This window comes from Flavobacterium sp. 1, from assembly GCF_002797935.1.
In the GTDB taxonomy this organism is placed as follows: Bacteria; Bacteroidota; Bacteroidia; order Flavobacteriales; family Flavobacteriaceae; genus Flavobacterium.
Genome location: NZ_PGER01000001.1, coordinates 288,358 through 346,028 on the forward strand (window position 1 = coordinate 288,358; position 57,671 = coordinate 346,028).

The 57,671-nt window shown below is 34.1% G+C and carries 46 protein-coding genes and 3 tRNA genes (2 of these 49 only partly in view); 25 read left to right on the forward strand and 24 right to left on the reverse strand.

Annotation, left to right across the window (positions count from 1 at the left end):
* From CLU83_RS01345 to CLU83_RS01380, 8 genes are all read left to right on the forward strand, one after another.
* Positions 1–685 carry the 3' portion of an AraC family transcriptional regulator gene (locus tag CLU83_RS01345; RefSeq protein WP_100429954.1) on the forward strand. The gene continues 194 nt to the left of window position 1, outside the view, so only the last 685 of its 879 coding nucleotides appear in the window; its start codon lies beyond the left edge, outside the window; it ends in the stop codon at positions 683–685.
* Positions 686–998: 313 nt separating this feature from the next.
* Positions 999–4,190 carry a TonB-dependent receptor gene (locus CLU83_RS01350; RefSeq protein ID WP_100429955.1) on the forward strand — a complete coding sequence of 1,064 codons (3,192 nt, stop codon included), beginning with the start codon at positions 999–1,001 and terminating at the stop codon, positions 4,188–4,190.
* 11 nt (positions 4,191–4,201) lie between these two features.
* A complete protein-coding gene (locus tag CLU83_RS01355) occupies positions 4,202–5,800 on the forward strand; it encodes a RagB/SusD family nutrient uptake outer membrane protein (protein WP_100429956.1) in 1,599 nt (532 codons plus the stop codon).
* Between the two features lie 16 nt (positions 5,801–5,816).
* The gene (locus tag CLU83_RS01360) at positions 5,817–6,869 is read left to right on the forward strand and encodes an IPT/TIG domain-containing protein (RefSeq protein WP_100433569.1); all 1,053 of its coding nucleotides are present in this window, start codon (positions 5,817–5,819) and stop codon (positions 6,867–6,869) included.
* Between the two features lie 213 nt (positions 6,870–7,082).
* Positions 7,083–9,950 (forward strand): beta-galactosidase GalA, encoded by a 2,868-nt coding sequence (gene galA / locus CLU83_RS01365; protein ID WP_100433570.1) that lies wholly within the window; start codon positions 7,083–7,085, stop codon positions 9,948–9,950.
* A 244-nt stretch (positions 9,951–10,194) separates the two neighbouring features.
* Entirely contained in the window at positions 10,195–11,433 is a 1,239-nt protein-coding gene (locus CLU83_RS01370) for a glycoside hydrolase family 27 protein (RefSeq protein ID WP_100429957.1), read from the forward strand.
* 11 nt (positions 11,434–11,444) lie between these two features.
* Positions 11,445–12,410, forward strand: a complete 966-nt coding sequence (locus tag CLU83_RS01375; protein WP_100429958.1) for a glycoside hydrolase family 5 protein — start codon at positions 11,445–11,447, stop codon at positions 12,408–12,410.
* Between the two features lie 119 nt (positions 12,411–12,529).
* On the forward strand, positions 12,530–14,644 hold the full coding sequence (locus tag CLU83_RS01380; RefSeq protein ID WP_100429959.1) for an ATP-binding protein: 2,115 nt from the start codon (positions 12,530–12,532) through the stop codon (positions 14,642–14,644).
* 181 nt (positions 14,645–14,825) lie between these two features.
* Here the strand turns inward: CLU83_RS01380 and CLU83_RS01385 are convergent, their stop codons facing one another.
* A complete protein-coding gene (locus tag CLU83_RS01385) occupies positions 14,826–15,275 on the reverse strand; it encodes a GNAT family N-acetyltransferase (RefSeq protein WP_100429960.1) in 450 nt (149 codons plus the stop codon).
* Positions 15,276–15,970: 695 nt separating this feature from the next.
* On the opposite strand from CLU83_RS01385, the gene CLU83_RS01390 reads away from it, so the two are divergent.
* The gene (locus tag CLU83_RS01390; protein ID WP_100429961.1) at positions 15,971–16,984 is read left to right on the forward strand and encodes an outer membrane beta-barrel protein; all 1,014 of its coding nucleotides are present in this window, start codon (positions 15,971–15,973) and stop codon (positions 16,982–16,984) included.
* A 117-nt stretch (positions 16,985–17,101) separates the two neighbouring features.
* Here the strand turns inward: CLU83_RS01390 and CLU83_RS01395 are convergent, their stop codons facing one another.
* From CLU83_RS01395 to CLU83_RS01420, 6 genes are all read right to left on the reverse strand, one after another.
* Positions 17,102–18,244: a DegT/DnrJ/EryC1/StrS aminotransferase family protein gene (locus CLU83_RS01395; protein ID WP_100429962.1), complete on the reverse strand. Its 1,143-nt coding sequence runs from the start codon at positions 18,242–18,244 to the stop codon at positions 17,102–17,104.
* A gap of 161 nt (positions 18,245–18,405) precedes the next feature.
* Positions 18,406–19,311, reverse strand: a complete 906-nt coding sequence (locus tag CLU83_RS01400; protein ID WP_100429963.1) for an N-acetylmuramoyl-L-alanine amidase — start codon at positions 19,309–19,311, stop codon at positions 18,406–18,408.
* 40 nt (positions 19,312–19,351) lie between these two features.
* Positions 19,352–19,831, reverse strand: a complete 480-nt coding sequence (locus tag CLU83_RS01405) for a hypothetical protein (RefSeq protein WP_100429964.1) — start codon at positions 19,829–19,831, stop codon at positions 19,352–19,354.
* Positions 19,832–19,858: 27 nt separating this feature from the next.
* Positions 19,859–21,172, reverse strand: a complete 1,314-nt coding sequence (rimO, locus tag CLU83_RS01410) for a 30S ribosomal protein S12 methylthiotransferase RimO (RefSeq protein WP_100429965.1) — start codon at positions 21,170–21,172, stop codon at positions 19,859–19,861.
* Between the two features lie 347 nt (positions 21,173–21,519).
* On the reverse strand, positions 21,520–23,028 hold the full coding sequence (locus CLU83_RS01415) for an OmpP1/FadL family transporter (protein ID WP_100429966.1): 1,509 nt from the start codon (positions 23,026–23,028) through the stop codon (positions 21,520–21,522).
* 45 nt (positions 23,029–23,073) lie between these two features.
* Positions 23,074–24,102 carry a hypothetical protein gene (locus CLU83_RS01420; RefSeq protein WP_100429967.1) on the reverse strand — a complete coding sequence of 343 codons (1,029 nt, stop codon included), beginning with the start codon at positions 24,100–24,102 and terminating at the stop codon, positions 23,074–23,076.
* 102 nt (positions 24,103–24,204) lie between these two features.
* On the opposite strand from CLU83_RS01420, the gene proS reads away from it, so the two are divergent.
* The 5 genes from proS to rpsT all read left to right on the forward strand — a co-directional run bounded on the left by proS (position 24,205) and on the right by rpsT (position 26,355).
* On the forward strand, positions 24,205–25,683 hold the full coding sequence (gene proS, locus CLU83_RS01425) for a proline--tRNA ligase (protein WP_100433571.1): 1,479 nt from the start codon (positions 24,205–24,207) through the stop codon (positions 25,681–25,683).
* A gap of 78 nt (positions 25,684–25,761) precedes the next feature.
* A tRNA-Glu gene (locus tag CLU83_RS01430) sits at positions 25,762–25,833 on the forward strand.
* A 46-nt stretch (positions 25,834–25,879) separates the two neighbouring features.
* A tRNA-Glu gene (locus CLU83_RS01435) sits at positions 25,880–25,951 on the forward strand.
* A gap of 44 nt (positions 25,952–25,995) precedes the next feature.
* Positions 25,996–26,067, forward strand: a tRNA-Glu gene (locus CLU83_RS01440).
* Between the two features lie 36 nt (positions 26,068–26,103).
* On the forward strand, positions 26,104–26,355 hold the full coding sequence (gene rpsT / locus CLU83_RS01445) for a 30S ribosomal protein S20 (protein WP_100429968.1): 252 nt from the start codon (positions 26,104–26,106) through the stop codon (positions 26,353–26,355).
* Between the two features lie 65 nt (positions 26,356–26,420).
* On the opposite strand, the gene CLU83_RS01450 is transcribed toward rpsT, so the two are convergent.
* Together CLU83_RS01450 and CLU83_RS01455 are read right to left on the reverse strand one after the other, a co-directional pair.
* A complete protein-coding gene (locus tag CLU83_RS01450) occupies positions 26,421–26,813 on the reverse strand; it encodes a response regulator (protein WP_100429969.1) in 393 nt (130 codons plus the stop codon).
* A gap of 1 nt (position 26,814) precedes the next feature.
* On the reverse strand, positions 26,815–28,527 hold the full coding sequence (locus CLU83_RS01455) for a PAS domain-containing sensor histidine kinase (RefSeq protein WP_100429970.1): 1,713 nt from the start codon (positions 28,525–28,527) through the stop codon (positions 26,815–26,817).
* Between the two features lie 164 nt (positions 28,528–28,691).
* Here CLU83_RS01455 and typA point away from each other — a divergent pair, with 164 nt between their 5' ends.
* Positions 28,692–30,488, forward strand: a complete 1,797-nt coding sequence (typA, locus tag CLU83_RS01460; protein ID WP_100429971.1) for a translational GTPase TypA — start codon at positions 28,692–28,694, stop codon at positions 30,486–30,488.
* 58 nt (positions 30,489–30,546) lie between these two features.
* On the opposite strand, the gene CLU83_RS01465 is transcribed toward typA, so the two are convergent.
* From CLU83_RS01465 to CLU83_RS01485, 5 genes are all read right to left on the reverse strand, one after another.
* Positions 30,547–30,978 carry a DUF2141 domain-containing protein gene (locus tag CLU83_RS01465; protein WP_100429972.1) on the reverse strand — a complete coding sequence of 144 codons (432 nt, stop codon included), beginning with the start codon at positions 30,976–30,978 and terminating at the stop codon, positions 30,547–30,549.
* A gap of 33 nt (positions 30,979–31,011) precedes the next feature.
* The gene (locus tag CLU83_RS01470) at positions 31,012–35,493 is read right to left on the reverse strand and encodes a T9SS type B sorting domain-containing protein (RefSeq protein WP_100429973.1); all 4,482 of its coding nucleotides are present in this window, start codon (positions 35,491–35,493) and stop codon (positions 31,012–31,014) included.
* 20 nt (positions 35,494–35,513) lie between these two features.
* The gene (locus CLU83_RS01475; protein WP_100429974.1) at positions 35,514–37,853 is read right to left on the reverse strand and encodes a T9SS type B sorting domain-containing protein; all 2,340 of its coding nucleotides are present in this window, start codon (positions 37,851–37,853) and stop codon (positions 35,514–35,516) included.
* Positions 37,854–37,867: 14 nt separating this feature from the next.
* Positions 37,868–38,704 (reverse strand): ABC transporter permease, encoded by an 837-nt coding sequence (locus CLU83_RS01480; protein ID WP_100429975.1) that lies wholly within the window; start codon positions 38,702–38,704, stop codon positions 37,868–37,870.
* Positions 38,705–38,795: 91 nt separating this feature from the next.
* Positions 38,796–39,689 (reverse strand): ABC transporter ATP-binding protein, encoded by an 894-nt coding sequence (locus CLU83_RS01485; protein ID WP_100429976.1) that lies wholly within the window; start codon positions 39,687–39,689, stop codon positions 38,796–38,798.
* Between the two features lie 418 nt (positions 39,690–40,107).
* Between CLU83_RS01485 and CLU83_RS01490 the strand changes: the two genes are divergently transcribed.
* Positions 40,108–41,172, forward strand: a complete 1,065-nt coding sequence (locus CLU83_RS01490) for a hypothetical protein (RefSeq protein WP_100429977.1) — start codon at positions 40,108–40,110, stop codon at positions 41,170–41,172.
* A gap of 487 nt (positions 41,173–41,659) precedes the next feature.
* Here the strand turns inward: CLU83_RS01490 and CLU83_RS01500 are convergent, their stop codons facing one another.
* The 8 genes from CLU83_RS01500 to CLU83_RS01535 all read right to left on the reverse strand — a co-directional run bounded on the left by CLU83_RS01500 (position 41,660) and on the right by CLU83_RS01535 (position 47,621).
* Positions 41,660–42,718, reverse strand: coding sequence for a nucleoid-associated protein (locus CLU83_RS01500; protein WP_100429979.1), 1,059 nt, complete (start codon positions 42,716–42,718; stop codon positions 41,660–41,662).
* 94 nt (positions 42,719–42,812) lie between these two features.
* Complete coding sequence (locus CLU83_RS01505) at positions 42,813–43,355, reverse strand: hypothetical protein (protein WP_100429980.1); 543 nt, start codon at positions 43,353–43,355, stop codon at positions 42,813–42,815.
* A gap of 417 nt (positions 43,356–43,772) precedes the next feature.
* On the reverse strand, positions 43,773–44,375 hold the full coding sequence (locus CLU83_RS01510; protein ID WP_100429981.1) for an HPP family protein: 603 nt from the start codon (positions 44,373–44,375) through the stop codon (positions 43,773–43,775).
* 11 nt (positions 44,376–44,386) lie between these two features.
* Positions 44,387–45,667: a chloride channel protein gene (locus tag CLU83_RS01515; RefSeq protein WP_100433572.1), complete on the reverse strand. Its 1,281-nt coding sequence runs from the start codon at positions 45,665–45,667 to the stop codon at positions 44,387–44,389.
* Between the two features lie 117 nt (positions 45,668–45,784).
* On the reverse strand, positions 45,785–46,174 hold the full coding sequence (locus CLU83_RS01520) for a VOC family protein (RefSeq protein WP_100429982.1): 390 nt from the start codon (positions 46,172–46,174) through the stop codon (positions 45,785–45,787).
* A complete protein-coding gene (locus CLU83_RS01525; RefSeq protein WP_100429983.1) occupies positions 46,171–46,431 on the reverse strand; it encodes a hypothetical protein in 261 nt (86 codons plus the stop codon). Before CLU83_RS01525 ends, CLU83_RS01520 begins: the two co-directional genes overlap by 4 nt.
* A 55-nt stretch (positions 46,432–46,486) precedes the next feature.
* A complete protein-coding gene (locus CLU83_RS01530) occupies positions 46,487–46,939 on the reverse strand; it encodes a YciI family protein (protein ID WP_100429984.1) in 453 nt (150 codons plus the stop codon).
* A 223-nt stretch (positions 46,940–47,162) separates the two neighbouring features.
* Positions 47,163–47,621 (reverse strand): DinB family protein, encoded by a 459-nt coding sequence (locus CLU83_RS01535; protein ID WP_100429985.1) that lies wholly within the window; start codon positions 47,619–47,621, stop codon positions 47,163–47,165.
* A 140-nt stretch (positions 47,622–47,761) separates the two neighbouring features.
* Between CLU83_RS01535 and CLU83_RS01540 the strand changes: the two genes are divergently transcribed.
* From CLU83_RS01540 to CLU83_RS01580, 9 genes are all read left to right on the forward strand, one after another.
* Positions 47,762–49,921, forward strand: coding sequence for a TonB-dependent receptor (locus tag CLU83_RS01540; RefSeq protein WP_100429986.1), 2,160 nt, complete (start codon positions 47,762–47,764; stop codon positions 49,919–49,921).
* A 238-nt stretch (positions 49,922–50,159) separates the two neighbouring features.
* Entirely contained in the window at positions 50,160–50,780 is a 621-nt protein-coding gene (locus tag CLU83_RS01545) for a hypothetical protein (protein WP_100429987.1), read from the forward strand.
* Positions 50,781–50,796: 16 nt separating this feature from the next.
* Positions 50,797–52,152 (forward strand): histidine kinase, encoded by a 1,356-nt coding sequence (locus CLU83_RS01550; RefSeq protein ID WP_100429988.1) that lies wholly within the window; start codon positions 50,797–50,799, stop codon positions 52,150–52,152.
* A 63-nt stretch (positions 52,153–52,215) separates the two neighbouring features.
* Complete coding sequence (locus CLU83_RS01555) at positions 52,216–52,521, forward strand: 2TM domain-containing protein (protein ID WP_100429989.1); 306 nt, start codon at positions 52,216–52,218, stop codon at positions 52,519–52,521.
* A gap of 22 nt (positions 52,522–52,543) precedes the next feature.
* Positions 52,544–52,849 (forward strand): 2TM domain-containing protein, encoded by a 306-nt coding sequence (locus CLU83_RS01560; RefSeq protein ID WP_100429990.1) that lies wholly within the window; start codon positions 52,544–52,546, stop codon positions 52,847–52,849.
* A gap of 98 nt (positions 52,850–52,947) precedes the next feature.
* Positions 52,948–53,388 carry a 2TM domain-containing protein gene (locus tag CLU83_RS01565; RefSeq protein WP_100429991.1) on the forward strand — a complete coding sequence of 147 codons (441 nt, stop codon included), beginning with the start codon at positions 52,948–52,950 and terminating at the stop codon, positions 53,386–53,388.
* A gap of 31 nt (positions 53,389–53,419) precedes the next feature.
* Positions 53,420–54,190 (forward strand): LytTR family DNA-binding domain-containing protein, encoded by a 771-nt coding sequence (locus CLU83_RS01570; protein ID WP_100429992.1) that lies wholly within the window; start codon positions 53,420–53,422, stop codon positions 54,188–54,190.
* 389 nt (positions 54,191–54,579) lie between these two features.
* On the forward strand, positions 54,580–55,056 hold the full coding sequence (locus CLU83_RS01575; protein ID WP_100429993.1) for a TlpA disulfide reductase family protein: 477 nt from the start codon (positions 54,580–54,582) through the stop codon (positions 55,054–55,056).
* Positions 55,057–55,068: 12 nt separating this feature from the next.
* Positions 55,069–55,674, forward strand: coding sequence for a thioredoxin family protein (locus CLU83_RS01580; protein WP_100429994.1), 606 nt, complete (start codon positions 55,069–55,071; stop codon positions 55,672–55,674).
* Between the two features lie 63 nt (positions 55,675–55,737).
* On the opposite strand, the gene CLU83_RS01585 is transcribed toward CLU83_RS01580, so the two are convergent.
* On the reverse strand, positions 55,738–56,508 hold the full coding sequence (locus CLU83_RS01585) for a CDP-alcohol phosphatidyltransferase family protein (protein WP_100429995.1): 771 nt from the start codon (positions 56,506–56,508) through the stop codon (positions 55,738–55,740).
* A gap of 172 nt (positions 56,509–56,680) precedes the next feature.
* On the reverse strand, positions 56,681–57,671 hold the 3' portion of the coding sequence (locus CLU83_RS01590) for a COX15/CtaA family protein (RefSeq protein WP_100429996.1). 29 nt of this gene lie beyond the right edge of the window; the window shows 991 of its 1,020 coding nt (coding positions 30–1,020); the start codon falls outside the window, past its right edge — the gene reads right to left on this strand; it ends in the stop codon at positions 56,681–56,683.

The window sequence follows — 57,671 nt, forward strand, 5'->3', positions numbered from 1 at the left end:
TGAGCTGGTATTGGTCGGGCCTAATTTGTATCATGGCTGGGAACAATATAAATGTAAAAATAAAGATATTCACGAAATAACAATTCAATTTCATAATGATCTTTTTCATGAGTTTTTGCTATCCAGACGGATTATGACGCCTATAAAGGAGATGTTTAACCGGTCTGTACATGGTATTTTATTTTCAAAACAGGTGGCTCAAATGCTCACTCCTCGGATAATAAAGATATCCAAGCTGGATGGGATGGATTATTTTCTTGAAATTATATCTATCCTTTATGATCTTGCAAACTCTCGTAATCAAAGGCTTTTATCAACTTTTACTGTTGAAAATGATACTTTTGAGGAGTATGATAAAATGAAATTAATCTATGATTATATTCAAAAGAATTTTGCTGAAAAATTATCATTAGAGGAAGTTGCAAACGTAGCTAATATGACGACAATTTCTTTCAACAGATTTATAAAAAAACGCACAGGAAAAACATTTGTCAATTATATAAATGATATCCGTATTGGTTACGCAGCCAGGTGGTTAGTAGAGAAAGACCTTAGTATATCTGAGGTTGCGTTCAAATCTGGGTTTAATAATATTGCCAATTTCAATAGAAGTTTTAAGGCTTTTAAGAAATGTACTCCTAGTCAATACCGCGAAGATTTTTCAGGATTAAAGCGAATTTTGTAATTGACTTCTGTTTTTTGTTTAAAAAACTCTTTGAGACAATGTTTCAAGGAGTTTTTTTATTTTTATAATTACTTATATTATATATATTTTAAGTTTTAAATAATAATAATATAAAAAAGCATTGTTTAAATTTTATTATGTGTAATTAAATTTTTCATTTTGAAAATATATTATCATGAAATGATATAATAATATTAATTTGATGTTAGCTACTGTTATAAATTTGTTAATTATAAATCATACTAATTAATACCAAGATAATTGCCGAAAAATCCTTTCGGGAATTATCGAACTTAACTAACAAATTTTTATTATGAAAAAACTATTGTCTAATTTAATTCATTGGAAAGTCAATCACAGATCGATTCCTTTGATTTTGTTTTTATTATTATCATGCAATTACATTACAGCACAAACGAAAGTGCAGGGAGTTGTAAAAGATGATAAAGGACTTACTATTCCGGGTGTAAATATCACTGTTGTAGGTTCGGGAAAATCAGTTTCAACTGACTTTGATGGAAAATTCGCTGTCAATGCTCCTTCAAATGCTACATTGTCGTTCTCTTTTGTCGGATTTAATACGCAAAAAATTGCTGTTGACGGGAGAACAACTATAAACGTAATCTTAAAATCTAGTGCTGAAGATTTAAAAGATGTAGTAGTAATTGGATATGGAACTGTAAAAAGAAAAGACGTAAACAGTTCTATTTCTAGTATTAGCTCAAAAGATATCGAAAATATAAAAGTCGCTTCTTTTGATCAAATGATGCAAGGTAAGGCCTCTGGTGTTGTTGTAAATAATAATTCTGGTGAGCCAGGAGGGAATGTTTCTGTAAAAATTAGAGGGGCATCATCTTTAACAGGAACAAATGAGCCTTTGTATGTAATCGATGGAGTCCCAATTTCTGGAGATGCCAGAAATTCATCTACATCAGGAAGAAATGCATCTGGAAATTCTAATTTTTCTAATGCAGGAAATATTACATATAGTCCTTTATCATTAATAAATCCTAGTGATATAGAATCTATAGATATTCTTAAAGATGCTTCTGCTACTGCTATTTATGGTTCACGTGGTGCTAATGGAGTTGTTATTGTGACTACAAAAACAGGGAAAAAAGGAACAGGGAAATTAACTTTTGAGAATTCTTATTCTATCAGTAATTTACCTAAACAATTGCCTTCAATGAATTTGCAGCAATATGCAGCTCATCAAAATGCTTTAGCAACTGTGTATGGTGTTGGTCTTCGACCTGAATTTGCTCATCCAGAGCTTTTAGGAACTGGTACAGACTGGCAGAAAGAAATTTATCAAACAGGGATTATGAAATCGAATCAATTATCTTTTTCAGGAGGTAAAGACGGTGTGAATTATTATATATCTGGAGGTGCATTAAATCAAGAAGGTATTGTAATTGAATCAGGTTTCAAACGATATAATTTTAGATCTAATATTGATGCTAAACTTAATAAGTTTATAAAAGTTGGTGCGAATGTTAGTGGGTCAATAACAGATGAAAAATTAACTTTAAATGGTCAGTTTAATGGAGTTGTTGCTACTTCTTTATTATCGACTCCAGATGTTGCAGTTAGAGAATTGTCAGGATCTTTTGCAGGGCCGCCGGCAGGAGGAGCAACTTCATTCGTTAACCCTGTTGCCACTTCTTTATTGGGGTCTAATACATTGGTTAGAAAAAATTATTCTGGAAATATGTATACGCAAATTGATTTGTTCAAAGGATTGGATTATCGTTTTGAAGCAGGTGGATATATTTATGACAATTTAGGACAGCAATATGATCCAATGTATACTTTAGGAAATGCAGTAAAAAGTTTTGCTAATTTGTATTATAATCCATCTTCAGGCAACTCATGGAACTTAAAAAATATGCTTACCTATAGAAATATTATTGGTAAACATAATTTTACAGTTTTGGCAGTACAAGAATCTAATAGAGCGCATTGGGAAGGGTATTCTATTAATGCTACTGGTTTTAAAGACAATAGTCATCATGAACTTGCTTATTCTGATTTGTCCAAAGTAATCGTAAGCAGTCCATACGAAGGAGTACAAACATTATCTTCTTATTTAGGAAGGGTTGTTTATGATTATGCAGATAAATATGGAATTTCTGGAGCAGTTAGAGCAGATGGATCTTCAAAGTTTGACATAGGTAACAAATGGGGTGTTTTTGGTTCATTTGGAGCTTCTTGGAAACTTTCTAATGAGACTTTCATGGAAGGTACTAAAAAGTATGTTGATAATATAAAATTTAGGTTTGGTTGGGGACAAACAGGTAACAATCAAATTCCTAATAATTTATATGATTCTAACTTGCATTTGGTTAATAGTTCAATGGGAAATTCTTATTTACCATCAAACACGAATAATGCAAATTTAAAATGGGAAACTCAGGAGCAAACTAATTTAGGTTTAGATTTTACAATGTTTGATTCTAAACTTACCGCTTCTGTGGATGTTTATAATAAAGTTTCTAAAAACTTCTTGTATCAAGTTCCTTTGCCAAACTTCCTTTCTGGAGGTGGAGATTATGAAGGTGGTGTAAATCCTCCATATTTTAATCTTGGAAGCATGCGAAATAGAGGAATCGAGGTTACACTTGGTTATTCTCATAACTTTACTGAAAACTTTTCATGGAATGCTAGTTTGAATTTATCTAAGTATGTAAATGAAGTAACTGATATGGCAGGATTAAACATTGTTAAAACAATGAATACGCTTGCTTATAGTACAGTTACTGTATCTAGAACAATGGAAGGTTTGCCAATAGGGTCATTTGTTGGTTATCAGGCTGAAGGTATTTATAGAACAGATGATGATTTATTAACTTATGGACATGACAATGGAGGAACTAAAGTGCCTTTGAAAAATGGAACCAATTCATTATTGCCAAATTTTCAAAAAGGAGATGTAATTTACAAAGATGTAAATGATGATGGTATTATCGATTCGAAAGATTTAGTTCCGATTGGAAATCCAAATCCAAAATTAACTTACGGATTTACCAATAATTTTAAATATAAAAATGTTGATTTGTCTATTCTCGTTCAAGGAACTACTGGGAATAAATTAATGAATTTAACTCGTGCATCTGGTACAATGAATAATGGTGTTGGAACAAATTATTTAACGGAAGCGGCGGATTTTTATTCAGCTGATAATTTAGATGCTGCTTTACCAAGACCTTCAGCTTATGATCATATAAATAATGCGATATCGTCTCGTTTTATTGAAGATGGATCTTATTTGAGAATTCAAAATCTAACTTTAGGGTATTCTTTGCCATCTGATATTATTTCAAAAATTAAATTATCAAGATTGAGATTTTATGCCTCAACTCAAAACCTATATACTTTTACCAAATACAAAGGTTATGATCCTGAAGTAGGTTCTTATAACCAAGATGCACTATTATCGGGTATTGATAATGGACGTTATCCTACGCCTAGACAGATAACTTTTGGTTTTAATGTTGAATTTTAATACGTATTAATATGAAAAATATAATAAAAAGAAGCAGTGTTGTTGCTATGACATTGATGTTGTTGGTTTCATCTTCTTGTTCTCAGGATTTTATAGATGTGCCAGCACAGGGAACACCTACTTTAACTAACTATTATGACTCAGATATAAAACTGGATAATGCCGCTAATGGATTATATGGTTTGGTGTGGTTTAATATGAACAAAGCTGGTTATTATGGTATTACCGATGTGATTTCGGGTAATATGTATGCTGGTCCTTATAATGATTTTGGAAAATTCACCGATTTGAGTTTTACCAATACTGCATCATATATCTCTGACTCATGGAGATCATGTTATGGCGCCATTGCAAATTCTAATGCTTTTATTAATGGTTTACCTACAGGTGTTGGTCCAGATGTTAGTAAAGAAGCATTAAATAATGCATTAGGAGAAGCGCATTTTATCAGAGCCTTTTCTTATTTTTTCTTAGTGAGATTATGGGGTAATGTGCCTATTATTGAAAACACTGCTGATTATTCTGCGAATTTTGTTATTCCTAGTAATCCAGTTGCAGATGTTTATAAATTTATAGAGAATGATTTAAAATTTGCAGCTGCTAATTTAAGGACTAAAGTTAGAGGTTCTAATTATAGTGCCAATGCGCATGTATCAAGCGGATCTGCTAAGGCTTTTTTAGCAAAAGTATATTTATATGAAAAAAAATATGACCTTGCTAAAGCTATGGCTTTGGATGTGATTAATAGCGGAGAGTTTAAATTATTAGGCGGGGATGAATTGCCTACAAAATCTTTTGCTGATTTATTTTTGCAAATGAACAATAATAATGAAGAGTCAATCTTTGCATGGCAATGGACTGGAACCGCAACTTATTTTGATGGTAACTTCTCAAATACATTGTTCGCTCCGGAAAATAGATTGGTTGAGACTTCTTACTCTGGTCAGATTGCACCATCTCAGGATTTAATTAAGAACGGTTTTGAGGATGGAGACAGAAGAAGAAAAGAGACGTTTATGCTTCCTGGAGATTATTATCCAAATTTAACTTATGCGGCAACACTTGCTGTAGATTCTCCATTGATTTTGGGTTACACATTTAAAATAGAAAATGAAGCTCAATTATCAGGTGCTGGATTAAAGAAATACGTAATTGGAAAAGAAAATTTACCTGTTACGGGGAAGTTTAACAAACCTTTTAATGGGGAAAGCAGCATGAACACTTATCAGATGCGTTATGCAGAGTTATTATTGATTCATGCAGAAGCTGTTATAGGTTCGCAAACAGGTAGTACTACTGATGCATTGGCTCTTAAATCGTATAATGCAGTTCGTAAAAGAGCTGGTTTGTCAACAAAGTCATCAATTACTTTTGATGATGTATTTAGAGAAAGACGTGCTGAATTAGCTTGTGAAGGAGATTACTATTTTGATCTAGGACGTTTGCCTTTTGCTAAAGCTAAAGCAATATTAGAAGCACAAGACAGAGGGGATAAAAACACTCCAAAACATATAACGATCACTGCTACAAGTCTTTTATTGCCTTACCCGGCAGATGATTTGATTAAAAATCCAAAATTGACAGAAGTAGCTCCATATACTTTTAAATAATTTTAAAATGAAAAATATGAAAAATATAAAAATTGTTACGTTAACAGCATGTATTGCATTGATGTTATCTTTAATGCTTTTTAGTTCATGCTCAGATGATACTAATACTACAGATAGTGCTGGACCTCCAGTTGTAGAATCAGTAATGCCATCAGGTTATGCTAAAGATGGCACTGTTTTGCCATTAACTCCAGTTACTAAGGGCGATCCTAAAAGTTATTACATTATTCATGGAAAAGGATTGCTTACAACACAGAAAGTCTACTTCAATGATTTTGACACTTATTTCCGTCCAACTTTGGTAACTGATACCGATATAGTTATATTAATTGATGAAAATACGCCTTATGCTAATGCTTCTAATAAATTAAAAGTAGTTACCGATTTTGGCACAGTTCTTTATGACTTTGTTACTGCACCGCCACCTCCAACTTTTAATTGGTTCAATTCAATAAATGCAGCAGAAGGGGATGTAGTAACAGTCGATGGAAAGTATTTTTTAAATCCTGTTGTAACAGTTGGAACACAGCAAGCTACTGTTGTTTCTTCTACATTGACAGAGATTAAATTTAAGATGCCAGCTAATTCTGCTGATAAATTAGTGACTGTTTCTAACATTACAGGTACTGCAACTTCTGCTCTGGCAGTTGGTGCTGCGCTTTATGACGATGCAATACAAGGTGACGCAGGACATTGGACTTGGAGTGGTAATGAGTTTAATACAAATTATACTGTAGATAAAGCGCAAGGCAATGCATCTTTAAAAATCGTTTTTGGAGGTTGGGATGGTGCTGATTTGAAGTTTAATTCTAGAGATGTTTCAAAATATAAAGCATTTAGAGTTAAAATTAAAAGTGTCTCTGCAAATCCAGATGCTAAATTGACTTTTGTTTTTGGAGGATGGGCTTATACAGTACAAAAATCAATAAATACATCATGGACTACTATTGAAATTCCATTTTCAGCTATTGGAAACCCTACAACTTTTGATCAATTGACATTTCAAGAATCCGGTAATTTTGGAGGTAATACCATATTAATGGATGAGATGGGATTTGTATTAAAATAAAATTATTATTTTGAGTTAGTTTAAAATATTCCCTAGTTGAAAAATTAGGGAATATTTTTTTTACGGCAGTTTTTGTTAGTTTAAATTTCAAATGCTCAAAATTCTCTATTGTGCCTTTTTTTAAGTGGATTTTGAAAAAAAGTATTAATATACTTGACTTCTATTCATTATTTTTGAGAGTTAAATTTTTGACAAACCTTTTTATAAATGTTAATGAAAAATTTTAAAACATCACTTTTTTTAGTACTGATTTCTTTTAGCTTTTCTGTTTTTTCACAATCAGCTTCAAATAATTCTCCTAGAGAACATATTTCGTTAGACAAAGATTGGAAATTTGCTTTTGGTCATCCATCAGATACCAAGAAAGATTTTAATACTGGAACAGCTTATTTCTCTTATTTAGCGAAAGCAGGTTTTGGTGATGGCGCTGCTAATGCTTCTTTTGATGATCGCTCTTGGCGAAAGTTAGATCTTCCTCATGATTGGGCGGTAGAACAAGGGTTTAGTAACGAGGCTAGTTTTAGTCATGGATTCAAAGCCATCGGCCGAAATTTTCCAGACAAAAGCATCGGCTGGTACCGAAAAAAAATAACGATACCTGCAAGTGATTTGGGAAGACGAATTCATATCGCATTCGATGGCGTTTTCCGCAATTCCATTGTTTGGGTAAACGGACATTATTTAGGAAATCAAGACAGCGGTTATTTGGGTTTTGAATATGATATCACCGATTATATCAATTATGGTGGCGAAAATACAATTGCTGTTCGAGCAGATGCAACCATGGAAGAAGGCTGGTTTTATGAAGGAGCAGGAATTTATCGTCATGTTTGGCTTAATAAAACCAATGAGCTTTGTATTCCGGATAACGGCACTTTTGTAAAAACAAAAACAAAAGATAGTACCAATGAAATTAGTGCACTAGTTACACTTACAAACGAAGGGAAGTCTCAGAAAATGTTCAAAATAAACCAAACTATTTTGGATGCTACAGGAAAAACTGTTTCCGAAAAAACAATAAATTCCTGTAGTTTAAATCCAAGAGAGACTAAAGACTTTTCAACAGATTTAACAGTGCAGAATGCGACACTTTGGTCGCTTGAAAATCCCTATTTGTATAAAATGATTACTTCGGTTTATGAAGGAGATAAATTAGTGGATACTTTTCAAACTACTTTCGGAATCCGAACTATCCGTTTTGACGCGAATGAAGGCTTTTTTCTTAACGAAAAACATGTCAAAATAAAAGGAACAAACAATCATCAGGATCATGCAGGAGTAGGAGCAGCTATGCCGGATGCGCTGCAGGATTTCAGAATTAAAACCTTAAAATCCTTTGGAAGCAATGCCTATCGTTGTTCTCATAATCCGCCAACACCCGAGTTATTGGATGCTTGTGACCGCTTAGGGATGCTTGTAATTGACGAGAATAGGTTGATGGGAAGCACGCAAATGCAGCTTGAAGATGTCAAAAAAATGATCGAACGCGATAGAAACCACCCTTCAATTATAAGTTGGAGCATCGGAAACGAAGAATGGGGAATTGAAAATGATATTGTAGGCGCTAGAATTGCGAGTTCCATGCAGTCTTATGTAAAAACTATAGATTCTTCCAGACCAGCAACAGCTGCTTTTAGTGGTGGGATTGGCAGTAACGGAATCACAACAGTTATGGATCTGTTGGGAATCAATTATATCGTGAATAAAAACACTGATGAACAGCATAAATTATTTCCCGAGCAGTCCATTTGGGGAACAGAGGAAGGAAGTACCAATGCCACTCGGGGCGAATATTACCGTGACAATCAAAAACACATCATGCCGGCCTATGATAAAGCGCCGAGCTCTAGTTTTATTAGTATAGAAAAAGGCTGGAAACACTATAATTCCCGCCCGTATTTGTCAGGAATGTTCATTTGGACAGGATTTGATTATCGCGGGGAGCCAACTCCTTTCGAATATCCTTCCACAGGTTCTTATTTCGGAATGGTAGATCAATGCGGATTTTATAAAGACACCGCCTGGTACTTGAAAGCGTGGTGGCAAAACGAACCTGTTCTGCATCTTTTGCCTCATTGGAACTGGGCTGGAAAGGAAAATCAAAATATCGAAGTTTGGGCGTACAGCAATTGTGACGAAGTAGAGCTTTTTTTAAACAAGAAAAGTTTAGGCAAAAAAACAATGGAAAAAGACGGGCATCTCGAATGGAATGTCAATTATACTCCTGGAACGCTTGAGGCAATCGGGTACAAAAACGGTAAGAAAATCATAACCGATGTCGTAAAAACTACAGGTGTAGCTGCCGTTTTAAATTTGGCATCCGATAAAAATAACATAGAAGCGGCAAAAAATGATATCGCTATGATTACAGTCAGCGCCAAGGACAAATCGGGATTTTCTGTGCCAATTGCTGATAATGAAGTAACCTTTTCAATCACAGGTCCAGGGAAAATTATCGGTGTTGGAAATGGAAATCCAACTTCACTTGAACCAGATCAATATTTAGAGACAAATACTGTTTTGAATATTGAAAATCTAAAAGAAAAAATAGTAGCCGATTTCAATGTTTCAGAAGAAACTCAAGAAAATATTGCTACCCAATCTTGGCAAAAAGCTTTCACAGACGACAGAGATACCATTTTTGGCAAAAAAGTAAAAGCAGTCGTTTATAGAACCGAGTTCGAATTGCCGGCGAATTATAACGAAACAGCAATCAGCTTGTTCTACAATAGTCTTGGGAAAAAGCAGTCTATTTTTATCAACGGTAATAAAATCAGCAATGAAATTCCCGAAAACAAAAAAGGTGATTCATTTGTGCTGGACAAAAAAATACTGCATTCAGGCAAAAATACCATTGCAGTGATTGCCCAGCCTTTATTGAAAAAATACAAATGGGATGTGGTCAATCAAAACGCGGGAACGATTCAGATTATTACCAAAGCAGAAAATTACAGGCGCAAATTATTTAATGGTCTAGCTCAGGTAATCATTCAAACTACTGGCGAAACAGGCAAAATTACATTGACAGCAACCAACAACGGACTCAAAAATGCCGAAATAAAAATAAATGCAGTAAAATAATAAAAATAAGCAGGGCGTGACCCTCCGTAAAAACTTTGGGTCGGGCTGTACGTTCCCGCTTTTTTTCTTATCAATTGCCACGGGTTTAAACCCGTGGCAATTGATAAGAAAAAAGAGCTCCACTGCCATCCCTCACGCAAAAAGTGCAAAACAAGATCATTTCGTTTTTTTTAAATCTGCCAAAATTTGCAAGATCTGCGTGACAACATTTTAAAAAATTCAATAACAAAAAAACAATATAAAAATGAAAAAATTACTTCTCAGCTTATTTTTAAGCAGTATAGCATTTCAAGGTTTCTCACAGGGAAATGTTTACAAGCAAGGAACAGGAAAATTTGAAGGCTTAGCCATGACACCGCCAATGGGCTGGAATTCTTGGAACACTTTTGAAACCAACATCGACGAAAAACTCGTAAAAGAAACCGCCGATATTATGGTTTCTACCGGAATGGCAGTCGCAGGATACAATTATATTGTACTCGATGATGGCTGGATGACAAAAGAGCGTGATGCTAATGGAAATCTAGTTCCTGATCCAATAAAATTCCCAAGCGGAATGAAAGCTTTAATCGAATATGTGCATTCCAAAGGACTAAAGTTTGGTTTGTACAATTGTGCAGGAACGCACACTTGCGCCGGTTATCCTGGCACAAGAGGTTATGAATACCAAGATGCTCGTTTTTATGCCAATTTAGGAATTGATTTCTTAAAATACGATTGGTGCAACACAGCAGGAATCAATGCTCCCGAAGCGTATGCAACGATGAGTAATGCGCTTAAAACGGCTGGAAGACCTATCGTTTTCAGTCTTTGTGAATGGGGAGATAACAAACCATGGGATTGGGGAAAACCTATTGGAAACCTTTGGAGAATTTCGGGAGATATTTATCCATGTTTTGATTGCGAGTTTCATCATGAAGAAGGAAATTGGTCGTCATGGGGATTCATGAAAATTGCTGAAATGCGCAAAGACATACGTAAATTTTCAGGCCCAGACCATTGGAATGATTTTGATATGATGGAAGTGGGTGACGGAATGACTAATACTGAGGACAAAACCCATTTTGCGATGTGGTGTATGATGGCTTCTCCTTTAATTGCCGGAAATGATTTCAGAAAAATGTCTAAAGAAACATTGGCGATTCTAACCAATAAAGAACTAATTGCCGTAAATCAGGATAAATTAGGAATTCAAGGATTCAAATTTTCTGCCGAAGACGGACTGGAAGTTTGGGTAAAACCATTATCCGACGGAAATTGGGCTGTCACCTTTTTGAATAGAACAGACATTCTTAAAAAAATCAATTACGATTGGAAAAAGAGTCCAATCAAAGATGCAGATTTTGGCTTTGAAGCTGATTTTAATAAAGCAGTATTCAAAATCAAAGACCTTTGGAAAAACAAAGAAGCAGGAACTACCAAAAAGAATTTCACTGCCGATATTGCTTCTCACGATGTAATTACACTAAGATTAATTCCTTAATTCAAAAAAATATGGACTTTAAATCTAAAATTATTCTGCTTTTGCTGGCATTAAGCTGTAGCATGGCAAACGCACAATTCGTCAAAAAGCACGGACAGCTTAGCGTAAAAGGAACTCAATTGGTCGATAAAAACCAAAACCCAATTGTTTTGAGAGGAGTAAGTCTTGGCTGGCATAGCATCTGGCCAAGATTTTATAATGAAAAAACAGTGGCTTGGCTGAAAAAAGATTTTGATTGTACTATTGTTCGTGCGGCAATGGGTATCGAAATTGGAGCACATCCTTATATGAAGGAATCCCAATTTTCCAAAGAAAAAATAGAATCTGTTATTAAAGGAGCAATCAAATCCGATATTTATGTTATAATAGATTGGCACAGCCATAATATTAATTTGAAAGAAGCCAAAGAATATTTTGATGAAATCTCCAAGAAATACGGGAAGTATCCAAATGTAATCTACGAGGTTTTTAATGAACCGGACTACGAAACTTGGCCAGAAGTAAAGGCGTATGCCGAAGAAGTAATTAAAGTCATTAGAGCAAATGATCCTGATAATATTATCTTGGTGGGATGTCCAAAATGGGATCAAGATGTTCATCTGCCCGCTCAGGATCCTATAAAAGGTTATGATAATTTAATGTACACCATGCATTTTTATGCTGCTACGCATCAAAAAGAACTTAGGGATAGAACTGATGAAGCTATTAAAAGCGGCTTACCAATTTTTATCTCTGAATCTGCAGGAATGGAAGCTTCAGGAGATGGTCCTATGAATTATACTGCATGGCAGGAATATATCGACTGGATGGAGGAAAAAAAACTGAGCTGGATAGTCTGGTCTGTTTCTGATAAGGTTGAAACTTGTTCCATGTTAAAAAAAACAGCCAATTCCGAAGGCAATTGGATGAATGAAGACCTTAATGAATCAGGTTTAAAAACAAAGGAATTACTACGAAAATACAATAGTAAGAATTAGATTTAGAAAACATAAAAACCAATTTTTCAATGAGTTGGTTTTTTTTTGTGTTCTAAAAAAGAAGTATATTGCGCCTCTTTTTTGGAGGCAATTGGACTGACTACATTGATATTAACTATATGAAATTAACATTAAAATTAACGACTTATTTTAAATTGGTACTTTTAATCATTAGTATTTGTTCGCTCTTTATATTATTGTTTCTTTCTCTTTATTTATATACAGTACAGCAGGAAAATGATGTTTTCAAAGCTAATTCTAACCATTATAAAACGGAGATTAACCGATTATTTGATTTTAATTCGAAAACGCAGATAGTTACTATTAATGATCTTACCTATTGGGATGCTTTAGTCAATTTTACAAAATCTAAAGATACACTTTGGTTTAAAAAATATATTAAAAATGAATTTCCTACTTATGAAGTAGATTATATTTCAGTTTATGGTTTAGATAAAAAGTTTATTACAAGTGTAGCAAAGCCTTATTTTAAATCCAAAGACTTTATAGCAGGACAGGCTATGAAAAATTTATATAAAACCAAGTTTTCCAGGTTTTATATGAGAGTTCCTGAGGGGGTAATCGAAGTGCTGGGCGGGACAATTCATGGTTCAAACGATCCTAGAAAAATAAAAACAAAACCAGCTGGATATATGTTCATGGCTCGGTTATTGGATAAGGCTTATTTTAAAAATTTAGAAGACATCTGCAGTTCTGATGTTCGGCTTTTAAATAATGTAATTACCGATAAGATTGGAGATAAAAAAGTAACGTCATTAATAAAACTCAAAGATTACAATAATAATGAAATCGGGCAATTATTGTTTGAGAGATCTTCTTATCTTAATTTTGAAAGAACCAAAGAGTTATTACTTATCATTGTTATTACTACGTTGGTAGGGCTAATAGCGGCAGTTTATTATTCCAGAAAATGGGTTTACAGGCCATTGCGTTTGGTAACTAATATCTTAGAAACCGACCGGGAGATTTCAATTAGTCTGTTAAAAAGAGAGCCTGGCGAATTTGGGCATATCGGAAAATTATTTGAAGATCACAGAAAGAATAGGTCTCAATTGGAAAAATCCAAAGAAAAAGCAGAAGAAAGCGATAAGCTAAAATCTACTTTTCTGGCCAATTTATCTCACGAAATCAGAACGCCAATGAACGCTATTATTGGGTTTTCGGATTTGCTTTTAAATGAAAGCTTAAGTGAAGATCTAAAAATGAAGTATTTAAAAATAATCAACAGCAGCGGCAAAAGTTTAGTTTCTATTATTGAAGATTTAATTGAAATGTCAAAAATTGATGCCAAACTTATAATGCCCAATTATAAAGGACTGGATATTGAAAAATGCATTAAGGAGCTGTATAATACGCTTAAGGTGACGGTACCTGAAGACAAAAACATTGATTTTTATATTAGTGAAAGTACCGATAAATTAGAGAATAACATTTTAACTGATGAAATAAAGCTGAAGCAGATAATTGTTAATCTGCTTACAAATGCAATAAAATTTACAGATAATGGTCATGTTGCGTTTGGTTATTCAATAGATAAAGAAGAGCAGTTAATAGAATTCAGAGTAGAAGATACTGGTATCGGAATCAGTAAAAATGACTTGAAAGTTGTTTTTGACCGTTTCCGAAGAGTCGAAGATGATTATTCAATGTCACTTAGCGGCTTGGGATTGGGCTTGTCTATTTCCAAGGCTTATGTAGAAATGCTTGGCGGAGAAATTAATGTTGAATCGGTTTATGGAGGCGGATCTGTTTTTAAATTTACTATTCCGTTAATTTACGAAGAATACATTGTTGAGAATAATGCAGTCAATGAAGAAAGCCTGAATAAAAACGCTGATGCCAAAATTATTTTGGTGGCTGAAGATGATAATATCAATTTCTTATTATTAAAAACAATATTAGAATTAAAGGGACACACCGTTTTAAGAGCAAGGAATGGTCAGGAAGTAGTAGATATCAGCAGATCAAATTCAGCAATAGATTTGATTTTTATGGATATTAAAATGCCTGTTCTGGATGGTTATGAAGCTTTTGAAATGATTAAAAAAGATAATCCAGATTTAATTGTAATTGCTCAAACCGCTCATTCTTCATCTGAAGTGAAAGAAAGAATAATGAAAGCTGGGTTTTCCGGCTATATTACAAAACCTTTGGATAAAGAAAAAATCTATGAAATAATTATCAAAGTATTTCAAAACAATGTTACTGGTTAGATTTGTTTTTTAAGCAAAAAAAATGAGGGCTTTCAATGGGGAAAGTCCTCATTTTTGATTTTAGACGGGTTTTCTTTTTTCTATCATTACTAGTTTTGCATTGGCTTATTGACGGCTATAAAAATTGTCAAAATTCTTTACGGCACTATAATTTGCTCTTTGGTTAGTATTCAAGTTGTAATTATGAGACGGTAAGATCATAGCTGTAAAGATAGTCTTCTCTTACAAAGCCCATTTTATGATATAATTTTTGGGCTACATTATTGCTTTTAGCTGTTCTTAAACGGATGGTATGAGAACCTAGCTCTTTAGCAAATGCTTCCGTTTGTGAAATTAATTTTTCACCTATCCCTTTTTTTCGTGCCGAAGGATCTACAAAAAGATCGTTTAGGATTACTATTTTGTTGAGTGCCAAAGAAGAAAAAGTGACATATATGAGCGCAAAACCAATAATTTTATCAGGATTTTCATCATCACTGGCAACAAAAACAGTGGCCTCATTATTTTCTAATCTTTCCTTTAGAAAGGCATGGTGTTTTTCATAGTTGGAAGGACCTTTGTAAAAAACAACATATTGATCAAATAGATTTGTTAATTGATCTAAGTCTTGAATGTTAGCTTTTCGTGTCATATTGAGCTGGTTATGTTAATTAGAAAACTAAATATACAAAAATAATAATCATGTATTTCAATATTATTCCGGTTTTAATCGGTTTTGTGTTATTTTGTTACTCAAAAATCAAAATTTTCGCATTATTTAAGACTAATATGCATTGTTGTTTCTGTTTTAAATTTTTGCAGACAGTAACGAATAGAATGGCATGCTGTCTTGCTAAAGCACTTTTTTTTGAAACGGTTTTATTCTTTATTTTTTATTAAATTCTTAGGCACATTTGATAATGAGTTTAAGAATTTTTTGTTCTGCTCAAATAATAAAAACGCTGTTTCGATTTCTGTGTAAAATAATCTGTGGTTAAATAATATGTTTTTAATATAGCCCTATTTTTTATAGGGGTATTATTTTTTTATTTTATTTTTATTGAATTAAAATGCTATTTTTGTGTTTAAAAACAATTTAATACTATAAATTTAAATGGGTGTATTTGTAAAAAGACTGATTATTGAATTTGTAAAATAAGTTCAAAAAAAACGTAATTTGATTATATTTTAGTGATGATTTTCGGATATTAATAATTCTTTTCAGAAACTTTAAAAAAAATTTTCATGTTAACAAAAAGTTAATAATTTCGCTATCAAGAAAGAAAAAAATAACCAACATTTGGCTGGAAAGCCATTAATCGATTACTAACTAAAAAAAATTAAAACATGAAAAAAGTATTAGCAGTTTTAGTGTTAGCCTTAACAACGAGTATTTCATTTGCACAAGATGCACCAGAATCTACACCATTAGAGATTACAGGTTCTGGAGATTTATATTATAAGTATGATTTTGCAAAAACACAAAATATTAAAACAAGCTTTGGAACAGACCAGAATTCGGTTTCTTTGGGGATGCTGGATATTGCTTTTAAGAAAAGTATAAAGAAAGTGTCTTTTGTTGGTGAAGTTTCTTTTGGACCAAGAGGACAATATCAATCAATACCAAACGGTGACGGAACTGATGTAAATTCATTCCATATTCAAAATTTATATGCGACTTATGCAGTTTCAGATAAGTTTAGTTTTACTGCGGGTTATATGGGAACTTTTATTGGTTATGAGGTGATTTCTCCATTAGGTAATTTTGCCTATTCAACTTCTTATTTATTTACCAACGGCCCATTCCAAAATGCAGGTGTTAAAGCAAATTATAAAATATCAGACAAATTTGGGGCAATGATAGGTATATTTAATGACTCTTGGAATTCATACAAAGCGGATCCAGTAAAAGGATTGAATGCTGTAGGCGGACAATTGTCTTTTGCAACAGAAGGAGTTAGTGCCTACCTAAATTTCATGGATGGTTCAGTAAGCGGTACTATTGTAGATTTGACTGCAACATTCCAACTTAGTAAAAAATTCAAATTAGGTTTAAATGCTGCTGATTTTTCAAACGAGGGAGATGTAGGTTATACAGGAGCGGCTATTTATCCATCTTATGCTCTTACTGATGCTTTTGCTTTGGGATTACGTGCAGAATATTTTAAATCGAAAGCAGGTTCTTTGGATACAGATGTAACTGCTTTTACTTTGTCAGGAAATTATAAAGTAAGTGGTTTGACTATTATTCCAGAGTTTAGATTTGATAATAATTCAGATGATGTTATGTTCGTTGATTCGAATTTAGCTCCAACTAGTTCTGCTACTCAAGTGCTTTTAGCTGTAGTTTACGGATTCTAGTCAAGGAGGTTTCTTGATTTAGATTATAAAAAATAATAAAAAGATATTTTTTTTTTGGCTGTCAAAATCCTCTGTGGTTTTGGCAGCTTTTTTATTTCAGGGCATAAAAAAATGCAATTAGCTCAATAAATTTAATAAACAGGTTCGGATACGGTCTTTATCAGAATCAGTTAAATTAGATCCTGAAGGCAGACTCAGTCCGTTCTCAAACAATGTTTCGGCAATTTTTTCGCCATAAAAAGGGTAATTTTTATACAATGGCTGAAGATGCATGGGTTTCCATAAAGACCTGCATTCTATATTTGAATCTAATAAAGTCAATCGGATGGTTTCTTTGTTGATTCCATTTTTGGTTTCTGCAGGATTTACTAGTATTGATGTGAGCCAATAATTAGAAAAATAGTCTGGATCTGTTGTTGTAAAAACGGTAATTCCAGGTATGTTTTCAAAAAGTGATGCATAAAAATTATGCATAGCTCTTCGCAGGAAAATATGCTCATCAAGGACTTTCATTTGACCGCGGCCAATACCTGCACAAATATTGCTCATCTGATAATTAAAACCCAGTTCGCTGTGCTGGTAATGCGGTGCTTTGTCTTTGGACTGCGAGGCAAGAAACTGTATTTTTTTCTTTTGTTTATGGTTTGAAGTTACAATAGCTCCGCCTCCAGAGGTAGTTATAATTTTATTTCCATTAAATGAAAAAACGCTGATGTCCCCAAAAGTACCGCATTTTTGTCCTCTGTAACTGCTTCCTAAAGCTTCGGCACTGTCTTCAAGTATAGGAATGTTGTATTTGTCGGCAACGGCTCTAATCTCGTCTATTTTATAGGGAACTCCGTATAAATGAACCGTGATTATTGCTTTTGGAATCTGGCCTTTGTAAATTGTATCCACAATAGCATTTTCTAAAGCTATAGGACAAAGATTCCAGGTTTCTTCTTCGCTGTCAATAAAAATGGGAATTGCTCCTTGATATAAAATAGGGTTGGCTGATGCTGCGAATGTAAAGGATTGACAAATTACTGTGTCGCCAGGTTTTACATCTAAGAGTATTAAGCCTAAATGAATGGCTGCAGTTGCCGAACTCAGAACTGTTACAAAAACGCCATTGGACAGGTATTTTTCTAAATCATGTTCGAATCCGGTTATGTTTGCCCCAAATGGAGCAATCCAGTTGGAATCAAAAGCATCGTGTATGTAGCTAAGTTCGGAACCTCCCATGTGTGGAGAGGATAACCATATTTTTGGTTTGATCATTGTTTAAGACATTAAAATCGCATAATCCAAAAAAATGATTTTGCTTATGCTTTTCTTTACTCAATATTAAATATGCTTTTGTTTTTTTTAACCTAATAAATATAAACATAAAAACGCTTTTTGGTTAATCCAAAAAGCGTTTTTTATAAGGTATTGCATTTCTATTTTTTGTAAACAGAATAGATAGTGCTAATTGTTTTTTCGTCCAAAATATCATTAACTTCTGTCTGTATGAAATGAAGTTTAAAAGCTATGACAGCAGCTGAAAGATTTTTAGTATCGTAACCTATTACTTGTAAACCTTGTTCTACATTGAATTCAGGCGGAGGACAAGGAAGCTCATCTTCTGGCCAAACACCAAAACCATTTACTGCTAAAAGTTTCCAAGGAAATAAAGCGCTTGGGTCTTTCTTTCTTGTAGGTGCAATATCGGCATGCCCGATTATGTTTTGTGCCGGAATGTTATAATCTTTTTTTAATTTAGTCAAAAGAGCCAATAGGGTATTGATTTGTAAATCTGAAAAAGGCTCAGAACCATTATTGTCCAATTCAATTCCAATAGAACTGGAGTTAATGTCAGTATTTTTACCCCATGATCCGTTCCCAGCATGCCAAGCTCTTAGGTAATCATTGAGCATATGAATTACTTTTCCGTCTCTCGCAATCACATAATGAGCACTTACTTTGGTGTCTTTTAAAGTAAAAGTTTTTAAAGTTTGCTGTACAGAATCCTGTGCTGTATGATGAATAATAATAAAGTTTGGCTTTCTTAAATTAAAATTAACCGTACCTATCCATTCAGAGGCAATGCCGTTTTGTAAAATCTTAGTCTCAGTTTTAGAAAGTGTGTCTTTATAATTGAGCAATTGGTTATTGTATCTATAAGCAATACTGTCAATCACAACAAAAGGTTCGCTTTTTAGAGGTATGGCTTCTTTTGCGGCAATGGTTTCTTTTAAGGATTTTATTTGTTCATTATAGACTTTTTCGCTTGATTTGTGAGGATTTATTGTGCCACATGAAGCAATTAAAAGAACTAGAATGAGACAGCAAATGGTTTTTGTCATGATTTTAGAATATTTTCAAAAGTATTTGGTCTTGAGTTTTTTAGCGTTTTCGAGCTTCCATTTTGCTGTTTCTCTCCTCAATCAGATTCTTGAATTTCTCTTTTTGATCCTTGTTTAAAATTTCTTTAACTTCCATTTCAGTCATTTCGCTTAGAACTTTAAACTCTTCTTTTTTCTCATCATCGTTGATTTCTTTTTTCATTAAAATCTCCTCTTTTTTTAACGATTTGATGTAAATATTTTTCACAACAACCTCTTGAAGCGCATCCAGATTAAGTTCTTTTTTATAATAAGCAACTATTTTTCCGGCAGTTTCCTCTACAGGTACAGGTTTTGGCGCACTTGGCTGACTGGCCTGCATTTGGTTCATTTGGTTGGATCTTCCGTAGCCGTTTCCATAACCATTCCCTCCATAACCGCCACCGTATCCGCCGCCGTAACCATTATTGTATTGAGCCGAAATAGTGTTGGCTGATAAAACTAAAAATGCGATTAACAATGCTGTTTTAAATGTTTTCATAAAATACAATGTTGAAAATTAAAAATTTTAAACTGGTTCTCCGTATAAATCAAATTCTGTTGCTTCAATAATTTTGATCATTGCAAAATCACCAGTTTTTACATAGTGTTTTGCAGCGTCAATTAATACTTCATTATCAACATCAGGGCTGTCAAACTCGGTTCTGCCCACAAAATGACCGCCTTCTTTTCTGTCGATAATACATCTGAAAGTTTTTCCAACTTTTTCTTGGTTCAAATCCCATGAAATTTGAGATTGCAGTTCCATAATTTCGTTAGCGCGATCTTGTTTTACATCTGCAGGAACATCGTCTTCCAGTAAAAAAGCATGTGTATTTTCTTCATGCGAATAGGCAAAACAGCCCATTCTGTCGAACTTCATTTCTTGCACAAAATCTTTCAGAATATTGAAATCTTCTTGTGTTTCTCCAGGATAACCCACAATCAAAGTCGTGCGGATAGCCATTCCGGGAACTGCTGCCCTAAAGTCTTTTAATAGTTGTGTAGTTTTTTCTTGAGTAGTACCGCGGCGCATCGATTTCAAAACAGAATCTGCAATGTGCTGCAGCGGAATATCAATATAATTACAAATCTTAGGTTCGCGTTTCATGATTTCAAGCACATCCATCGGGAATCCGGTAGGGAAGGCGTAGTGCAAACGAATCCACTCAATACCTTCTACTTTTACCAACGCTTCAAGCAATTCTCCAAGTGCACGTTTTTTATATAAGTCAAGACCATAATAGGTTAAGTCTTGAGCAATCAAAATCAATTCTTTTACACCGTCACGAGCTAATCCTTCAGCTTCTTTGACTAATTTTTCAATAGTTTGGGAAACGTTTTTTCCTCTCATTAACGGGATTGCGCAAAAACTGCATGGTCTGTCACAGCCTTCCGAAATTTTCAAATAAGCATAATTTTTAGGAGTTGTTGTCAAACGTTCTCCCAGTAATTCATGCTTATAATCGGCACCCAAAGCTTTTAATAAAGCAGGTAATTCAGTTGTTCCAAAATATTGGTCCACATTCGGAATCTCTTTTTCTAAATCGGGTCTGTATCTTTCAGATAAACATCCAGTTACAAAAACTTTGTCTACAAGTCCTTTTTCTTTTTTATCAGCATATTCCAATATCATGTTTACCGATTCTGCCTTGGCATTGTCAATAAAACCACAGGTATTTATCACGATAATATTTCCTTCATCTTCGGCTTTGGCTTCATGAGTCACATCTTTGCCACTGGCCTTAAGCTGTCCCATCAGCACTTCACTGTCATATACATTTTTAGAACACCCTAGCGTGATCACATTTATTTTGTTCTTTTTTAAAGACTTCGTTCTCATAATATTATATTCCTGATAATTTAGGAATCTGCAAAATTACAATTTTTTGCTGAAACCCTGTCTGTTTCCTTTTAAAATGGACATTTTGTTTGTATAAAAATGATTTGGAGCAGCATATTTTGTTTTTTCAAGACCATTTCTCCCGCTATCCGTTGCAATCTTTTTTGTCTCGTCTGAAAAAAACGTGACAAAAAAGGATTTCCTCTGCTATCGGGGCTGATTGAAGATATTTAATTTTCATAAAAAATAATCCAAAAATATGCAGTATTAAATTTTCTTTAGTATAAAAAACAAAACCACTTTTGAATAATCTCAAAAGTGGTTCTTGTAATTCATTATCAGTATTTTTACATTTCGAATGTAAAAGTCATTGTAAAATTGTTTTTATAAGTGTTGATTCTGGCTCTTTCCGTAAATCCTTGTGAGAAAAACTGTTCTTGCGATGTAGAATGAGTATGAACATAAGAAAAATCAAGTTTAATAACTCCGAAACTATAACCCAAACCACCCGAAAAACTATTTAAATCTCCGATGGTTACTGAGTCATTATAAGGACTTCCTTCAAACCGGTAACCGCCTCGTAGCTTTAAATTTTGTATTCTGTATTCGGCACCAGCTCTTATTTCGTTAGAACTTCCTAAAGCATTATGCATAGCATTATTTAAACCTCTAAAATAAGGATCGTTTTCGGGGCCAAATTGAGTTTGACTGTAATCTTTGTATTTATAATCCACACTGATTAATCCCGTTTTTCCAAAAACATAAGAAAAACTTCCAGTCAGACTGCCTGGGGTCTGCAGATCATAAGGTGCATAATAATTTGTAGTAAGAGGATCTACTACCTTAGGCATTGAGTTTGCATTGTTGGTTATAACAGTGGATAATCTTTGTGAAAATTCATCTTTCAAATTGTACCATGTTGGCGATTCATAAGCAAAACCCAGACGTATTTCATTAGTTAATTTTGCAATTGCTCCTGCTTGGAACGAAAATCCTGAGCCGTAAGTATGAAGATTGTTTGAAAAATTTAAACTGCTGACCTCATAATTTGAATCCAAGGAATTATTATTGGATTCATAAAAGGTTGAGTTTTGTACATAATCCGTAAAATGAGAATTTAAGTTTAATCCAATATACAAGAAGTCTTTAATCTGAATAGCACTGTTGAAAATCAGTTTTCCGTTATGACCGCTGGAGTAAGTACTGTTTTCATGATAATAATTTCCTCCAGATCGAACATTTGAAGTATATAAAGTATTAGTGTCAGTGTCGGAAACAGGATTTATAACAAATCCCCAATATCCCAGATAGGCTTGTTGTGGACCATTATCTAGGTCGGCATAATTATTATTTGTTATAAGTCCTAACGAAACATCGTTGGTATTGGCATAGCTTAAAAAATATTCGTCTATTGAATGAATTGGATTTACTCCTGCAGAGAATAATGAGTTGTCGTAATTATTAGTGTTCTCATAATTAATAGAGAAAGAAATTTTTCTCAAATCATTATCAGGATCTCTAGTCTTAAAAACAAAAACACCTCCCGCTTGATTAATATCGAAATTATTCTGACCTGATGAAGTAGAACCGCCAAAATATTTGGAGTCATTATCAACATCATAACTTCCCATTGTCGCGGCAAATTGATTATTGTTAAAAACGGCTGATCCCGCAGGGTTTATATTTATGGATGATAAATCGCCTCCTAATGCTCCAAAAGCACCGCTCATGGATGTAAATCGAGCGGTTCCTTGCAGTTCGCTTTGAGCATAACGCATAGCGTCTTTCATTTCTTGTGATTGTACTGTAGAGAATGTTAATCCTGCTGCTAAAAATAACAAAAGGTTCTTTTTCATGGGGTTGAACTTAAGGTTAGTTATAATTTTCTTGATTAGTGTTTTTTATCTTCTTCCGCCACCCATTCTTCCGCCACTGCTACTGCCACTGCCACCACCACTGGACATTCTGCCAGATCCGCTGGACATATTGCTACTGCTGCTTCTGTAGGAACTGTTGCTGCTTGGAGTGTAGCTTGATCTTTGAGTGTTTTGACTTGGAGTATATGTTCTAGTTTGGGTGTAATTGCTATTTCTGGACTGAGATTGATTTTGTGTGTAATTTCTAGAAGCAGAATTGGTATAGCTATTTCTGTTTGTAAAATTAGTATAGTCATTTCTGTTTGTAAAAGTTGGAGTCCTTCTGTTAACTACATCATTTGTACTGTTTCTGTTGTAGGTATTATTGTATATGCTGTTTCTCCCAGTAGTACTGTTTCTGTCGGTAAAACTATTTCTAGTGTTGCTGTAGGCGGTAGACCTGTTGCTGGTATAGCTTCCTCCGTAAGACGATCCTCTTCTGCTTCTGTTATAATTATAGGAATATGGAGTAGCTGTAGCATGGCTGTAACTATAACCATAACCTGAATATCCGTAGCTAGGATAGCCCCAGCCATACCCCGAATAACCCCATCCATAATAAGGATAACCCCATCCATAGTATGGGTAGCCATAGCTATAACCATAGCTGTAATAGGGATGACCCCAGCCATAGCCGAAATACCAAGAAGTATCTGGATAGACCGTTATAGTAGTTTCTTGAGGAGAACTGCCCCAAGAAGCATATCCGGTAGATGGTGCTTGTATTGAATCGTTTTCTGTATTGTAGTCGCTGCTATAGCTATTTACATCAGTAAATATTTCACCAGATGCTCCAGTGTTTTGTAGCGAATTGAAATATTGTTTATATTGAACCGAAGCCTGATCGGGCTGATTATTTTTTACAACAACTTTCTCCCCATTTGTGCTATAAATACCGTCACTGTCATAATAGGAACTGTTTTGATAAGAACCACAAGAGGTTATTAGCAGACCTAAAATTACAATTAAGGAATTAAGTGATGTTTTCCGAGTAATTAATGCATTTGTTTTCATTTCGGCAGATTATTTTATTGTTGGACAATACAAAATTAGTTAGTTTTGCGTAATTATTTAGTTAAATTATTAAGAAACAAATATTATGCCAAATTATTCAAAATGAGCAAGAACCTTACAACAAGAGCAGAAGATTATTCAAAATGGTACAATGAGTTGGTTGTTAAGGCCGATTTAGCAGAGAATTCAGGGGTTAGAGGTTGTATGGTAATAAAACCTTATGGGTATGCTATATGGGAAAAAATGCAAGCTGAACTTGATAGAATGTTTAAAGAGACAGGACATCAAAATGCATATTTCCCGTTATTTGTTCCCAAAAGTATGTTTGAGGCAGAAGAGAAAAATGCAGAAGGTTTTGCAAAAGAATGTGCTATAGTTACCCATTATAGATTAAAGAATGATCCTGATAAACCAGGAAAATTAATGGTGGATCCAAATGCAAAACTGGAAGAGGAATTAATTGTACGTCCTACAAGTGAAGCTATTATTTGGTCTACTTATAAAGGATGGGTACAGTCTTATAGAGATTTACCTTTGTTAATAAACCAATGGGCCAATGTGGTGCGTTGGGAAATGAGAACTCGTTTGTTCTTGAGAACAGCTGAGTTTTTATGGCAAGAAGGGCATACAGCACATGCAACTAGAGCAGAAGCAATAGAAGAATCAGAGAAAATGATGAATGTATACGCTGATTTTGTTGAGAATTTCATGGCTATTCCAGTTATAAAAGGATTGAAAACAGAAACAGAACGTTTTGCAGGTGCTGAAGAAACGTATTGTATCGAAGCTTTGATGCAGGACGGTAAAGCATTGCAGGCAGGAACTTCACACTTTTTAGGACAAAATTTTGCTAAAGCTTTTGATGTAAAGTTCGCTAATGCCGAAGGTAAACAAGAGCATGTTTGGGGTACTTCATGGGGGGTTTCAACACGATTGATGGGAGCGTTGGTTATGACGCATTCTGATGATCAGGGATTGGTATTGCCTCCTAATTTGGCGCCAATACAAGTTGTTATTGTTCCCATATATAAGAGTGATGAACAATTAGACGCAATTTCGAATGAAGTGGATGTTTTGGTTAAGACTCTAAGAAAATTAAATATCTCAGTTAAATTTGATAACAGAACAACTCAGAAACCAGGATTTAAATTTGCTGAATGGGAATTAAAAGGAGTTCCAGTCCGAATTGCTGTTGGTCCAAAAGATTTAGAAAACGGAACTTTTGAAGTAGCAAGAAGAGATACTTTAACAAAAGAAGTGGTGTCCAAAGACAGTATCACAACTTATATCGGCGATTTATTGGAGCAGATTCAAAAAGATTTATTCGAAAAAGCATTAAATTATAGAAATACTCATATTACTGAAGTCAATAGTTTTGATGAATTTAAGGAGGTTTTAGAAGGTGAAGGAGGCTTTGTTTCAGCACATTGGGATGGTACTGCGGAGACCGAAGAGAAAATAAAAGAATTGACAAAAGCAACGATAAGATGTATTCCTTTGGATAGAGTAGAACAGGCGGGAAGCTGTGTGTTTACTGGGAATTCTTCTATTGGAAGGGTACTCTTTGCGAAGGCATATTAAAAAAAATAATTTTTTTTTGCCTCTACTATTGCGCTTCTCAAAAATAGTTGTATTTTTGCATCCGCATTACAGAAGTAGGGTCCGTTCGTCTATCGGTTAGGACGCCAGGTTTTCATCCTGGTAAGGGGGGTTCGATTCCCCCACGGACTACAAGAAGTATTTAGATTGAAAAAATTCTGAGAATAAAAAAAATAATGGTCCGTTCGTCTATCGGTTAGGACGCCAGGTTTTCATCCTGGTAAGGGGGGTTCGATTCCCCCACGGACTACAAATTTTTTTGATCTAGAATATTCCAGAACTTAGAAGGATAATGGTCCGTTCGTCTAGGGGTTAGGACGCCAGAATTTCATTCTGGTAACAGGGGTTCGATTCCCTTACGGACTACAAAAAATGAAATAATTAAGATAAAAAAATAACACAATGGCAAATCATAAGTCAGCTCTAAAAAGAATTAGAAGTAACGAAAAGAGAAGAGTATTAAATAGATACCAACATAAAACGACTCGTAATGCTATTAAAGCATTAAGAATTGCAACTGATAAGGCTGATGCGACTTCAAAATTGTCAAATGTAATTTCTATGATAGATAAATTAGCAAAGAAAAACATCATTCATGATAACAAAGCTTCAAACTTAAAGTCTAAGTTAACTAAACATGTTGCTAAATTATAAGTAATATAATTTGTATAAAAAAGCTCCTTTTTCAAGGAGCTTTTTTTTATGGCTAAAAGTTTTTGCTAATTAATTTTTGACGTTAAGTAATTTAACATTTCAACTGTGATAGGTTTGGATAAGAATTCAATAACATTGGAGTATGACTTTGATTTTTTGATATCTTCCGGATCTATAGTTGATGTTAAAATGATGACTTTGGTGTTGTTTGAATTGTAATAATGAGAGTTGTTGAATAAATCGAGAAACTCCCAACCACCCATTACAGGCATATTTAAGTCCAAAAAAATTAATTGAGGCTTTATATCTTCGGTGGCAATTGCGTTGATAAATGTAATGGCTTCCTCGCCATTCATTGCATTTACTATTTCTTTTGCAAAAGACGCTTTTTCTACTATTTTTTTAAATAGCATTAACGTGATTGGGTCGTCATCGACGCACATAATTAAATCTAACATTTTAAAAAGATTTAAGCGTTAGTGTAAATTCAGTTCCTTTTTCGACTTCACTCTGAATGGTTATTGTGCCACCCATGGTTTCTATTTGGGACTTAACTAAAAATAGTCCTAACCCTTTACTGTCCGGGTAATCGTGAAATCTCTGATAGAGACCAAATATTTTGTTTTTGTGTCTTTCTAAGTCTATTCCGATGCCATTATCTTTGAAACTGATCGAAATTATTTGATCAGCTTCTGAAATAGCAATATCAATAATTAAATCTCTGTTTTTTGATCTGAATTTAAGAGAATTAGTGAATAAGTTGAGTAAGATGCTTTCGAGATAGACTTTGTTAGTGTTTATTTTTGAAACGTTTCCATAGCTGATGTTTATTGTTGGTTTTATGGTTTCGATGTCTAGTTTTAGCTGGTTGAGAATGTTTTTGAAGGTATCCTGTATTTGTAACTCTTCATTTTGTATGGCAGAGCTGTCCTTTATAGTGATTGCTTTGGATAAGTCATTGACTGTCTCATTTAGAAGGTGGGTAGATGTTTTGAAGCCATTTATGATTTCTTCTAAATCCTCATTTTCAATTAAGACATGGTCGATTAAATTTAATAAGCCCGTTAAATTTGATAATGGAGCTCTTAAGTTGTGAGATGTAATGTATGAAAATTGTTTTAAATCTTTGTTGTTGCGTGTTAATTCCCGGATGAGTATTTCTTTTTCTTTCTCTAATTTTTTTTCTTCAGTAATGTCTCTCTGGATGGAAATCCAGTGAGACAGATCCTGTTCCAGATTGTATACGGGGATGAATGAAAGGCTCACCCAATATTCTGAATGGTCTTTTTTATAGAGAATAATTTCAAGAAAACATTCTTTTCTGTTTTTTATGGCTTGTGTTAGTTTTTCGATTTGGTGAGGATCTGAATTTTTCCCCATGAAAAAATTTGGAGATTTCCCTATAATTCTGGAATGTTCATAGCCTGACATTTTGCTGAATGCAGGATTTGCAAAAACTATTTTGGGTATTTGGTGATTATCAGAAGTTGCCTGCGTGATAATGATTGAATCTCGAGCTTCGGTAAAGACAGTTTCAAGCAGTTTTAAACGGTTTTCTTCCTCTTTTTGTTTGGTGATATCTTGGATGGCACCGATCATCCGAATAGCTTTTCCGTTTTCGTCTTTTAAAATAAAGCCTCTGTCTAATACATATTTGTATTTATTGTCTGCACATTTAAAACGGTACTGGTCTTGCCATTTTTCAGTCTTTTGTTCAAGAAATGAATAGAGTTTGATGGACATTTTTATGCTGTCTTCTGGATGTATATTGTCAAACCACCATTTGGAATTATTAATTACTTGACTTTGATTGTAGCCGTATATTACTTCGATGCCTTTGTTCCAAGTGAAATTGTCTTCTGGTATCTTCCAGTCCCAAATCGTATCGCTGGTTGCTTTTGCAACGATATCGTATTTTTCGTTAGACTCTTTTAGTTTGCCGTTGGTATGTTTGAGGTTTTTGTATATTTCTGTATATCTTTTGCTGTTTTTGTATAAGATGTATCTAAAAAGAAGAGCTGTAGTTATTATGAAAAAGATGTCTTTAATGAAACTAAAAGTATAGATATTTAAATAGAGGGAATAATGTTTTGCTAATTTATAGCTAATAATAGCAATAAATAGCCCAATTAGTGTATAAGTTAAAGTTGTTTGAATAGTCCTGTCTTTCATTAATCAAATATAATTAATTTAATGTTAAAATTTAAAACTTCATTTTAAATAAATTCTTGATACTATTTATTTAATTGCCTATGTGTTAACAAAATAGCAAACTATTGCATAAAGATTTTTTATATCAAAATAAAGTGTACCTTTGCACCCATTAAAAATCACAGATGGAAGCTATTAGAAACATTGCAATTATTGCCCACGTCGATCACGGTAAAACAACTTTGGTTGATAAAATTATGTATCACTGTCAGTTATTTCGTGACAACGAGAACACAGGTGACTTAATCCTTGATAACAACGACCTAGAGCGCGAAAGAGGTATTACTATTACTTCAAAGAATGTTTCGGTTCAATATAAAGGTACAAAAATCAACATTATTGATACTCCTGGTCACGCCGATTTTGGTGGTGAGGTAGAGCGTGTTTTGAATATGGCTGATGGAGTTTGTTTATTGGTTGATGCTTTTGAAGGACCTATGCCACAAACTCGTTTTGTATTGCAAAAAGCTATTGATTTAGGATTGAAACCATGTGTTGTAATCAACAAAGTAGATAAAGAAAACTGTACTCCTGAAGAAGTTCATGAAAAAGTTTTTGACTTGATGTTTGAATTAGGTGCTCAAGAATGGCAGTTGGATTTCCCAACCGTTTATGGTTCAGCTAAGAATAACTGGATGTCTGATCATTGGGAAAACGTAACTGATAATGTTGAAGCATTGTTGGATATGGTTGTTGAAAATGTACCTGCTCCTAAGGTTTCCGAAGGAACTCCACAAATGTTGATTACATCTTTAGATTTCTCTGCTTTTACAGGCCGTATTGCTATTGGTCGTCTAGAAAGAGGAGTATTAAAAGAAGGTATGCCAATCTCATTGGTTAAAAGAGATGGTACAATAATAAAATCAAGAATTAAAGAGCTTCATACTTTTGAAGGTCTTGGACGTAAAAAAGTACTTGAAGTAATTGCTGGAGATATCTGTGCGATTGTTGGAGTTGAAGGATTTGAAATTGGAGATACTATCGCTGATTTTGAAAACCCAGAAGCGTTGAAAACAATTGATATTGATGAGCCTACAATGAGTATGTTGTTTACAATTAACGATTCTCCTTTCTTTGGGAAAGAGGGTAAATTTGTAACTTCTCGTCATATTAGAGAGCGTTTGACAAAGGAATTAGAGAAAAACTTGGCAATGAAATTGGGTGAAACTGATTCTGCTGATAAATTTATGGTTTTTGGTCGTGGAGTACTTCACTTGTCTGTTCTTATTGAAACAATGAGAAGAGAAGGTTACGAATTGCAAATTGGTCAGCCACAAGTTATCATCAAAGAAATTGATGGTAAAAAATGTGAACCTATTGAGGAATTGACTATCGATTTACCAGAATCTCTTTCAGGTAGAGCGGTTGAGTTCGTTACTATGCGTAAAGGTGAAATGCTGAGTATGGAAACTAAAGGTGAACGTATGATTGTAAAATTTAATATTCCATCACGTGGAATTATTGGATTGCGTAACCAATTGCTTACTGCTACTGCTGGTGAGGCTATTATGGCACACCGTTTTATAGGATACGAACCTTACAAAGGAGAAATTGCTGGACGTAATAAAGGTTCATTGATTTCTATGGAAAAAGGAAAAGCTATTCCTTATTCTATCGATAAATTGCAAGATCGTGGTAAGTTTTTTGTTGAACCAAATGCCGAAATTTATGAAGGTCAGGTAATTGGAGAAAACTCTCGTGGTGATGATATGTGTGTAAACGTAACTAAAGAGAAAAAACAATCTAACGTTCGTTCGTCTGGAAATGATGATAAAGCTAGAATTATCCCTCCAATCATTTTCTCTCTAGAGGAAGCTTTAGAATACATTCAAAAAGATGAATACGTAGAGGTTACTCCAAAATCTATTCGTTTGAGAAAAATCTATTTGACAGAAACTGACAGAAAAAGATTTAAAATCTAAAAGATTTAAATTTTAATATTTAAAAACCCAAATTCCTAAGTGACGGAATTTGGGTTTTTTATTTTTTAGGATAATGTGCATCGCTCATTTTGATATTGATTTTGGAATCAGAAGTAATGGTAAATTTTGCCTCTTCATATTTTGGAGGTCCCATAAACCCTTTGGCATTATTGGAACAAGCAACTGGTTCTTTGGGCATTCCTATAAAACTTTTATCCAGCTTGCCGTTATTGTTCATGTCGTGATAAACCAAAACAGTGTATTCCCCTTTTGGAATATCAGAAAAAGTAACTGAGGCTGCATTTGATTTTATTGCAGCCGAGCCTTTTTTATACGCTGTTTTAAGAAATTTTTCTTTGGAACTGTATAATTCAGCAGTTAATATTCCTGTGCTGTTTTTTAAACCAGAAACATTGATGGTAAGGCTTGAATTTTGACCGAATCCCAAACTGCAGATAGATAATAAGGTTATAATGAGAAACTTTATCATGATTATTGATTTAGATATTTAAAAAATGATTATTTACCTTTTTAGCGAAAAATGCCCTTTGGCCTCGCGTCCGTCTTCCAGTTTTATGGTATACCAATAATCATCGGCTGGCATTGGATTTCCGGTATAAGTTCCATCCCAGCCATTGCCAGAGGAGGCAACTTGTTTGATTAGTTTACCGAAACGGTCGTAAATAAAAATTTGTGCGCCAGTATTGAAGGTTTCATTTGCTCCTTTGATATTCCAATAATCATTATAACCATCATTGTTAGGAGTAAAAAACTTGGGTATGCCAAGTACGGCAATGGTTTTTTTAATGATTCCGCATCCGTTTTTGTCACTAATATAGAGATCATGAATTCCGGGTGAAATATTATCGAAGTAATTGGATTCCTGAAATGGACCATTAGGTAAATCAATACTGTATTCGTAATTGCCTTGTCCCGAAACATTTGCAGTCATACTGTTAGAATCTGATAAATCTGAGATTGATACCGAGTTTAAATGGGCTATATCAGATGATGTTACGGTAATGGTTCGTGTTTTATCACAGCCTTTCTTGGTGGACACCATTACAGTGTAAGTGCCTTCTTCATTGACATCAAGAGTATAATTGTTTTCGTTTGGAATCGTTATGCCATCTTTTGACCAAATATAATTGTAATTGCTAATTGGTGTGTTGTCTTCAATCCCAGCATTGAGAGTGATAAAAAAACTTGGTAAATTAGAGCAGACTAATTGATTTTCATCTTTATTAGCGTTAGTGTTAATATTAGGTTTTGGGTTTACAAGAAGAGTGATATAAGGACCTAACCCAAAACAGGCATTGTCTAAATTACTCTCAACTCGTATCCAAATTTCTTGTTGATTTGCTGTTGTATTTCTATAATTGGATGGGTTTTGAATTATATTGGTTTCTGCCAATGCATCGGCTTCATTTGCATAGAATTTTATGGTGTAGTTTGAGGAAGGCGAAGGCAGTAAGTTTTTAATATCTGTAGCTACAGCACTAAAATCAAATGCAGCTATACCATCTTTGTCATCATTCGCTGTATCAATAAAATCATCACAAGTTTCAATAATTTTTTTGAAAGAAGAGCTGATTTGTGTGGTGGAGACAATTAGATTTAATTTAGCAATACTAAAACAGCCATTGGAGTTTTCTACTCTTGTCCAAATGATATTATTTGCACTCGTAAAAGCAATAGGATTTGCAATACGTGTATTCGCATCTTTGGTATCTGCCCCTGTAAAAGTGGTATAATAGCTAAAAGTTTCATTAGCATAATTGGCAGAGATAAAACTGTTTTTTTCGGTTATATTAAAATTAGAAATGCCATCTGTATCATCATCACATTGTATTACCGTCACATGCTTAACTACTGGTAGAGCATAAATTGTTAATGAAGTTTCCGCAGAAGTTAAACCGCAAGAATTACCTATTTTTTTTAATTGGACTCTGTATTTATAGCTGCTCATTGTATTTGTAACCTTTGATATTGTCAAGGTGCTTGTTGTGACATCAGAATAGATTGCATTGTTAGCAAGACTGTTCCAATTCACTCCGTCTGTAGATAATTGCCACTGATAGGTATTACCGCCATTATCTGTTAATTTGATTTTGGCGCTTTGTAATTCGCAAGTTGGAGTGGCTTGCGGTTGCGAGGTTATTACAATAGGAGCGGAAAGGATATAATTATTATTGGGGATGGTATAACCAACGCCACTGGTAATTTTGCCGTTTGCATTAACTGTAGGAGGAATGACAGAACCTAAAATTCCATCTCCATTTGCATCCAGAAATCCTGCTTCAATTACATCATTGCATAAATCATTGTCACTGTCAGTTTCGGTGTAGTTTTTTATATTATCGTCATCGGTATCCGCAACAATGTAGCCCAAAATGCCACTGTTGGGACTTGTTTCTAAGTAATCAGCGAGTCCATTGGTTCCAAAAGCTGTAGCGTCTAAAATTCCATTTTTATCAGTGTCTAAAGCTTTAATGCTGCCTGATTCTACTAAATCATATATTCCGTCATTATCACTGTCCAAATCCAGATAATTGGCTATGCCGTCATTGTCAGTATCAATTGGATTAGATACTGGCTCAAAAATTTCGTCCAATCCGTTTAGGTTAATGTCAGTATTGGATAGCGCTTTTGGAGTTTTTTGGTTTTCTGTACTATCAGGAATGCCGTCATTGTCTGAGTCTAAATCCAATTGATCCGGTATGCCATCACTGTCACTGTCTGTAGGAATGCAGGTTGCAGTAAGTTTGAAAGTTGTTTTGTTTCCAATGTTATCCAAAAGGTTCTTATGGGTGATTTTAATGGATTTGGTTTGGTAGGATTGAAATGAAAAAGTTCCGCTTCCCGCCGCAAGCGGAGTATTTCCGTTTAGTCTAAAACGAATTTCAAAAGAAGAAAACTGAGTTACTCCGCTTTCATAAATTCCATCATAATTGGTGTCAATTAATAGCTGATTGGTGGGATTCAAAACGGTTATGGTTTTATCTATATCTGAATTGATGATATATTCAGAATCAGTATTGAATAAATCGGTTGTATTTGCTGTTGAAACATACTCTAAACTAAGATTTATGGGTTTTATAAAGTCTAATTTATAAGCTACCGAAAATCCTTTTCCTGCCATGACTTCAGTCACAAAACTACCATCTGAATTTCCTTTAAATGGAACTGGAGCTTCTGGTGTGGTATTGTTAAAAGAGCCTGTAAAAGAATTGGTGTAAGTTCCAACAGTTACAACACCCAAACTTGGATTAGAACTGTCAATATTTTTGCTTCCGTAGGATTCAGTGCAATTTAATATTCCGTCATTGTCATAATCAACATCGATATTATCATTTGCTAAATCATTGTCATTATTTGTAGGACATTCACTAACAGGAATTTTATCTGAGAAAACATCACTGACACAGCCGGAAATACTTCCTTTTACCTGATAAAAACCAGGCTGGGTCGGTTTGTAATTATTGTATATTTCAGAAGGAATCAGAATGTCATTTTTGTACCATTGAAAAGTGTCATAAGATGATAATGTATTTATTTTTAAGGAAACATTTGGAATACAAGAGGAAGTGGTGAGTGAAATTTTGCTTGAAACAATTTCGGGTTTTAAATCAAAACCAGAATAATAACCTCCGTAGGTTGCAGCACCATTAGTTCCAAAATAGGAAACATAGACCTGTTTGGTTGATCTTACAGCAATATTCCCAGATAAATTATTTATAGTGTACCGTACAAAATTAGGATTTCCTGTAATAGTAGTTGGAGAATCAGTAATAGGGATATTGTTTAAAAAAACAGAAGCTCCGGATTCGGTTACAATATTTAAAACTCCCATTAGAGTTGTGTTTCCAATAGCTTGAATTTGCGGAATATTATCTACAGTATTGGGGGTTGAACAATTAATTGGAGGAACAAAAAATAAGTTTTGATTGGCTGGTGAAATTGACCCTCCTATACTTTGATAAGCAAATAAATTTTGGCTTGCCGTAATATACATATTGCTATTTATGTATTGGCTTCCGTCTAAAACAAGGTATTCTCCACTATTGAGTGTTGCGATTGGAGCTGTTGTGTCTCCATTTAAAAAAATTTGCGTTTGGTCTGAATGTGCTACTAATAAAACACGCTCTAATTCATTTGTTCCAATTCCTCTTACAAAAATATACTCCTTTCCTGTTTTTTCTAAGGGAACAATTTGGTCAAAACCTACATCTCTTCCTACAGGCAGACTTACTCCATTTTGGATTCTTACTTCTTTACTGTTGCTGCCGCCAAATGAACCAGAGTTTACAACAACAGGTTTGTCTGATTGAACTAATGCACCAATTATTTTTGAACTATTGGATACGAGACCATCATCAAAATAATTTTGTAAAGCCAAGACATAACTTTCATTTTTATTAAGAGTAACAGTAATTGGACCAGTAACGCTTGGCCTGTTTAAAAGTCTAGTTCCGTTTTGAAGATTTGAAATGATAATTTTTGTCCCGTTTTCGGTAGCAAGTATCGAGGCAAAGTTCAGTAATGTTGGATCAAGAAGAGGATTCAGCATGGCACCTAGTCTAAAAGTGGTTCCTAGTGCGCTGTTTCCTTTGGAAACCAAACCTCCGGCGTGATTATAACTGCCATTTCCTAAACCAGAATTGACCCTGACGCTCACATATATTAAATCTTCGGCTTCTATTACATACCCTTTATTGGCTATAATTCCTGTTATTGTTGCTGGAGTAAATAATTGGGTATTATCACCGGTTCCAATAGTATACCGATAAGGATTAGTGCTGTTTACGGTTCCAGAAATCACATTTCCGCCATTGGCTATGATTTTAAAATTTACATTTACAAGACTCGGTGTTGAAATGTATAAATAGTGATCTTCTGCTAATGCTTGTGCTGCAACTAAAGGCGGTATGTAATGGGTTTTGCTAAATTGGGCAAAACAGTTTATAGTTAAAAGAATAAAAAATAAGTGTAATTTTTTTTTCATCAGATATAAATATTTTAAAACTACCTCTTTAAAGAGAAATGTCCTTTCATTGTTTTTCCATCATCGAAATTTATAACAAACCAATAATCATCAGCAGGTAATTCTTTTCCGTTAAATGTGCCATTCCAGCCATTACCAGTAGCATCCAGCTGTTTTATTAGTTTTCCATAACGATCAAAAATAGTTATGGCAGATTTTGGAAAGACATCTAAATTTTTTATTTTCCAAGTATCATTGTAACCATCATTGTTTGGAGTAAAAAAACGGGGGTAATCAAGTACATAAACTTTGTATGAAGCGGATGTGCCGCAACCATTTTTGTCTCTCGCAGCAACCCAATAGGTTCCTGCCTCCAAGCCATTGAAAATTGGGCTGTCCTGATAAAAATTTCCGTCTAATGAAAATTCAAAATTTCCATTGCCAATATAGTGAATTGAAACCATATTTTCGGCGCCAGCAAAATTATTAACTTTTACATCGGTAATTGTTGCTATTCCAGAAGATTTTACAGTATACTCTTTGGTTTGCTGACAGCCTTGGGCATTTGTAACGGTAACGGTGTACTGACCAGGTGCTGTCACAGTAGTTGTATTGGTTTTGTCTCCATTGCTCCACAAATAGTCAGCATAACCGCTATCGACAGTTAAAACTGCATTAGAGCCGTCACATAAAAATGAAGCGGTGTCTTCAAAATTTGAAGGTTCGAATGTATGAATGATAATGGTTTCCGGAGTGATTTTGTAACAATCTGTGCCGTTTACAATTCTTGCATAAATTATCTGCTGTTTTGGGACTGTATTAGTGAAAAGATTGGGTAATTGATTCTTTTGCAGAATAGCATCAGTTTGAGCTGCATAATATTCGACGATTAATCCAGCTGGCAGTCCGTTAGTGATTTGAGGGGTAATTTTTGCGTTTAAATCAACTTGGGTAATTCCATCCTGCAATGCATCTGTGTCACAAGTTTCAATTGGATTTTGAGGTGTGATGGGGTTATTGGATATTGCTAAAGCTAACTGAGCATAATTGACACATCCAAATTCATTATTTACTCGTGCAAACAGCGTTTGATTGACCGTTGTATTTTTGAAAGAAGTTGGATTTGATATTGGGTTAATTTTTCCTTGAGCATTAGCTAATGAAGTGTAATAAGTCAAATTTGTTAGTTTTGGATTATTATTTTTAATTACATTATCCATTTTAGTTAAATCAAAAATAGTAATGCCGTCACCATTATCATCACATTGATATAAAGTAACATTATTTAATATAATTTGAGGAGCATACTCAATTCTTACTTCATCTTCGGCAGTACAAATTGATGGAAATAAAGTGACTTTTACTTTATAAGTCCCAGTGCCATTAATAGTTAATGATGGTTTTGTTTCTCCGGGAATTGGAGTTGCTGAACCGTCTTTATACCATTCGTATGTATAACTGGCTGATAGTTTGGTGTCTATCAGATAGTTTTCGCCAAAACAAATAGGATTGTTGTCTGTAGCAGTGCGGTCTGATCCTAAATCCATTTTTGCTGAGAAACTTCCCGCTTCCAAGAAAACAGCTGAATCATAATATTCTGGACCATCATCTGCAATTACTAATTTTATATGATAGGTTTTTCCAGCGATTACTTCGGTTTGTGCATTCAGTTTTATAGTTTGGCCACTATAATTGGTTGGACTTGTGTTGCTGTTAAAACCGTTAAAATACGTTTCGTTAATTGAATTACATCCGGGGTGGGTAATATTTTGTGAATCTATGACCGAATTTATAATTGGGTGAATATTCTTTGAAGAAACGGGAATATTAGTGCCTGGGATAACCGCAATGTTTTTATAATCACTTGAGCTTCCTTTTTCTTTAATTAAAAAAGCAAAACCATCCGAGAAATCACAAGGAAAATAAGATTGATATTCATTGGAAGCAAAAATGTAATTAAAGCTGATGAAATTTGTCAAGGGAATAAAATCAAATTCAAGGACAGTTGCATTTACACTTTTTATACCCAATATTCGATCCAAATCGGCATCGCCAACCCATAATTTGTTACCGCCTCCACTTTGATTACTTATATAAGGGCCTATTGCAGTTTTGCTATTGAAAGTACTTAATAATACGCCTTCTTTAAGTGAAAAATTACTGCTTCCAGCATTGAAATATCCATAGCTGTTTTGTCCAAGAGTAAAAGTATTGCCACTTGCATTAAATTCAGAAACATTGGCACAACTGCTATTTACCAAAACATTTTCAATTAATTCTTGAGCTGATTTGGTATCATCGACAGTAATAACTTGAGCATCTGCAATACCCAAGTTAAACAAAAGAACAGCTAGTGTCAGTAATTTTTTTGAAGGATTCATGGTATACAAAGATACTACAAATCCCTGTTTTTTAAAATTCTATAAGATAGTAATAGAAAAATAGCTGTCCAGCATAAAACGATTGTAATGTCAAAAAAGTGTACGCTATAATCTTTGATGTTTTCGACTCCCATTTGTGTACCAATTGATTTAACAAGGGAGGTTCTAGATAAGGGTTCAACAATCAGATTTGACATCGCTTCCAAAGGGAAGAACTGGGTGATGTAGCTTGCAGTTTTGCCTTCTGGGAAGAGACGAAAGTTCAAAAATGCTTTTGCGATTCCTTCTATTATGCTCCAAACCAAAAGGAAACCTAATGCAAATGCTGATCTCTTTACTAATATCCCCAAGAACAAACAGAAAGAGAAAAATCCAACCAGTTTTACAAAAAAAGCTAAAAGATAATCCAAATCCGAGAAAACAATGCTTAGTTCTGTATAAGAGGAAAAACTATAGCCAAGAATTAACGTCATTATAAAAACAAAAACTGTAGAGCATAGCGAGAACAGAACTATGGTCACAAATTTTGAAAGGATGAATTCTTTTTTGCTCAATCCGTCAATAAGGTTTTGTTTTAAAGTGCCATAACTGTATTCATTTGCCATCATCGAGACAATTACGATGGCCAAAAAGAGTTTTAAAAAAGCAGCAACATAGGTGTTGAAATGCCAGATATAAGGGAAATTAAAAATTCCCATTTCGGCAACCTGAAAATGAAGTGCCCCAAATTCAAATTTTATGGAGGCTATCAAAGCAATAAAAGAAAGTAATATAAAATAAGTCAAAGTCAATACACGGCTGGCTTTGTTTAGCCAAATTTTTTGTAATTCTATAGAGAGTAATCGTTTCATATTGGAGAGTGATTAGTGAATAGCGCTTAGTGATTAGTCGAAAAAGTCCTTAACGTTATTATTGTTTTTTGCTATTGAAATTGATTTTTTGTTATTGTTTCGTTAATTCTAAAAACTGTTCTTCCAAGCTGTTTTTTCGTTTTACCAAATGACTCAAACAAATATTATTTGCAAACAGATACTGATTCAAATCTTTTGATTCTAAATTTGCTTTTAGGTAAACCAAAACTTTTGCATCGGCTGCTGTGATTTTATCTACGGAAGGATGAGCCTGTAAAATGCGGATTAAATTTTCGGTATCATCAGCCTGCAGTTCGAAGAAACCTTCATTAGACGAAACGCCATCAACAGGACCAGAATAAAGCACTTGGCCTTTTCTTAAAACCAATACATGCGAACATACTTTTTCAACTTCGTCTAATAGGTGAGAAGCCAATAAAATGGTAGTTCCTTTGGAAGCAATTTTTTTGATAATGTCTCTGATTTGGTGGATTCCCTGCGGATCCAATCCGTTTGTTGGTTCGTCTAGAATCAAAATTTCAGGATCATTCAATAAGGCCGAAGCAATCGCTAATCGCTGTTTCATACCTAGAGAAAATGTGCTGAATTTGCTGTTTTTTCTTTCGGTCAAACCTACCAATTCCAGTTTTTCATCTACTTTAGAGTAATCAATATTTTTTATTTTGCAGACCAATTTCAGGTTTTGTTCAGCAGTCATATAGGGATAAAAGTTGGGTCTTTCAATAATAGCTCCCACTTTTTTTAAAGCTTCGTGCGTTTGAAGATTACCGCCAAACCAACTGTATTCTCCCGAAGTTTTGTTCACTACATTAAGAATAATGCCTAGAGTAGTTGATTTTCCGCTTCCATTTGGCCCCAGAATACCATAGACATTGCCTTTTGTTATTTCTAATGAAACATTTTTTAAAGCTTGAAGGCCTCCATAACGCTTGTTGAGATTCTGAATTGAAAGTATTGTTTCCAAAGTATATCGTTTTTTGTATAGGACGAGCTAATTTGTTTTTTGTTACTCATGCCGTTGATTTTTTGTCGTTTAATTCTAAACAGCAATATTTCGATTTATTTCATCAGTTCATTTAAGTTCATGTGGGCGTGACCCTCAAAAAAGTCGGGTCGGGCTTTCCGTTCCCGCTTTTTTTCTTTATCAATTGCCTCGGGTTTAAACCCGAGGCAATTGATAAAGAAAAAAGAGCTCCACTTTAATCCCTCACGCAAAAAAACTCGTGATAAATAAGAGAATGTTATTTGTTTTAGAAAAATGCATTTTTAGTTCATGATATTTTAAAAGCATGCCTTTTGTATTCAAATTTTAATGATTTTTATGGCGTCACACCTAGAATATACAAGGGTTTTAATGTAAATTTGTAACAAATGTATTCAAAATGAGCGAGCCCTTAATGTTTTTTAAAAAACCCTGTTATCCTATCAATAATGCACTTTTAAATTACTTGGAACGATTTGATCTTGTATCAAAAGAACCAATAATTTATGATGATCTTTTGCGGTTTTCAGGTTCAATTAATGTTTTTGATAAAAACGACCAAGATACTTTATGGATTAGAGTCTATTATAATGAATATGAACGGGATGAAATCGATTTAAATTTAAAAAAAGTATATTCATTATTGTATTCAGACGGAAATACTGATATTCTTCAGTACTTAAATGTGGATGCCATTGACTATTGTACTTTTGGAAATTCAAAACCATTCCGTATCAAAGTGCGAAATATCCTGAATGACAATTACACCTATTTTTATATCAAAAAAGCAGATGCTTCCAGAGTGTACGGATTGGAATTGGAGCATTTATTATCACCCTACAAAATTAATTTTTTAGTTTTCAAAGATACTTTGATCGAAGAGCATATTACTGGAATTCCCGGCGATGTTTTTATGCAGACATTATTAAATAAATGCAGTGAAACCGAAAAGGCTCAAATTGCAAAAGAATTCGTGAAATTTAACGAACGCTGTATGATCCGTTTATTGGGCGATATGAGATCGTATAATTATGTAGTGATCCCGATTCACGATTTTGATCAGGTGGTGTATAAAATCAGGCCGATTGATTTTGACCAGCAGTGTTTTGAAGGTAATTTTAAAGTGTATCGTCCGCAGTTTTTCAAGGAAAATTATCCTATGATAAAAAATATTAAAGAAAAACTTCAAGACAGATCTATAGAGCAGTATAAAAATGAAGAGCGTTCTGCTCTGGCCAAAAGAATCAATACCGCCGAAAACCGGATTAAGATTCTGATGAAAATTATGGGCAACGACTTTATTTCTAACGATGAAAATCTTAGTCAGTTAAAACAAGAATTGTACCGTTATACAAACGACATGAATTTTAAAAATGCAAAATCAATGGGGAATGTATTGAGCGCCGCTTTTGAATTTGTTACCAGAAACTTCAATAGCGCTAATTTATTCAAACCAGGATTTTAACAACTGAAAAAATTACATAGAAGAAAGATGCTTTCTGTTATAATGATTCAATAAAGTCTCATTTATTTCTTTTAACCGAGGAGTTAAAAATGTTTTTTTATCCTGCAGATCGTTTGTTAATTCTACTTGACAAACTGTGCACTTGTATTCTTTGAAGTGGTTTGTTACGTTTCTGACAGTCACTATTTTATGGCCAAAAATGGAACAGGCGGTTTTTTTGTCAACAAATTTTGACATTAATTCTAATAAGCTCATAATGTGGGGGGTATAATTTTAACAAACATATATTATTTTTTGCTATTATTCAAATAAAACCGATAAAAAACGCTTTTTTTGTCGTAAAGAAATGTAAATCTTACAAAGGTATTATTTTTGTTTTTTCCGGATGATTTATTGTTATAAAAAAACAATCCTCAACTACCTAAGCAGTTGAGGATTATAAATTATAATCTCTATTTAAGAGTTTTTGTTATTTTAAAATCAAAAATTATGATTTTTCTTCTTTGTTGAAATAAACCAAATAATAGTACATTTGTTTTTCTTCGTCCCAGCCTTTTTCCACAAATTTTTCAGCACTTTCAGGATTGATAAAATCCATTTTGATTTGGATATGTGTGTCCAGATTGATTACATTCTTGATTGATTTTCTTGCGTCGCTTACTGCAGCGTTTGCAATTGGGAATGAAGTTACATCTTCGATACTGTATTTCTCTCCTTTGTCAACTTTGTAGTTTTTAAATTCCGGAATTAAGTCAGGATTATCAAGTACTTCATTTAAGAAATTAGTTTCTTCAAACTGATCATTTTTTGCAAAATAATTCACAGAACGGTTCATGAACATTACCTCTTCTTTTTTGTCTTCGGCAGGGAAAACAACGTCTTTGGCAAAACCTTGACAGAATTTCAAGTATTTTTTGGTGATGAAATTTTCATCTTCAAATGCATCAACCGAAAGGAAATGCTCCAGCCAATATCTGGCATCATAACGGTTGCTGTCCACAGAAAGAATTTTATATCCTTCTTCTTTTTTGTAATTAAAAATCAAGCAGCCTTTGTCCAGTTTGTTTAAGCTTACTCCATGCTGCAGGATCATTTCCAATTGTGTTCCTTTTTCCTCAAACTGTAAAAAGTCGGATTGGATTTCGCTTTTGAAAATTCCGATAGCATCTACCACATTATTGTCAATGCTTAAATTGGTCAAATAAGTCACATATACCTCGCCATTTTTGATATGCGGATGATTGGATTGTTCAAAAAGATGATTAGTTATCTTTTTGGAAATATCATGCAAAGCATTTGGATTGTTGAAGATTTCCGTTGCATATTTAAACATGTCATTGTAGTCCAAATCTACTTCATGAGCAAACTGAAAGTAGTTTTCTTCTTTTTCCTTAAACGGCTTAAAGAAAAACTCTTTCATCAAAGGCACAATCTCATCGTTTAATTTAAATGGTTCTTCCGATAAAAAAAGAGGCTCGTTACGGCTCATGTTTCCCACACGGTGTATGGATAGCGTTTCAATGTGCGTGTTGTATAAGTTTATCATTTTTTTGTTTTTTAGATGATAGATGAAAGAGCCAAGAAAAAAGACAGAATTAAAGTCTTTACTCTTGGCTCTTGATTTTTATTGTCGTTTTATTCTAATTCCAATTCTCCTCAAATCCATAATCTTCAAAACTGTCGTCTCCTTCGAACATGTCTAGATCATCTTGGTCTAGATCGTCTTCAAATTCGCCGTAGATATCATTGTGCATGTCATCGGCTTCAAAGTTTTTTTCGAGGGCTTCGTCTGGCATTTCTCCGTGAGAAAATATAGTTTCTGGATATATGTTACCTACAACCTGTTCTTCAACAGCGGCTAATTCCACTAGGAAAGTCCACATATTGATAAAGTCATAAACGTAAATAATCTTGGTATTTTGCTCGTCTAATATATCGGATAATTGATAGTCACTCATTACTTTTTGCTCACCAGGAACATCTCCTGTATCAAACATAGAAATTTCATCCTCTTGATTCCAAGTTTCATCACAGGTGTAGAAAGAAGCTACTTCCATTCCGTCGAAGCCAAATGAATTGAAAATAGCATTGTGTAAATCTTCTAAAGTGTCTTCTGCAAGTATTGCTATGTCTCTAAAAATGTCTTCTTCGGCATCTAGAATAACTCTGAATTTATAAACCATAATCTTTGTTTTTATTGAAAGAGCAAATGTAAAGTTTAATTTTAGATTTTAAATTTATGAATTGGGATTTGTTGAAAAGATTTTGAAGGGAGCTGATTTGATTTGTGGTGGTAAAATAACCAAGCCTTTTATTCACCGCAAAGACCGCAAAGATTTTTTATTCCTTATATATGTATTCCGCTAGGGGCGCAAAGCTTTGCGTTCTTTGCGTTTTTCAACAAAACTAAAATCATTGCGCCCTTTGCGGTTAATTTTTTGGATAATGGCAAAGGAGCTAAATCTCTCGCTTAGCCCCGATAGAAGTGGAAATCCTTTTTATTTTTCCTTTAAAAATAAAAAGATTGCAACGGATAGCGGGACCAATGCCGACTGAAAAAGCCAAATCTTTCTGCTCCAAAATCAATAACTGAATGAAACTTACTTCTTTCCGGTTAGTCGTTTTCTGATTTTGTGATAATGTTTGTGGTAGGTGCTGTGGCTCGGATATGTTCGGCTCGGAGTCATATTATTAAAAATTAAAGCCGTGATTAGTAAAATCAGGACGCCAATAAGAACCGGCGAGAACACATACATGTAGCCCAAGGCTTTTATTTTGTCCGATCCGATGATGGCGATAAGAGCGGTTGCTCCTCCAGGGGGATGCAGGGTTTTGGTAATCTGCATTAAAATGATGGAAAAAGAAACGGCTAGGGGAGCGGCAATCCAGATGATATCGGGGATTAATTTATGGACGGTAACGCCTATTAATGCCGAAATTAAATGTCCTCCAACCAAATTTCGGGGCTGTGAAAACGGACTTTGGATAATGCCGTAAACCAAGACGCTCGATGCTCCAAAAGAACCAATTAAATACACAGCATCGTTTCCCTTAAAGTGGATGGATTGGATATAAGCCAAGATTCCGATGCCGACAAATGAGCCTAAAAATGACCAAAACTGCTCTTTATAATCGACTAAAGTTTCTTTGTAAAGGATGTATTTCGTTTTGCGATAGGTTCGCTTTATTTTTTGAACTGGCATGGGGGAATATATTATTTTGCTAAACTAGAGGAATAGGAATAAACCGTAAACGGATAAATCATTTTTGCCGTGTATTTTGAAATCAGGCAGACTGCCAAAATAGGAATGAATAATGTATAATCATTCGTTAATCCGCAAACTAGGAAAATGGCTGTAAAAGGTGCGTGGATACTAGCGCTTAGGACAGCGGCCATTCCTATAATCATGAAGTTAAGCGGAATTACCTGTGTGCTGAAAAAAGTGTTTAAAACAGAAGCCAGTAATAATCCTAAAAACGCTCCAATAAAAAGACTGGGAGCAAATACACCTCCATCACCGCCAGAAGCTAAGGTTATCGAAGTTACAATAGGCTTTAAAATTAATATTCCGATAAAAGTAAGAGCTAAAGTTATTGTAAGCGGAATTTCATTAGAACTGCCAAAAATAACTTTCAGCGAGTGATAACCTTCTCCGTATAATTGTGGAAAAATAAACAGCGAAATGCTTAAAACTGCCGAACCTAATATGATTTTGTAATAATGGGTTTCTATTTTTGAAAATTGGGATTTGAAAAACAGCACGCATCTTGTGAGATAAACCGAATTTATTCCTGCCAAAATCCCTAAAAGGATGAAGTAAGGAATTGCTTTTAAATGCCAAGTGGTAATAGAAACGGTGAATAATGGTTTTTCGTTTAATATCGAAAGCAATCCGAAAGCAATGGAAACCGCAATTACATTTGAAATGATAAAAGTACGGGTTACTTTTCTAGAGATAACTTCAATGGCAAATAAAATTCCCGCAACAGGACTGCTGAACAAAGCAGTGATTCCCGCTGCAACTCCTGCGCAGATTAATTCTGTTTTGTACTGGCGGAATATATTTTCTTTTTGCTGGGCTACAGAACCGATAGTGGCCGAAGCAACAACCGTTGACACTTCAATTCCAGTTGAACCTCCAAAAATCACAGTCAATAAGCCATTTATAAAGTGTGATGGAATTTTATAAGTCGGCAGGTTTTTTGATTTTGACTCCGTGCTTTCAAAAACTTCTTTGATGCCTTTGTTTTCCTTTTTTTTGAAAAGATATTGTCTTAAAAAATAAATTACGGAAAGTCCAAAAACGGGAAAAAGAATATAAAAAAGCGGATTTACTGTAACTTGATGAAAGAAGATTTCCTCATAGTACTCAGTAATTTTTTTGAGTGAAATTCCTAAAAATGCCGAAAGAAAGCCTATTAAAACGGAAACGATAACTAATTTTCGGAGTTTTATGAATTGATGATTTTTTTTGATTTGCGCCGTTTTATTCATCAGAAGTAAATTTTTTTGAACCGCATTTTTTATGCGAATCGCAAATTTAGGCATTCAAATTCATAATTAAAGACAAAAAGGTGTTATTTAAAATGTTAAAATTACTGATTCAGTAATTTACCGTTCGTAAAATTCAATAGGAAGTTCATCAGGATCTGCGATAAAAGTAAAACGTTTTTGAGTCATTTCGTCAATTCGGATAGGCTCGGATTCGATATTTTTAGAGTTCAGGAAAGCAACTGTTTCATCCAGATTCGAAACCTCAAAAGCCAAATGTCTTAAACCTGTAGCTTCCGGTCTGGATGGGCGTTTTGGCGGATTGGGAAACGAAAATAATTCGATGATGTAATCGCCATTTAGAGCCAAATCAAGTTTATATGAATCCCGCTCTTCACGATAGATTTCCTGAATAACGGTTAATCCTAAAACATCAATATAAAAATGTTTGGATTTTGAATAATCCGAACAGATTATGGCAATGTGGTGTACTTTGTTTATGTTTATCATTGTAAATAAATCATGTTAGGCAAATTGGCGTTTGGGTTTTGTTCCAATGTTTTGGTGTGCAGTTTGTCAATTAATTTTTTTGTGTTGGCTATTGAATTGATTCTAAAAAGGAACAGCACTTCGTTTTCATCATCTGCATTTTGCCAAATATGCTCCAAATACATCTCTTCGAAAACATGAAAGGCTCTGTCGTTTTCTAAAACTTCTTTGATGGTTTCAAAAGGGACATTTCTGAGTGTTGCTAGGAGATGTGGCATTTTTTCTTGGTTTAAGGTTTTAGAATAAAATTGATTCTTAATGAAATAGCTACAACTATTTTTTCGTTATTTTCTCATGAATCTTCAATGTTTCCTGCAATGCTGCAGTTCCATACCAAGGAGTCAATTCGGCTTCAAGTAAGTTGGATTGTATAGCAGGATCTGTGGCAACAAGCGCTTTTGCTTCTTCGATTGTAGTAACATTAAAGATGTAAATTCCCCGATAGTTTCTGTCGTTTTTCCCGAAAGGGCCAGCCACAACAAGTTTTCCTTCTTTTGCCAATCGACCAATATTAGCCATATGACCTTTAAAGAATTCACTCTTTTCTTCGGCGGTTGCGGTGGTGTTGCTTCCGGGTTTCAAAAGGCAGAATACGTATTGTTTCATGCCGCGTTCATCTGCATTTAGGGATTTGGCGAGTTTTTCATCATATTTAGATTCGGTTTCCTGTGAAAATCCAATTGCAATGATGCATAAAAATAGGGCTATGAAAATATTTTTTTTCATGTAAATATCTTTTAAAGAATATTAAACTAAACTCGTTGGGTGTAATTCATAAAATTTTTATTAAACACATAGAAACATAGACTTTATTTAAAAAAGAAAACAAAAAAAGAAATACATTTCTTTCACATAGAGAACTATGCGGGTTTCAAATAAGTGAAACGCCTCCTTTTTGAGCATACAAAATCTATGTTTCTATGTGTTTAAAATAATTGCACCCAATGGGTTATACTAACTTTTTGAGAATAACAATCTGTCCAAGATGGTACACATCATGCTGAATTATTCCGTGAATATGTTCGTAATAGGTGTGATTGTTGTTGACGTATATTTTTTCGAAATCTTTGTCGTTAAAATTCTCAAAAAAAGCATTCCAGGATTCCTGAGATTTAGCGAGAGTTTGCTGCGATTGTACCCAAGCTACTTCGGATGGGTCTATAATGGGTACAAAATAATTATGGTCAGGAGTTATAACGGTTTCCCCTTGAACGCGTCTCAAAATGTTCTTCCTCCATTGAATAAGGTGATTGACAATTTCCCAGATTGTATTCAAATTAGGATTGATTTTCTTGTAAGCCTGCTGTGCATTTATATCTTTTAAAGTGTCTGCCAAAGTGACCTCAAGCCACGGATTGCCATTGTAAATGGACTGATACAGATTTGAAATTCTTTTGCTTTCTGACATATCGATGATTTTTGCAATTCATAATAGCTAAGATACAAATAAGTAATTTACAACTCATCCATGAATTTCTACAATTGGGTTTTTAAATGTTTTTTAACTAAAATTGTTAAAATACATTTGCCACATCAAAACCAATATTTATGAAAACCATTTTTTTAGCATTAGCTTCTTTGTTTAGTTTAGCATTATTTTCGCAAAACACTATTTCGGGTAAAATTACCAATGAAAAAGGAAAACCAATTGCAGGAGCCAGTATTTACATTGAAGGGACTTATGACGGGGCGACAAGTTCTGGAACAGGTGAATTTTCTTTTGAAACAACAGCAACTGGAAATCAGTTCCTGATAGTGAGTTTTTTAATTTATGATACATACAAACAGGAAATAGATGTTGCTAATTTTAAAAACCAAACTGTTAAATTAAGAGAAAATGTAAATGCTCTTGATGCGGTTATTGTTACGGCTGGGACATTAGAATCTGGCAATAAAGCCAGAGTTTCAGTTCTTAAACCACTGGATATTGTTACTACTGCGGGATCTGCAGGGAATATTGTTGCTGCTTTGCAGACTTTGCCAGGAACACAAACTGTTGGTGAAGACGGCCGTTTGTTTGTCCGCGGAGGAGAGGCAAGCGAGACCCAAACTTTTGTTGACGGAATTCGGGTAGCGCAGCCCTATGGAGCATCCACTAATAATTTGCCGACACGCGGCCGTTTTTCTCCTTTTTTGTTTAGCGGTATCTCTTTTTCTACTGGAGGATATTCTGCTGAATATGGTGAGGCTTTGTCAAGTGTATTGCTTTTAAATACACAAGACGAACCGGATCAAAATAAAACGGATATTTCTTTTATGACCGTTGGGCTGGGTTTAGGGAATACGCAAAAATGGAAAAAAAGTTCGTTGAGCGTAAATACTGCTTATATAAATCTTGCGCCTTATCAGGCAGTGATTCCTCAAGATGTAGATTGGAACAGCCCGTATCAGTCATTATCCGGCGAAACGGTATACCGTTATCATTTTACAAACGGAATCTTCAAATTATATGCAGCGTTTGATTCATCAAAATTTGATTTGAATCAGAAAAATATAAACTTCGAGGATAAAATCAGAACCGATTTAAATAATAATAATTTCTATCTGAATGCTTCTTACAATGGAACTTTTGGAACAGGCTGGCACTTAATTTCAGGAATAAGTTATGGTTACAATACTAATAAAGTAAAGTTTAATGAAAGTGATGTTGACAGCGATGAAAACGCCGCGCAATTGAAATTGAAGCTGAAAAAACATTTTTCAAATTATTTTAATTTGTCTTTTGGCGCAGATTACTTTATTACAAAATTCAATGAAAATTTTGATGATAACATTGCGCTTAAAGCTTCAAATGGCTACGACTCAAACATTGCTGCTTTTTATACCGAAGGAGATATTCTGTTTTCTAAGTATTTAGCTTTAAAGGTTGGTTTACGACTTTCGAATAATAGTTTATTAGAGGAAACCAATATTGCTCCAAGAGCTTCGGTTGCCTATAAAGTTTCAAGAAGCAGTCAGTTTTCTTTTGCTTATGGAGATTTTACTCAAACTCCTGTGGTAGATTACATCAAATATTCAAAATACCATCAGTTTGAGAGCGAAAAGGCAAGACACTATATTTTGAATTACCAATTTACAAAACCGGGGCAGACTTTTAGAGCCGAAGGGTATTATAAGGATTACAGCAATTTGGTTCAATATGATACGAAAGAGATTCAGTACAATTCATTTTTCAGCAATAATGGTTCGGGGTATGCAAAAGGATTGGATTTATTTTGGAGAGACAGTAATTTGTATAAAAACTTAGAATATTGGATTTCGTATTCTTATATTGATTCGGAAAGAGATTATAAAAATTTCCCGACTATGGCAACTCCAAATTTTATTGCCAATCATAGTTTATCAATTGTAACCAAATATTTCATTACCGATTGGAAATCACAAATCGGGTTCACGAATAGTTTTAGCACAGGAAGACCGTATAATAATCCAAACGAAACAAAATTCATGAACGGAAAAACAAAATCATACAACAGTTTGAGTTTTAACTGGGCCTATTTATTGACCACGCAAAAAATCCTTTATTTCTCAGTTTCGAATATTTTAGGAAGCCAAAATGTTTACGGATACGATTATGCTAAATTGCCTGATGCAAACGGGGTTTATAACAGGCAAGCCGTTACACCGACTGCAGACAGATTCTTCTTCGTTGGTTTCTTCTGGACAATCAGCCAGAATAAAAACGATAATCAGCTGAAGAATCTTTAGAGAAAGATTTAATTGTTTAATCGTTTAAGGGTTTAAAAAAACTTAGCAGCTCAGAATCTCAGAATCTTTAAAAAAAACAATTCATCCTCAAAAATCTACAGTTGAGCAGTTTTAAATTTTAAATCCGTTAGAACTAAAATACTTTTGAAGTATAAATTTATTAACCGTTTCAATCATCAAAAAAAATAGAGAATAGCATCTCAAAAACTTAGTAATTAATTAAATAAAACTAGAAATTATGACCAAAATTATCACTACAATCGCTTTTTTTATCTGCAGTTTATTATCTGCACAAACACAATTTGAACAAGGAATGGGTAAAGCTTTCGGGCTTTGGAAAGAAGGAAAAAATACAGAAGCTTCGGCAATGTTCGAAAGAATAGCATCTGCAGAAAAAAACAGTTATTTGCCAAACTATTATGTTGCCTTGATAAACACAACTGCAGCTTTTACTGAAAAAGATAAAACAAAACTCGATTTGATGCTTACAAAAGCGCAGGATGCTTTAGACATTGAAATGATTAAAGACCAAAACAATGCCGAATTGTATGCAATGCAGGCTTTGATTTACACGGCTTGGGTAGTTGCTGATCCAATGACAAACGGACAAAAATACTCGGCTAAAGTAATGGAAGCTTACGCAAAAGGAAAAGCGATAGACCCTAACAATCCAAGAGTTGTTTTTGGTGAAGCGGATTATCAGCTGGGAGGAGCAAAATGGACAGGTGTTGATACAAAACCATTATGTGCTCAGATTGATAAAGCTGTTGAACTTTTTGGTACTTTTAAACCCGAAACTTCTTTCTCTCCAAAATGGGGATTAGAAAGAGCTCTGGAATCGCAAAAAAACTGTAAATAAATACCTTAGCTTACTTATGAAAGATCATAGAAATACATTTGGAAATTTGAGAAGCGGAACGATTATGTGTTTCAAGATTTCTATGGTCTTTACAGTAATATTTTCAGCTTTTCTGGGTGCTGATTTGAGCATAAAAAATGTATTGCTTACGTTCTTTTTAAGTTGTCTTTACTCTTTCGGGCTGGGTTTTGGCAATGGTTTTCTTAATGTTCTTTTGGACAGAAAATGGGATTGGCTGGAGCAAACTAACTTAAGAGTATATTTTGGAATCATGGTTACTGTTTTGTACACAGTTCCTGCAGTTTTAGGAGTAAATTATATTGTTTTTGTGGTTATTCAAAATCTGCCTTTAGGAAATTTTTTTAGCGAAAGAATGATTTGGGTACACCTTTTTTACATCATTTTATCTTTGGGAGTTTCGACTTTTATGCAGGCCAGAAGCTTTATGGTAAAATGGAAACAGGCTTCCAAAACCGAAGTAACCCAACAGCGAATTATAGCCGGAACTGCCAACGCAAAGTTTGAGACATTAAAGAACCAAATTGATCCGCATTTTCTTTTTAACAGCTTGAATGTTTTGAGTTCATTGATAGAAGAAAATCCAGACAATGCACAGCGGTTTACTACTTCTTTGTCTAAAATTTACAGGTATGTATTGGAACAAAAAGATAAAGAACTGGTTTCGGTTGCCGAAGAGCTGTCTTTTGCCAAAACGTATATGAATCTTTTGAAAATGCGTTTTGAGAACAGCCTGTTTTATGAATTACCAGAAACAGTTATAAATCCTGATGCCAAAGTGGTGCCGCTTTCGCTGCAGCTGTTATTGGAAAACACGGTAAAGCACAATGTGGTCAGCGAACAAAAACCGTTACACATTCGGATATTCATTGAGGGAGATTATTTGGTTATTCAAAATGATTTTCAAAAGAAGGAAGTAATGCAAAGCCGTCAGGGAGTTGGATTACAGAATATTGTAGACCGCTACGGGATTATCACCGGCCGAAAGGTTTTGATAGAACAGAATGAAAAAACATTTACAGTTAAGATTCCTATTTTAACTAAACAAATCAGTGTTATGGAAACAACTTTTAATTACATGGAAAACGGGGCTTATTACAGAGCTAAAAAGAGAGTGGAACAGCTTAAAGGATTTTACGGAAATTTGATTTCGTATTGTTGCGTGATTCCGGTTCTGGTTTTTGTTAATCTTACTTATATGCCACAATTTCAGTGGTTTTGGTTTTCTGCCTGCGGTTGGGGATTTGGTTTGATTATGCATGCTTTTAAGATCTTTGGATACGGAAGCAACTGGGAAGAAAGGAAAATTAAGGAAATATTAAATAAAGAAGAAAGTAAACAAAATTGGAAATAGCAGTAAGCGGTTCAGCATTTTAGTGTTCAGTTTTTAATTTAAAATCTAAAAATTTCAATAGTCATGGAAAATCAATATACAGAAGAAGAGCGCTATTTTATAGCGAAAAAAAGAGTAGAGGAGATAAAAGGGTTTTATGGAAACCTAATTTCTTATATTGTGGTCAATTGTTTTTTAATAGCAATAAATTTAACGACTTCTCCAAATCATTTGTGGTTTTATTGGCCTTTATTGTGGTGGGGATTTGGAGTTGTTTTTCATGGTTTAAAAGTGTTTAATTATATGCCTTTTCTAGGCAAAGACTGGGAAGAACGAAAAGTGAAAGAATTTATGGAAAAAGAAAAACAGGCAAAAAAAACTTGGGAATAATAAACTTTACATAATAACAGAAATGGAAACAAATTATGCTGAGGAAGAACGCTATTATCAAGCTCAAAAACGAGTACAGGAGATTAAAAAATTTTATGAGCATTTGACGGTTTATGTTCTCTGTAATCCAATTGTAATAGTCGTAAACCTTATGACATCACCAGAATATTTATATTTTTGGTGGAGTTTGTTGGGCTGGGGGATAGCGATTGTTCTGCATGGGCTGAAAGTTTTTAATTTTGCACCATTTTTTAATAAAGAATGGGAGGAAAGGAAAGTTAAAGAATTAATGGAAAAGGAAAAACCAACTACAAAAACGTGGGAATAATAGATGAGCTGCTAAGAATCTAAGTTTTTGATAATCTAGGTTTTAAATATTAGCGGCTTAGAATCTTAGTTTCTATTTAATAATAAAAACAAAACACAATGAGAAGATATAGAAAACAGTTATTTGAAAATTTTCAGGATGAAAATTTCAATCCAGATACAAGATATGAATTGGCTTATAAACGAGTAAAGCGAATCAAAGGTTTTTATATACACGCGTTAGTTTATGTGCTTGTAAATGCATTTATAATCATATCAGCATTTAATAAAAGTGAAATAGGAAGCGAGTTTTTTTTTAAATGGGAAACTTTTTCTACAGCTTTCTTTTGGGGAATAGGATTGCTGGCACATGGGTTATCAGTTTTTGGAAGAAACCTTTTTTTTAGTGCCGACTGGGAAGAAAAGAAGATTAGGGAGTTTATGGATAAAGAAAAAACAAAAAGTGGGAGTGAGGTGGAGTATTCAGAAAAACAGAAAAGTACTCTAGGGAATTTGAAAATCTGCAATCTGAATACTATAACTGCAATCTCTAACCTTTAACTTCTATGTTCTAATTTCTATCCTAAAAAAAATGACCACAATAATAATAGAAGACGAAAAACCGGCGGCAAGATTACTGCAGCGCAAATTAGAAAAAATTAATATTCAGGCGGAAGTAATGCTGCATTCTGTAGAAGAATCAATTGACTGGTTTTCAAAAAATGAACATCCCGACTTAATATTTTTGGACATACAATTATCCGATGGTCTGTCCTTCGAAATCTTCGAAAAAATAAATATAAAAAGTGCAGTAATTTTCACGACAGCTTATGATGAATATGCACTAAAGGCATTCAAATTAAACAGCATCGATTACCTCTTGAAACCCATCGATGAGGATGATTTGGAGACTGCAGTTTTGAAATTCAAAGACCGTTTTGAGTCAGCACTTTCTGCAGGGAAAAAATCATTGCAGCTGGATTTTGAACAAATCAAAAAAATGTTTTCAAACCCTTTTGAAAAAACATTCAAAAAACGATTTACCGTAAAAATAGGCCAGCACCTCAAGGTGATTTCTACTGATGAAATTGAATGTTTTTTTAGCGAAAACAAAGGAACTTATATTCATACTTTCGATAACAGAAATTATTTATTGGACTCCACTTTGGAAGTTTTGGAGCAGGAAATTGACGCTTCAGAATTTTATAGAATCAGCCGAAAATTCATTATTCCGCTCAAGGCGATAAAGGAAATAACAGTGTACAGCAATTCCAGATTAAAGATTATTTTGCCTACTTATAAGGATGATGATGTGATTGTAAGCCGTGAAAAGGTGTCGGATTTCAAAAATTGGATTGGCTGAAAATTACTTAAAATCATCATTGATATAATTTATTTTAAAATACTGAATTTGTATAAGTTAAGTATTGTGTATAGATTTTGTTTATGACGATTTTAAAACCAAAAAAGGTCTAAATAAGCTGAAATTTTAATGATTTTTAAGATGAAGAAGCAAGAATTCAATTCTTGTTTTTTTTCGCTTAAAACAAATGGATGTGCGAAATCGGTAATCTTAAATTTAAAGGACACTTGTCTCTTCTATTTCAAATACTAGAAAGATATTTTTTCTTTTTTGAAGATTTTTAGGTTTTGGATTTTTAGTCGGATACTGATAATTTTTTGTTAATCATTTTCCTAAAATTATTTAAAGATTGTACATTCGTTTACTCAGTCACAAACTAATTTTATAAGATGAAATATTTACTCTATTTAGTTTTTCCGCTTCTGTTTTCGAATGCAATTCTTGCTCAAAAAGCAGCCGTTTATGATAATTATACTGCTTTGGAAAAAGAGGTTTTGAGTGATAAAAATACCATTTATGTAGTCAACTTTTGGGCTACCTGGTGTGCGCCCTGTGTGAAAGAATTACCCTATTTTGAAAAATTAAATTCGGAAAATAAAAGTGTAAAAGTGGTGCTTGTAAGTTTGGATTTTAAGAACCAGTATGAAACTAAATTACTGCCGTTTTTGAAAAATAAAAAGATTAATTCTGAGGTGGTTTTCCTTACGGATAAGGATTATAATTCTTGGCTTCCGATAGTTAGTAAAGACTGGTCGGGCTCAATACCGGCGACATTAATTATCAAAAACGGGAAGAAAATTTTTGCTGAAAGAATCTTTTCAAGCTATGAAGAACTCAATGAATATGTAAACAAGAATATTAACTAAACCATTTATATTATGAAAATTTTGTCAGGTCTTTTATTGTTTGTCTCTGTTCTTTTTATTTCGGGATTTACTGTTGATACTCCAGCTCCCTATAAAATTGGAGATAAAGCCACTGATTTTAAATTAAAATCAGTTGATGGGAAAACGTACAGCATGTCGGATTTTAAATCGGCAAAGGGCTTTATAGTCGTTTTTACGTGTAATCATTGTCCTTTTGCTAAAAAATATGAAGACAGGATTAATGATTTGGCTAAAAAATACAAACCGCAAGGATATGTTTTATTAGCGATTAACCCGAATGATCCGGCAGTAGAGCCTGATGACAGTTTTGAATTAATGAAAGCCAGAGCTAAAGAAAAAGGTTTTGCATTCCCATATCTGTTTGATGAAGGTCAAAAAATATATCCTCAATATGGAGCGACTAAAACGCCGCACGCTTTTTTATTGGATAAAAACCTTGTTGTAAAATATATTGGAGCCATTGACGATAATGTGGATAGTGCTAATGATGTAAAAGAGAAATACCTTGAAAATGCTATTGCGGCTCTTGAAAGCGGAAAAACACCTTCGCCAGAAACTACAAAAGCAATAGGCTGTTCGATTAAAGCAAAGAAATAATAAAATAATTTGCCATTTTATGGAACTGAAGAAGAGTAAGAACAAGTTTGTTTTTACTCTTTTTTATTTTATGTAAACTTTTCGAATTCCTATTAAAACAAATATCAATGCGGAATAGATGATGAAAAATGGAGCAATCATTTCTATCCAGCCCAAAGGCAGCAAAATTGCTATCAGCAGTAATTGAAAGCCTAATCCATACAGGGAAACAAGTGTCATGAACCAGTTTGGAAACGATTCTGCTTTATAAGCTTCTTTGTCCAAATAATGGATAATGGTATCGAAAACACCATAAACGAAAGTGTATATTTGGAAAAAAACATCTACAGTTTTTTGGCTTTCGCCTGCTAATGCAAGAGGTGATTTGTCTTCGAAAATTTTACTGGTTGTGTCTCCTCCATCTAATTTATGTCTTAGAATCACATAGTAATAATTATACAGAGTTCCTTGTAATTGTATGCCTATAAATGCTAAAAGTGTAATCCAGAATGTGGTTTCGGAGACATAGCAAATAGACATTAAAAGCAAAAAATTAAGGATAATATCAAATATGCTGTCGAGGTATCTTCCAGTATATGAGGGCGTGTTTTTTGTACGCGCAAGTTCTCCATCAACGGCATCAATTATTGATTTTAAAATGATGAAAAAAGACGCTAAAAAGTGATGGTTTTTCAAAATACAATAAACCGCAATCAGTCCCGAAATTCCAAAAAGCAGCGTTATGTGTATGGGAGTAAATCGAGTATTTTTTAACTGATTTGCAAAAAATATCGCAAATGGCCTTCCATAATCGGATAAGTCAAGGAATTGATTTTGTGTGGCGAGTTTAGACATTTTTTGATTTGAAAATAATAAGATGTGACAATATAGTCAGGCTACAAAAGTAAGTCTATTTTAAGCATTAGAGTAGTAAACAGAAGTTAAAACAGCAAAAAATGCTTTTATAAGCAGATTTTTCAAAGAAGTAAATCTGTCTATAAAAGCATTTTGAATTATAGTAATAATGTTATTTGCTCAATCGGTGCAAAGTATACGTCATTGCTGTTAAAAGAAAAAAGGCGTTGACTTGGTGAGCTAAACCCAGCCAAAGCGGAACCTGGTACAGCAAGGTGTAAACTCCTAATATAAATTGCAGAAAAACGATGGCTACCAAAGCATTTAGTCCATTTTGCTGTTGGGTGCTGAGGTTGTGCTTTTTGCCTTTGAAATACAGGAATAAAATGAATCCTACTACAACGTATGCTAATATTCTGTGAACGAACTGCACACCGCTTTTTCCTTCGACTAGGTTCAGGAAGAGTGTTTTTTGTTCGATGAATACGCTGTCGTGAATGAATTGCCCGTCGCTCATCATTGGCCAATGATTGTGTATTAGTCCTGCATTTAGACCCGCAACGAAACCTCCATAGATTATTTGGAGAAGCAAAAGAATCAATGTGATTCGAGCTATTTTTTTTAAGGAAAGTATTGGAGTTTTTTTATCAGGATAAATTAGATCCAATGCCACCCAAAGTGTGTAGGCAAAAGTGATGAAAGCAAAAGTCAGGTGCAGGGAAAGTCGAAAATGACTCACATCCGGATTATCGACTAAACCGCTTTTTACCATGAACCATCCAAAAAATCCCTGCAAAGCTCCCATTCCTAAAAGGATAAAACATTTGTTTAAAGTGGCTCGGTCAATTTTTTTCTTCAACAAGAAATAAAAGAACGGAAGGATAAATACAAGACCAATTATTCTTCCTATAAAACGGTGAAACCATTCCCAGAAATAAATAAATTTATAATCGGATAGGGTGAAATCGTTGTGGATGTTGATTTTTTGGTATTCAGGAAATTGTTTGTATTGGTCGAAAGCTTCCTGCCATTTGGCTTGGGTAAGAGGGGGAAAGGTATCGGTAACCAAATGCCAATCGGTCATTGATAAACCGGAATTTGTCAATCGGGTGATACCACCCACAACAACCATTATAAATACTAAAAAGCAACCAGAAAGAAGC

Bases quoted from the DNA above. Each gene is read 5' to 3' on its own strand.
- CLU83_RS01350 (WP_100429955.1), top strand. From the start codon at position 999: ATGAAAAAACTATTGTCTAATTTAATTCATTGGAAAGTCAATCACAGA.
- CLU83_RS01355 (WP_100429956.1), top strand. From the start codon at position 4,202: ATGAAAAATATAATAAAAAGAAGCAGTGTTGTTGCTATGACATTGATG.
- CLU83_RS01360 (WP_100433569.1), top strand. From the start codon at position 5,817: ATGAAAAATATAAAAATTGTTACGTTAACAGCATGTATTGCATTGATG.
- galA (WP_100433570.1), top strand. From the start codon at position 7,083: ATGAAAAATTTTAAAACATCACTTTTTTTAGTACTGATTTCTTTTAGC.
- CLU83_RS01370 (WP_100429957.1), top strand. From the start codon at position 10,195: ATGAAAAAATTACTTCTCAGCTTATTTTTAAGCAGTATAGCATTTCAA.
- CLU83_RS01375 (WP_100429958.1), top strand. From the start codon at position 11,445: ATGGACTTTAAATCTAAAATTATTCTGCTTTTGCTGGCATTAAGCTGT.
- CLU83_RS01380 (WP_100429959.1), top strand. From the start codon at position 12,530: ATGAAATTAACATTAAAATTAACGACTTATTTTAAATTGGTACTTTTA.
- CLU83_RS01385 (WP_100429960.1), bottom strand. From the start codon at position 15,275: ATGACACGAAAAGCTAACATTCAAGACTTAGATCAATTAACAAATCTA.
- CLU83_RS01390 (WP_100429961.1), top strand. From the start codon at position 15,971: ATGAAAAAAGTATTAGCAGTTTTAGTGTTAGCCTTAACAACGAGTATT.
- CLU83_RS01395 (WP_100429962.1), bottom strand. From the start codon at position 18,244: ATGATCAAACCAAAAATATGGTTATCCTCTCCACACATGGGAGGTTCC.
- CLU83_RS01400 (WP_100429963.1), bottom strand. From the start codon at position 19,311: ATGACAAAAACCATTTGCTGTCTCATTCTAGTTCTTTTAATTGCTTCA.
- CLU83_RS01405 (WP_100429964.1), bottom strand. From the start codon at position 19,831: ATGAAAACATTTAAAACAGCATTGTTAATCGCATTTTTAGTTTTATCA.
- rimO (WP_100429965.1), bottom strand. From the start codon at position 21,172: ATGAGAACGAAGTCTTTAAAAAAGAACAAAATAAATGTGATCACGCTA.
- CLU83_RS01415 (WP_100429966.1), bottom strand. From the start codon at position 23,028: ATGAAAAAGAACCTTTTGTTATTTTTAGCAGCAGGATTAACATTCTCT.
- CLU83_RS01420 (WP_100429967.1), bottom strand. From the start codon at position 24,102: ATGAAAACAAATGCATTAATTACTCGGAAAACATCACTTAATTCCTTA.
- proS (WP_100433571.1), top strand. From the start codon at position 24,205: ATGAGCAAGAACCTTACAACAAGAGCAGAAGATTATTCAAAATGGTAC.
- rpsT (WP_100429968.1), top strand. From the start codon at position 26,104: ATGGCAAATCATAAGTCAGCTCTAAAAAGAATTAGAAGTAACGAAAAG.
- CLU83_RS01450 (WP_100429969.1), bottom strand. From the start codon at position 26,813: ATGTTAGATTTAATTATGTGCGTCGATGACGACCCAATCACGTTAATG.
- CLU83_RS01455 (WP_100429970.1), bottom strand. From the start codon at position 28,527: ATGAAAGACAGGACTATTCAAACAACTTTAACTTATACACTAATTGGG.
- typA (WP_100429971.1), top strand. From the start codon at position 28,692: ATGGAAGCTATTAGAAACATTGCAATTATTGCCCACGTCGATCACGGT.
- CLU83_RS01465 (WP_100429972.1), bottom strand. From the start codon at position 30,978: ATGATAAAGTTTCTCATTATAACCTTATTATCTATCTGCAGTTTGGGA.
- CLU83_RS01470 (WP_100429973.1), bottom strand. From the start codon at position 35,493: ATGAAAAAAAAATTACACTTATTTTTTATTCTTTTAACTATAAACTGT.
- CLU83_RS01475 (WP_100429974.1), bottom strand. From the start codon at position 37,853: ATGAATCCTTCAAAAAAATTACTGACACTAGCTGTTCTTTTGTTTAAC.
- CLU83_RS01480 (WP_100429975.1), bottom strand. From the start codon at position 38,704: ATGAAACGATTACTCTCTATAGAATTACAAAAAATTTGGCTAAACAAA.
- CLU83_RS01490 (WP_100429977.1), top strand. From the start codon at position 40,108: ATGAGCGAGCCCTTAATGTTTTTTAAAAAACCCTGTTATCCTATCAAT.
- CLU83_RS01500 (WP_100429979.1), bottom strand. From the start codon at position 42,718: ATGATAAACTTATACAACACGCACATTGAAACGCTATCCATACACCGT.
- CLU83_RS01505 (WP_100429980.1), bottom strand. From the start codon at position 43,355: ATGGTTTATAAATTCAGAGTTATTCTAGATGCCGAAGAAGACATTTTT.
- CLU83_RS01510 (WP_100429981.1), bottom strand. From the start codon at position 44,375: ATGCCAGTTCAAAAAATAAAGCGAACCTATCGCAAAACGAAATACATC.
- CLU83_RS01515 (WP_100433572.1), bottom strand. From the start codon at position 45,667: ATGAATAAAACGGCGCAAATCAAAAAAAATCATCAATTCATAAAACTC.
- CLU83_RS01520 (WP_100429982.1), bottom strand. From the start codon at position 46,174: ATGATAAACATAAACAAAGTACACCACATTGCCATAATCTGTTCGGAT.
- CLU83_RS01525 (WP_100429983.1), bottom strand. From the start codon at position 46,431: ATGCCACATCTCCTAGCAACACTCAGAAATGTCCCTTTTGAAACCATC.
- CLU83_RS01530 (WP_100429984.1), bottom strand. From the start codon at position 46,939: ATGAAAAAAAATATTTTCATAGCCCTATTTTTATGCATCATTGCAATT.
- CLU83_RS01535 (WP_100429985.1), bottom strand. From the start codon at position 47,621: ATGTCAGAAAGCAAAAGAATTTCAAATCTGTATCAGTCCATTTACAAT.
- CLU83_RS01540 (WP_100429986.1), top strand. From the start codon at position 47,762: ATGAAAACCATTTTTTTAGCATTAGCTTCTTTGTTTAGTTTAGCATTA.
- CLU83_RS01545 (WP_100429987.1), top strand. From the start codon at position 50,160: ATGACCAAAATTATCACTACAATCGCTTTTTTTATCTGCAGTTTATTA.
- CLU83_RS01550 (WP_100429988.1), top strand. From the start codon at position 50,797: ATGAAAGATCATAGAAATACATTTGGAAATTTGAGAAGCGGAACGATT.
- CLU83_RS01555 (WP_100429989.1), top strand. From the start codon at position 52,216: ATGGAAAATCAATATACAGAAGAAGAGCGCTATTTTATAGCGAAAAAA.
- CLU83_RS01560 (WP_100429990.1), top strand. From the start codon at position 52,544: ATGGAAACAAATTATGCTGAGGAAGAACGCTATTATCAAGCTCAAAAA.
- CLU83_RS01565 (WP_100429991.1), top strand. From the start codon at position 52,948: ATGAGAAGATATAGAAAACAGTTATTTGAAAATTTTCAGGATGAAAAT.
- CLU83_RS01570 (WP_100429992.1), top strand. From the start codon at position 53,420: ATGACCACAATAATAATAGAAGACGAAAAACCGGCGGCAAGATTACTG.
- CLU83_RS01575 (WP_100429993.1), top strand. From the start codon at position 54,580: ATGAAATATTTACTCTATTTAGTTTTTCCGCTTCTGTTTTCGAATGCA.
- CLU83_RS01580 (WP_100429994.1), top strand. From the start codon at position 55,069: ATGAAAATTTTGTCAGGTCTTTTATTGTTTGTCTCTGTTCTTTTTATT.
- CLU83_RS01585 (WP_100429995.1), bottom strand. From the start codon at position 56,508: ATGTCTAAACTCGCCACACAAAATCAATTCCTTGACTTATCCGATTAT.